The 57,671-nt window shown below is 73.7% G+C and carries 49 protein-coding genes (2 of these 49 cut by a window edge); 13 read left to right on the plus strand and 36 right to left on the minus strand.

The window, feature by feature from the left end:
• Together ACH4OA_RS03765 and recO are read right to left on the minus strand one after the other, a co-directional pair.
• A protein-coding gene (locus ACH4OA_RS03765) for an isoprenyl transferase (RefSeq protein ID WP_397942905.1) crosses the window boundary here: on the minus strand, positions 1-597 show its 5' portion. It extends 252 nt beyond the left edge of the window; 597 of the gene's 849 nt are visible here — the first part of the coding sequence; it begins with the start codon at positions 595-597; its stop codon lies off the left edge, out of view.
• Between the two features lie 27 nt (positions 598-624).
• Positions 625-1,371: a DNA repair protein RecO gene (gene recO, locus ACH4OA_RS03770; protein ID WP_365879955.1), complete on the minus strand. Its 747-nt coding sequence runs from the start codon at positions 1,369-1,371 to the stop codon at positions 625-627.
• Between the two features lie 195 nt (positions 1,372-1,566).
• Between recO and ACH4OA_RS03775 the strand changes: the two genes are divergently transcribed.
• From ACH4OA_RS03775 to ACH4OA_RS03795, 5 genes are read left to right on the plus strand one after another with little or no spacing between them, the layout of a single operon-like run.
• A complete protein-coding gene (locus tag ACH4OA_RS03775) occupies positions 1,567-3,186 on the plus strand; it encodes an ABC transporter substrate-binding protein (RefSeq protein WP_397967485.1) in 1,620 nt (539 codons plus the stop codon).
• Between the two features lie 4 nt (positions 3,187-3,190).
• Positions 3,191-4,147: an ABC transporter permease gene (locus ACH4OA_RS03780; RefSeq protein WP_365879959.1), complete on the plus strand. Its 957-nt coding sequence runs from the start codon at positions 3,191-3,193 to the stop codon at positions 4,145-4,147.
• The gene (locus ACH4OA_RS03785) at positions 4,147-6,117 is read left to right on the plus strand and encodes a dipeptide/oligopeptide/nickel ABC transporter permease/ATP-binding protein (protein ID WP_397967487.1); all 1,971 of its coding nucleotides are present in this window, start codon (positions 4,147-4,149) and stop codon (positions 6,115-6,117) included. The genes ACH4OA_RS03780 and ACH4OA_RS03785 overlap by 1 nt, the downstream gene beginning before the upstream one ends.
• Positions 6,114-7,118 carry an oligopeptide/dipeptide ABC transporter ATP-binding protein gene (locus ACH4OA_RS03790; protein WP_397942900.1) on the plus strand — a complete coding sequence of 335 codons (1,005 nt, stop codon included), beginning with the start codon at positions 6,114-6,116 and terminating at the stop codon, positions 7,116-7,118. Before ACH4OA_RS03785 ends, ACH4OA_RS03790 begins: the two co-directional genes overlap by 4 nt.
• Positions 7,119-8,066 (plus strand): dihydrodipicolinate synthase family protein, encoded by a 948-nt coding sequence (locus tag ACH4OA_RS03795; RefSeq protein WP_397942898.1) that lies wholly within the window; start codon positions 7,119-7,121, stop codon positions 8,064-8,066.
• 147 nt (positions 8,067-8,213) lie between these two features.
• Here the strand turns inward: ACH4OA_RS03795 and ACH4OA_RS03800 are convergent, their stop codons facing one another.
• The 4 genes from ACH4OA_RS03800 to leuA form a co-directional block, all read right to left on the minus strand.
• Positions 8,214-9,134, minus strand: a complete 921-nt coding sequence (locus tag ACH4OA_RS03800; protein WP_397942896.1) for an RNA polymerase sigma-70 factor — start codon at positions 9,132-9,134, stop codon at positions 8,214-8,216.
• 89 nt (positions 9,135-9,223) lie between these two features.
• On the minus strand, positions 9,224-10,408 hold the full coding sequence (locus tag ACH4OA_RS03805) for an exo-alpha-sialidase (protein ID WP_397947642.1): 1,185 nt from the start codon (positions 10,406-10,408) through the stop codon (positions 9,224-9,226).
• Positions 10,409-10,458: 50 nt separating this feature from the next.
• Positions 10,459-11,154 (minus strand): TerB family tellurite resistance protein, encoded by a 696-nt coding sequence (locus ACH4OA_RS03810; RefSeq protein ID WP_365879971.1) that lies wholly within the window; start codon positions 11,152-11,154, stop codon positions 10,459-10,461.
• Positions 11,155-11,339: 185 nt separating this feature from the next.
• Positions 11,340-13,061: a 2-isopropylmalate synthase gene (leuA, locus tag ACH4OA_RS03815; RefSeq protein WP_397942893.1), complete on the minus strand. Its 1,722-nt coding sequence runs from the start codon at positions 13,059-13,061 to the stop codon at positions 11,340-11,342.
• Positions 13,062-13,395: 334 nt separating this feature from the next.
• Here leuA and ACH4OA_RS03820 point away from each other — a divergent pair, with 334 nt between their 5' ends.
• Genes ACH4OA_RS03820 through ACH4OA_RS03830 form a run of 3 tightly spaced genes read left to right on the plus strand, consistent with a single transcriptional unit; the run spans position 13,396 to position 16,128 of the window.
• Entirely contained in the window at positions 13,396-14,466 is a 1,071-nt protein-coding gene (locus ACH4OA_RS03820) for a M4 family metallopeptidase (protein ID WP_397967489.1), read from the plus strand.
• Between the two features lie 21 nt (positions 14,467-14,487).
• Positions 14,488-14,754, plus strand: coding sequence for a protealysin inhibitor emfourin (locus ACH4OA_RS03825; protein ID WP_365877272.1), 267 nt, complete (start codon positions 14,488-14,490; stop codon positions 14,752-14,754).
• Between the two features lie 57 nt (positions 14,755-14,811).
• Positions 14,812-16,128: a GH1 family beta-glucosidase gene (locus tag ACH4OA_RS03830; protein WP_397967492.1), complete on the plus strand. Its 1,317-nt coding sequence runs from the start codon at positions 14,812-14,814 to the stop codon at positions 16,126-16,128.
• Between the two features lie 4 nt (positions 16,129-16,132).
• On the opposite strand, the gene era is transcribed toward ACH4OA_RS03830, so the two are convergent.
• On the minus strand, positions 16,133-17,086 hold the full coding sequence (gene era / locus ACH4OA_RS03835) for a GTPase Era (protein ID WP_365877276.1): 954 nt from the start codon (positions 17,084-17,086) through the stop codon (positions 16,133-16,135).
• 189 nt (positions 17,087-17,275) lie between these two features.
• Here era and ACH4OA_RS03840 point away from each other — a divergent pair, with 189 nt between their 5' ends.
• Both ACH4OA_RS03840 and ACH4OA_RS03845 read left to right on the plus strand, forming a co-directional pair.
• On the plus strand, positions 17,276-18,601 hold the full coding sequence (locus ACH4OA_RS03840; RefSeq protein WP_397967494.1) for an ammonium transporter: 1,326 nt from the start codon (positions 17,276-17,278) through the stop codon (positions 18,599-18,601).
• Positions 18,598-18,936: a P-II family nitrogen regulator gene (locus tag ACH4OA_RS03845; RefSeq protein ID WP_365877280.1), complete on the plus strand. Its 339-nt coding sequence runs from the start codon at positions 18,598-18,600 to the stop codon at positions 18,934-18,936. Before ACH4OA_RS03840 ends, ACH4OA_RS03845 begins: the two co-directional genes overlap by 4 nt.
• Before the next feature lie 20 nt (positions 18,937-18,956).
• Here the strand turns inward: ACH4OA_RS03845 and ACH4OA_RS03850 are convergent, their stop codons facing one another.
• From ACH4OA_RS03850 to hrcA, 17 genes are all read right to left on the minus strand, one after another.
• Positions 18,957-19,310, minus strand: coding sequence for a cytidine deaminase (locus ACH4OA_RS03850; protein WP_397942886.1), 354 nt, complete (start codon positions 19,308-19,310; stop codon positions 18,957-18,959).
• 67 nt (positions 19,311-19,377) lie between these two features.
• Positions 19,378-19,737: an MmcQ/YjbR family DNA-binding protein gene (locus ACH4OA_RS03855; protein WP_365877284.1), complete on the minus strand. Its 360-nt coding sequence runs from the start codon at positions 19,735-19,737 to the stop codon at positions 19,378-19,380.
• Positions 19,734-21,035 carry a hemolysin family protein gene (locus ACH4OA_RS03860; protein WP_365877286.1) on the minus strand — a complete coding sequence of 434 codons (1,302 nt, stop codon included), beginning with the start codon at positions 21,033-21,035 and terminating at the stop codon, positions 19,734-19,736. The genes ACH4OA_RS03855 and ACH4OA_RS03860 overlap by 4 nt, the downstream gene beginning before the upstream one ends.
• 9 nt (positions 21,036-21,044) lie before the next feature.
• Positions 21,045-21,542 (minus strand): rRNA maturation RNase YbeY, encoded by a 498-nt coding sequence (gene ybeY, locus ACH4OA_RS03865; RefSeq protein WP_397967496.1) that lies wholly within the window; start codon positions 21,540-21,542, stop codon positions 21,045-21,047.
• A 12-nt stretch (positions 21,543-21,554) separates the two neighbouring features.
• Entirely contained in the window at positions 21,555-22,634 is a 1,080-nt protein-coding gene (locus tag ACH4OA_RS03870; protein WP_365877291.1) for a PhoH family protein, read from the minus strand.
• A gap of 130 nt (positions 22,635-22,764) precedes the next feature.
• The gene (locus ACH4OA_RS03875; RefSeq protein ID WP_397942882.1) at positions 22,765-23,922 is read right to left on the minus strand and encodes a carbohydrate kinase family protein; all 1,158 of its coding nucleotides are present in this window, start codon (positions 23,920-23,922) and stop codon (positions 22,765-22,767) included.
• Between the two features lie 70 nt (positions 23,923-23,992).
• A complete protein-coding gene (locus ACH4OA_RS03880) occupies positions 23,993-25,282 on the minus strand; it encodes a glucarate dehydratase family protein (protein WP_397967499.1) in 1,290 nt (429 codons plus the stop codon).
• The gene (locus ACH4OA_RS03885; RefSeq protein ID WP_397942925.1) at positions 25,279-26,175 is read right to left on the minus strand and encodes a 5-dehydro-4-deoxyglucarate dehydratase; all 897 of its coding nucleotides are present in this window, start codon (positions 26,173-26,175) and stop codon (positions 25,279-25,281) included. The genes ACH4OA_RS03880 and ACH4OA_RS03885 overlap by 4 nt, the downstream gene beginning before the upstream one ends.
• A 173-nt stretch (positions 26,176-26,348) precedes the next feature.
• Complete coding sequence (locus ACH4OA_RS03890; RefSeq protein WP_397947646.1) at positions 26,349-27,353, minus strand: adenosine deaminase; 1,005 nt, start codon at positions 27,351-27,353, stop codon at positions 26,349-26,351.
• A 20-nt stretch (positions 27,354-27,373) separates the two neighbouring features.
• Entirely contained in the window at positions 27,374-28,279 is a 906-nt protein-coding gene (locus ACH4OA_RS03895; protein WP_397967500.1) for a ribonuclease Z, read from the minus strand.
• Between the two features lie 6 nt (positions 28,280-28,285).
• Positions 28,286-28,639 carry a histidine triad nucleotide-binding protein gene (locus ACH4OA_RS03900; RefSeq protein ID WP_397942876.1) on the minus strand — a complete coding sequence of 118 codons (354 nt, stop codon included), beginning with the start codon at positions 28,637-28,639 and terminating at the stop codon, positions 28,286-28,288.
• Positions 28,640-28,712: 73 nt separating this feature from the next.
• Complete coding sequence (locus tag ACH4OA_RS03905) at positions 28,713-31,877, minus strand: S41 family peptidase (RefSeq protein ID WP_397967858.1); 3,165 nt, start codon at positions 31,875-31,877, stop codon at positions 28,713-28,715.
• A gap of 122 nt (positions 31,878-31,999) precedes the next feature.
• Positions 32,000-32,392, minus strand: a complete 393-nt coding sequence (locus ACH4OA_RS03910; RefSeq protein ID WP_397942875.1) for a VOC family protein — start codon at positions 32,390-32,392, stop codon at positions 32,000-32,002.
• A 17-nt stretch (positions 32,393-32,409) separates the two neighbouring features.
• Entirely contained in the window at positions 32,410-33,150 is a 741-nt protein-coding gene (locus tag ACH4OA_RS03915; RefSeq protein WP_397942873.1) for a 16S rRNA (uracil(1498)-N(3))-methyltransferase, read from the minus strand.
• Entirely contained in the window at positions 33,147-34,235 is a 1,089-nt protein-coding gene (locus ACH4OA_RS03920) for a nitronate monooxygenase (protein WP_397967503.1), read from the minus strand. Before ACH4OA_RS03920 ends, ACH4OA_RS03915 begins: the two co-directional genes overlap by 4 nt.
• Before the next feature lie 75 nt (positions 34,236-34,310).
• The gene (gene dnaJ / locus ACH4OA_RS03925) at positions 34,311-35,447 is read right to left on the minus strand and encodes a molecular chaperone DnaJ (RefSeq protein ID WP_397942869.1); all 1,137 of its coding nucleotides are present in this window, start codon (positions 35,445-35,447) and stop codon (positions 34,311-34,313) included.
• Complete coding sequence (gene hrcA, locus ACH4OA_RS03930; RefSeq protein WP_397942867.1) at positions 35,448-36,464, minus strand: heat-inducible transcriptional repressor HrcA; 1,017 nt, start codon at positions 36,462-36,464, stop codon at positions 35,448-35,450.
• 159 nt (positions 36,465-36,623) lie between these two features.
• On the opposite strand from hrcA, the gene ACH4OA_RS03935 reads away from it, so the two are divergent.
• Together ACH4OA_RS03935 and ACH4OA_RS03940 are read left to right on the plus strand one after the other, a co-directional pair.
• Positions 36,624-37,346 carry an MBL fold metallo-hydrolase gene (locus ACH4OA_RS03935; RefSeq protein WP_397942865.1) on the plus strand — a complete coding sequence of 241 codons (723 nt, stop codon included), beginning with the start codon at positions 36,624-36,626 and terminating at the stop codon, positions 37,344-37,346.
• 67 nt (positions 37,347-37,413) lie between these two features.
• A complete protein-coding gene (locus ACH4OA_RS03940; RefSeq protein ID WP_397942864.1) occupies positions 37,414-38,223 on the plus strand; it encodes a DUF3097 domain-containing protein in 810 nt (269 codons plus the stop codon).
• Between the two features lie 64 nt (positions 38,224-38,287).
• Here ACH4OA_RS03940 and hemW read toward each other — a convergent pair whose 3' ends face one another.
• The 4 genes from hemW to lepA form a co-directional block, all read right to left on the minus strand.
• Positions 38,288-39,520 (minus strand): radical SAM family heme chaperone HemW, encoded by a 1,233-nt coding sequence (gene hemW / locus ACH4OA_RS03945; protein ID WP_397967506.1) that lies wholly within the window; start codon positions 39,518-39,520, stop codon positions 38,288-38,290.
• Between the two features lie 27 nt (positions 39,521-39,547).
• Positions 39,548-41,365: a SpoIIE family protein phosphatase gene (locus ACH4OA_RS03950; RefSeq protein WP_397967860.1), complete on the minus strand. Its 1,818-nt coding sequence runs from the start codon at positions 41,363-41,365 to the stop codon at positions 39,548-39,550.
• Positions 41,366-41,515: 150 nt separating this feature from the next.
• On the minus strand, positions 41,516-43,390 hold the full coding sequence (locus ACH4OA_RS03955; RefSeq protein WP_397967508.1) for an AMP-dependent synthetase/ligase: 1,875 nt from the start codon (positions 43,388-43,390) through the stop codon (positions 41,516-41,518).
• Positions 43,391-43,650: 260 nt separating this feature from the next.
• Positions 43,651-45,525 (minus strand): translation elongation factor 4, encoded by a 1,875-nt coding sequence (gene lepA / locus ACH4OA_RS03960; protein WP_397942861.1) that lies wholly within the window; start codon positions 45,523-45,525, stop codon positions 43,651-43,653.
• A 225-nt stretch (positions 45,526-45,750) separates the two neighbouring features.
• Here lepA and rpsT point away from each other — a divergent pair, with 225 nt between their 5' ends.
• Positions 45,751-46,011, plus strand: coding sequence for a 30S ribosomal protein S20 (rpsT, locus tag ACH4OA_RS03965; protein WP_365875152.1), 261 nt, complete (start codon positions 45,751-45,753; stop codon positions 46,009-46,011).
• Positions 46,012-46,639: 628 nt separating this feature from the next.
• Here rpsT and holA read toward each other — a convergent pair.
• From holA to leuS, 8 genes are all read right to left on the minus strand, one after another.
• Positions 46,640-47,629 carry a DNA polymerase III subunit delta gene (holA, locus tag ACH4OA_RS03970; protein ID WP_365875151.1) on the minus strand — a complete coding sequence of 330 codons (990 nt, stop codon included), beginning with the start codon at positions 47,627-47,629 and terminating at the stop codon, positions 46,640-46,642.
• A 90-nt stretch (positions 47,630-47,719) separates the two neighbouring features.
• Positions 47,720-47,965, minus strand: a complete 246-nt coding sequence (locus tag ACH4OA_RS03975) for a hypothetical protein (protein ID WP_365875149.1) — start codon at positions 47,963-47,965, stop codon at positions 47,720-47,722.
• Between the two features lie 71 nt (positions 47,966-48,036).
• Positions 48,037-48,918 (minus strand): YceI family protein, encoded by an 882-nt coding sequence (locus ACH4OA_RS03980; RefSeq protein ID WP_397942857.1) that lies wholly within the window; start codon positions 48,916-48,918, stop codon positions 48,037-48,039.
• Between the two features lie 183 nt (positions 48,919-49,101).
• The gene (locus tag ACH4OA_RS03985) at positions 49,102-51,852 is read right to left on the minus strand and encodes a ComEC/Rec2 family competence protein (protein ID WP_397967512.1); all 2,751 of its coding nucleotides are present in this window, start codon (positions 51,850-51,852) and stop codon (positions 49,102-49,104) included.
• Positions 51,849-53,066, minus strand: a complete 1,218-nt coding sequence (locus ACH4OA_RS03990) for a helix-hairpin-helix domain-containing protein (protein WP_397967515.1) — start codon at positions 53,064-53,066, stop codon at positions 51,849-51,851. Before ACH4OA_RS03990 ends, ACH4OA_RS03985 begins: the two co-directional genes overlap by 4 nt.
• Before the next feature lie 150 nt (positions 53,067-53,216).
• The gene (locus ACH4OA_RS03995) at positions 53,217-54,062 is read right to left on the minus strand and encodes a DegV family protein (RefSeq protein WP_365875143.1); all 846 of its coding nucleotides are present in this window, start codon (positions 54,060-54,062) and stop codon (positions 53,217-53,219) included.
• A 72-nt stretch (positions 54,063-54,134) separates the two neighbouring features.
• Positions 54,135-54,872 carry a hypothetical protein gene (locus tag ACH4OA_RS04000; protein WP_397942851.1) on the minus strand — a complete coding sequence of 246 codons (738 nt, stop codon included), beginning with the start codon at positions 54,870-54,872 and terminating at the stop codon, positions 54,135-54,137.
• A 198-nt stretch (positions 54,873-55,070) separates the two neighbouring features.
• Positions 55,071-57,671, minus strand: partial view of a leucine--tRNA ligase gene (gene leuS / locus ACH4OA_RS04005; protein ID WP_397967517.1) — the 3' portion only. Its footprint extends 279 nt past the window's final position; only the last 2,601 of its 2,880 coding nucleotides appear in the window; its start codon lies off the right edge, out of view; its stop codon occupies positions 55,071-55,073.

The following is a 57,671-nucleotide window of genomic DNA, read 5'->3' on the forward strand; positions in this document are numbered from 1 at the left end:
GTACAGGTACTTCTGGACGGTCTTCTCGTCGACCTTCGACGGGTCGAGCCGGCCCGCCCGCACGTCCTCGGCGAGCCGCTGCGCCGCGTCGGCGATCTCCGCGCGCCCGCCGTAGTTCATGCAGAAGTACAGGGTGAGCAGGTCGTTGCCCTCGGTCTGCTCCTGGGCGACCTGGAGTTCCCGGGCGACCGACTTCCACAGCCGGGGCATGCGGCCCACCCAGCGCACCCGGATGCCGAGCTCGTCGAGCTGGTCCCGGCTCTTGCGGATGAAGTCGCGGTTGAAGTTCATCAGGAAGCGGACCTCCTCGGGCGACCGCTTCCAGTTCTCGGTGGAGAAGGCGTACAGCGAGATGTTGCGGACGCCGACCTCGATGGAGCCCTGGAGCACGTCCAGCACCCGCTCGGCGCCGACTTTGTGCCCCTCGGTGCGCGGCAGGCCGCGTTCCTTCGCCCACCGTCCGTTGCCGTCCATGACGATCGCGACGTGGTTCGGCACCAGCTCGCCCGGCAGCTTGGGGGCGCGGGCACCGGACGGGTGCGGCTCCGGCGCCTTGTACTCGCGCCGCCGGCGCCCCAGGATCCCGCGTACGACCATCTGCTTCTCGTCTCCTCGACCGTGCGACTACTTCTCTACGTACCGCAGGGAGCGCAGCCCGCGCTCCAGGTGCCAGTGCAGGTAGGCGGACACCAGCCCGCTGCCCTCGCGGACGTGGCGCGCCTCGCACGCGTCCGCCGTCTCCCAGTCTCCCGTAAGCAGCGCCCCGAGCAGCACCAGGGTCTGCGGGGAGGGCACGACGCTGCCGGGCACCCGGCAGTCGGCGCACACGGAGCCGCCGGAGGCGACCGAGAAGAACCGGTTCGGGCCGGGCATCCCGCACCTCGCGCAGTCGCCGAAGGTGGGCGCGTAACCGTTCACGGCGAGGGAGCGCAGCAGGAAGGCGTCGAGGACGAGGTGCGGCGCGTGCTCGCCCCGGGCGAGGGTGCGCAGCGCGCCGACCAGCAGCAGGTACTGCTGTACGGCCGGCTCGCCCTCGTGGTCGGTGAACCGCTCGGCGGTCTCCAGCATGGCCGTCCCGGCGGTGTAGCGGGCGTAGTCCGTGACGATCCCGCCGCCGTAGGGAGCGATGGTCTCGCTCTGCGTGCACAGCGGCAGCCCGCGCCCGACCAGCTCGCTGCCGCGCGCGAAGAACTGCACGTCCACGTGGGAGAACGGCTCCAGCCGGGCCCCGAACTTCGACTTGGTGCGGCGCACGCCCCGCGCCACCGCCCGCACCCGCCCGTGCCCGCGGGTGAGCAGGGTGATGATCCGGTCCGCCTCGCCCAGCTTCTGGGTGCGCAGCACGATGCCGTCGTCGCGGAACAGACTCATGGGGCCATTGTCCCGTACCCGCGCGGCCCCGGGCGCCGGATCCGGCCTCCGGCGGTGTGACCTGGGACGGCTGATCCATTCGTGTGCGCCGCCTTGACCGCCTCCACGGCCGCTCCTATGGTCGCGCTACCGGCCGGACGTAGGACGTAGGACGTCGTATCCCACCCCTCCCCACACCGGCCCGCTGGAGGACCCGTGCGCGACGACGTGATCCCCGACGTACCGGCACCGCGCCGCCGGTCGTTCCTCGCGGGTGCCGGGGCGCTGGGCGCGGGCGCGCTGCTGGCCGGCTGTTCCGCCGGACCGGAGTCGACCAACGACACCGGCGGGGGCGGCGGCGCGGACCGGACGCTGACCGCCGTCATCGGGTACGGCAACGACGGGAGCTGGGACCCGACGCAGACCGCGTCGGCGTTCGCGATGGCCGCCAACCACCACATCTACGAGGGGCTGCTGGACACCGACCCGATCACCCGGGTGCCGTATCCCGCGCTCGCCACCGAGGTGCCGGCGGATCCGCGCGCCACCACCTGGCGGTTCACGCTCCGCCCCGGCGCCGTCTTCCACGACGGCAGGCCCGTCACCGCCGACGACGTGGTGTTCGTCTTCGACCGCATCCTGGACCCGAAGACGCAGACCCTCGCCCAGGGCTTCTTCGCCTCCTGGCTGGAATCCGTCCGCGCGGCCGGCCCCCGGACCGTCGAACTGCGGCTGAGGTTCCCGTTCCCGGACGGACTCTCCCGGCTCACCCTGGCCAAGATCATGCCCGCGCACGTCTACTCCCGGCCGGGCGCCTGGGACGACGCGGTCCGGGGACTGGCCGTGGGCTCCGGGCCGTACCGGCAGAGCGCGCACCACCCGAAGTCGAACACCGTCTTCGAGGCGTTCGCCGCCTACAACGGGCCCCGCAGGCCCGCCTTCAAGCGCATGAACTGGCTGACGATCGTGGACGCCGCGTCCCGCGTCGCGCGGATCTCCGGGACCGGCGCCGGGGCGCAGATCGCCGACAACATCCCCTACGCCAACATCCCGCGCCTGGAGCAGGGCGGGATGAAGGTGGCCGGCGGGGCCGGGATGAACAACCTCTTCCTGATGTTCGACACCCGGCACAAGCCCTTCGACGACGTCCGGGTGCGGCAGGCCCTGCACTACGCCATCGACAGCGAGAAGATGGTGCGGGTCGCGCTGAAGGGCCACGGCAGGCCCGCGTCCTCGTTCCTCGACACGCACAACCCCGGCTACCGGCGGGCCCGGACCGTCTACGGCCACGACCCGGCGAAGGCCAGGGCGCTGCTGCGGGCCGCCGGGGTGAGCGGCCTGAACGTGACCCTCATGGCCGTGAACGTGAGCTGGGTCGTGGACTGCCTGCCGACCGTCAAGTCCTCCTGGGACGCGATCGGCGTACGGACCACCCTGGCGCCGCAGGAGACCACGGCCGTCTTCACCAAGCTGGACCAGCGGCAGGACTACCAGGTGGTGGCCGCCGCCTCCAACCCCAACCAGTTCGGCCTCGACGCCGACCTGATCATGCGCTACAACCACGGCCCCGGGAACCTGTGGATGCGCTACACGCGGTGGGCCGACGACCCGGCCGCGCGGCGGCTCTTCACGGCCATGGACCGGGCCACCCGGGAGCCGGACCCGGCGCGGAAGAAGGCGATGGTCCAGGACTACATCGACCTCGTCGCCGAACAGGCCGTGCTCTACCCGGTCGTCCACAACGAGCTGATGACCGCCTGGAACCCGCGCGAGCTGACCGGCATAAGGGCCCAGCCCTACCCGGGCGTCAACCTCCTCCAGGCCACGTGGGCCTGACGGCATGACGGCCGTCGTACGGATCCTGCTGCGCCGGATCGCCCTGCTCGTGCCGCTGCTCCTCGGCATCGTGCTGTTCGTGTTCCTGGTGATGCGGTTCTCCCGCGTCGACCCGGCGTCCGCGTTCTTCCAGGGCGCCAACCCGACCCCCGGGCAGCTCCACGACTTCCGCGCGCGCAACGGGCTGCTGGACCCGCTGCCCGTGCGCTACGTCCACTTCGTCGGCGACCTGCTCCACGGCGACCTCGGCACCAGCGCCCTGACCCGTGCCCCGGTGGCCGGACAGGTCACCACCGCGCTGCCGCTCACCCTCCAGCTGACCTTCCTCGGCCTCGCCCTCGCGGTGGTGCTGGCGCTGGCCGGCGGGGTGACGGCGGCGGTGTACCGGGACCGGCTGCCGGACCAGGTCATCCGGGTGGTGTCGCTGGTCGGGGTGGCCGCGCCCGGGTTCTGGCTGGCGCTGCTGATGATCCAGTACCTGGCCGTGGACCGGGGCTGGTTCCCGACCGGCGGCTACGTCAACCCGGCCGACTCGGTCACCGGCTGGCTGCGCACCATGGCCCTGCCCGCCGCCGCCCTGTCCCTGCCGGTCGCCGCCCAGCTCACCCGGATCGTGCGCACCTCGGTGGTGGAGGAACTGGACAAGGACTACGTCCGCACGGCCATCGGGAGCGGGCTGCCGCCCCGGGTCGTCGTCGGCCGGAACGTGCTGCGCAACGCCCTGGTCAACCCGCTGACCGTGCTCGGGCTGCGGGTCGGCTATCTGCTCGGCGGCGCCGTCGTCATCGAGACGATCTTCGCGCTGCCCGGCATGGGCAAGCTGATGATCGACGCCGTGCAGAACGGCGACCCGGCGGTGGTCCAGGGCGTCGTGCTGACCACCGCGACCGGGTTCGTCGTCGTCAACCTCGTCATCGACATCCTGTACCTGCTGGTCAACCCACGACTGAGGGCGGGCTGATGGTCACACGCGCGCGCCTCGCCGAACGGCTGTCGCGGCCCAGGGTCCGGCCGCGCGGCCGGCTGCCGCTGCCGTCCAGGGCCGCCGTCTGCTTCCTGGCCGTGGTCGTCCTGGTCGCCGTCCTCGCCCCGCTGCTGGCCCCGGACGACCCGCTGGACCAGCAGGACCCGGCCGGCGGGACCGGGGCGCCGTCCGCCGCGCACTGGATGGGCCAGGACAGCCTCGGCCGGGACATCCTGAGCCGGCTGCTGTACGGCGCCCGCTGGTCGCTCGCCATCGGGCTGGGCGCGACCGCGCTCGCGCTCGTCGCCGGGGCCCTGCTCGGGGCCGTCGCCGCGACCTCCCGCAAGGCCGTCGACGAGACGCTGATGCGCTGCCTGGACGTGGTGATGGCGTTCCCGGGCATCGCGCTCGCGGCCGTGCTGGTGGCCGTGTTCGGCGGCGGCATCACTGTGCTGATCTGTGCGATCGCCTTCCTGTTCACGCCCCCGGTGGCCCGGGTGGTGCGGGCGAACGTGCTGGAGCAGTACGGCGAGGACTACGTCACCGCGGAGCGCGTGATCGGCGCCCGCACCCCGCACATCGTGCTGCGGCACGTGGCCGTCAACTGCGCCGCGCCCGTCCTGGTGTTCTGCACGGTCCAGGTCGCCGAGGCGATCGTCTTCGAGGCGTCGCTGTCCTTCATCGGCGCGGGCGTGCGGCCGCCGGACCCGTCCTGGGGCAGCGTCATCGCCGACGGCCGGAACATGGTGCTGACCGGCGGCTGGTGGGCGACCGTCTTCCCCGGGCTGCTGATCCTGTGCACCGTGCTGGCGCTGAACATCCTCTCCGAGGGCGTGTCGGACGCGTGGGCCGCGCCCGCGCCGCGGGAGGTGCCGGCGGCGCGGGAGGCACCGGGGACGCCCGGACCCGGCACCGGCGGGGTACTGCGGCTGCCCGGCCTCGCCGAGGCCGCCCGGCGGCTGCGCGCCCGGGCCCGGCCGCAACCCGACCGGAGCGGGCAGCCGGTGCTCGCCGTGGAGGACCTCGCCATCGGCTTCCCGGACCGGCACCGGGGCGTGGACATCGTGGCCGGCGTCGGCTTCGAGGTGTACCCCGGGGAAGTGCTCGGCCTGGTCGGCGAGTCGGGCTGCGGCAAGTCGCTGACCGCGCTCACGGTCATGGGCCTGGCCCCGAGGGGCGCCCGGATCAGCGGGCGGGTGCGGTTCCGGCAGCGGGACCTGCTCACCGAGCCGGCCCGGGTCCGGCGGCGGCTGCTCGGCCACGAGATGGCCATGGTCTACCAGGACGCCCTGTCCTCGCTGAACCCCGCCATGACCATCCGCGCCCAGCTGCGGCAGCTCGTCCGGCGCGGCGGCCGCCGCAGCCCCGGGGAGCTGCTGTCGCTGGTCGGGCTCGAACCGGAGCGCACCCTGCGCAGCTACCCGCACGAGCTGTCCGGCGGGCAGCGCCAGCGGGTCCTCATCGCGATGGCCCTCTCCCGCGAGCCGAGGCTGATCATCGCCGACGAGCCGACCACCGCCCTGGACGTCACCGTGCAGGCCCAGATCATGGAGCTGCTGCTCGGGCTGCGCGCCGAACTGGGCTTCGCGCTGGTCCTCGTCTCGCACGACCTGGCGCTGGTCGCCGACGTCACCGACCGGGTGGCGGTGATGTACGGCGGGCGGATCGTGGAGAGCGGGGTGACCGCCGACCTGGTGGCCGCGCCGGCCCACCACTACACGCGCGGGCTGCTGGGCAGCGTGCTCTCCCTGGAGTCGGCGGCGGAGCGGCTGACGCAGATCCAGGGCGTCGTACCGGCCCCGGCCGGCTTCCCGGCGGGCTGCCGGTTCGCCGACCGCTGCCCGCTGGCCACCGAGGTGTGCCACCGGACCGTGCCGGTGCTCACGGGCACGCCCGCGCACACGGCCGCCTGCCACCACCCGGCGGTGGAGCCGACGTCCGCCGAGAGCGAGGAGGCCCTGCAGTGACCGCTGTCGTGGAGGTGCGGGACGCGCACGTCGTCCACCGGGCGCGCGGCGGCGGCCTGTTCCGGCGGGACCGGGTGTACGCCCTGACCGGCGCCGGCCTCACGGTGGCGGCCGGCGAGACGGTCGGCGTGGTCGGCGAGTCGGGGTGCGGGAAGTCGACGCTGGCCAAGGTGCTGGTGGGCGTGGAGCGGCCGGTGTCCGGGACGGTGGCGTTCGGCGGCCGGGACCTGTGGACGATGCCGGCCGCCGAACGCCGGTCCGTGGTGGGCGCGGGCACCGGCATGATCTTCCAGGACCCGTCGACCGCGCTGAACCGCCGGCTGACGGTCCGCCGCATCCTGCGCGACCCGCTGGACGTCCACCGCCGCGGCACCCGGGCCGGGCGGGAGGAGCGGGTACGGGAGCTGATGGCCCTGGTGGGTCTGGACCGGGCGCTCGCCGACGCGCTGCCCGGACAGCTCTCCGGCGGACAGCGGCAGCGGGTCGCCATCGCCCGCGCGCTCGCCCTGGACCCGGCCCTGGTCGTCGCCGACGAGCCGACCAGCGCCCTGGACGTCTCGGTCCGCGCGCAGATCCTCAACCTGCTGCTGGACCTGAAGGAACGCCTGGGGCTGGCCCTGGTGTTCGTCTCGCACGACATCCAGACGGTACGGCGGATGAGCGACCGGGTGATCACCATGTACCTGGGCCGGATCGTGGAGGAGGCCCCGGCCGGCCGGGTCACCGACGCCGCCCGGCACCCGTACACCCGCGCCCTGTTCTCTGCCACGCCCGGACTGCTGGACCCGGTCGAGCCGATCCCGCTGACCGGTCCGGTGCCCTCGGCGACCCGCCCGCCGAGCGGCTGCCCGTTCCGCACCCGCTGCTGGAAGGCCGACGAGGTGTGCGCCCGGGTGATGCCGGACTTCTCGGCCGCGTCACACCCCGGACACCGCTACCGGTGTCACCATCCTGTGGAGGAGGACACGCCGACCCGAGACCTAGCGCGCCAGGAGCCCTGAATGACCTCTGCCACCCCGCTCACCGGTGTCGTCCCGCCCGTCTGCACGCCCCTGACACCGGAAGGCGAGGTGGACGTGGCCTCGCTGCTGCGGCTGGCCGGCTTCCTGGTGGAGGCCGGGGTGCACGGGCTGTTCCTGCTCGGCTCGACCTCGGAGGCGGCCTTCCTGACGGACGCCCAGCGCCGGCAGGTGGTGGCGGCCGTCACCGCGCACGTGGGCGGTCAGCTGCCCGTCCTCGCGGGCGCCATCGACATGACCACCCCGCGCGTCCTGGAGCACGTCTCGGCGGTCACGGCGGCGGGCGCGGGGGCCGTCGTCGTCACCGCGCCGTTCTACGCCCGTACCCACCCGGCGGAGATCGAGCGCCACTACCGCCGGATCGCCGCCGCCAGCCCGGTCCCGGTGCTCGCCTACGACATCCCGGTCGCGGTGCACACCAAGCTGCCGGCGGACCTGGTGCTGGGGCTCGCCGGGGACGGCGTGCTGGCCGGGGTGAAGGACTCCAGCGGCGACCTGGCGGCCTTCCGGGAGATCGTCACGGGTGCCCGCGCCCGGCCCGGGTTCAGCGTGCTGACCGGCGGCGAGCTGATCACCGACGCGGCGCTGGCGCTGGGCGCGGACGGGGCGGTGCCGGGTCTGGCCAACGTCGACCCGCACGGGTACGTGCGCCTGTACCGGCAGTGCCGGGCGGGCGACTGGGCGGGCGCGCGGGCCGAACAGGAGCGGCTGTGCGCCCTGTTCGGGATGACCGGTGCGGGCGATCCGGCGCGGATGGGCGGCAGCTCGGCGGCGCTGGGCGCGTTCAAGGCGGCGCTGCACCTGCGCGGTGTCATCGACTGCCCGGTGACCGCCGAGCCGCAGGTCCCGCTGTCCGGCGAGGAGGTCGAGCGGGTGGGCAGGTTCCTGGAGGCGGCCGGACTGCTCGCTCTCGACGGGTCCCGGCGCTGACGGTCACGGCCGAGCCTGTGGCGGTGCCGGTCTCGCGCGCTCGTCCGGCCGGGGACCGCCGAGTGCCTCCGGCCCTGACGGCGGTCGTGTCCGCCGGGAGCCGCCTCGCGACGGCTTCGGGCTTCGGGCTTCGGGCGAGGAGGGCCGTCACCGCCGGGCGCGGTCGGCCCGCAGCGCGCGGTGGACCGCCCAGGCGTCCGCCACCGGGCCGAGGTGGCCCAGCTTGTCGGGGTTGACCACGAGCCGGATCGTCTGGACGCGCCCGTCGAGCACGTCGAGGGCCAGGGCGTTCAGCACCCTGCCCTCGTGGTCCCGGAAGACCGCGCCCGGCCCGGCGTTGACCTCGCAGGGCTCGCACACCACCCCGGCCCGGGCCAGCGCCGGGAAGACGGAGCCGAGCAGCCGGGCCACGTTCCCGGCGCCCTGGACCGCCCGGGCCAGCCGGGGCGCCTTGCCGCCGCCGTCGCCGGTCATCGACACGTCGGCGGCCAGCAGGTCCCGCAGCCCGCCGACATCGCCCTCGCGCAGGGCGTCGAAGAACCGGGACGCCAGCCGCTCCCGCTCGGTGCGGTCCGCCGCGAAACGGGGCCGGTCCTCGGCCATGTGGCGCCGCGCCCGCACCACGAGCTGACGGCAGGCCGCCTCCGAACGGTCCACCGCCGAGGCGATCTCCGGGAAGCCGAAGTCGAACACCTCCCGCAGCACGAACACCGCCCGCTCCAGCGGGCTGAGCCGTTCGAGCAGCAGCAGGGCCGCCATCGACACCGAGTCGGCCAGCTCCGCCGACCGCTCCGGGTCCTCGTAGGGGTCGGCGAGCAGCGGCTCGGGGAACCAGGGCCCGGCGTACGCCTCCCGGCGGACCCGGGCCGAGCGCAGGACGTCGATGGAGAGCCGGGTCACCGTGGCCGACAGGAACGCCCTGGCCGACCTTGGCCGGACCGGCGAGGCGGAGAACCGCAGCCAGGTCTCCTGGACGGCGTCCTCGGCCTCGGCGACGCTGCCGAGGATCCGGTAGGCGATCGAGAACAGCAGGGGCCGCAGCTCCTCGAATTCCCCGGTCCTGTCCACCGGGACATCATCCCCCCTCCCGCACACCTCCTCGGCGCCGGCCCGGGCATCCGCACGACCGGACGGGACGGCCGCCGCTCCGGTGCTGCTCAGATGGCCGGGAGGCGGCGGAACTCCAGGGACTCGTACGGGCCGTGGACGCCGGTCTCGTAGAGCACGCCCACCCGGCCGCGGGCGAGCTGGACGAGGTCGGAGTAGGCGGCCGGGCGGTCGCTGAGGGTGCGGACCCGGGTGAAGGTGCGGCCGGCGTCCGTGCTGGCCCACAGTGCGAGGGCGCGGCGGGCGGACGGCACGGAGGGCCCGGAGAACAGCAGGGGCGCGTCCCGGCCGCGCGGTTGCAGGACGCTGCCCTGGACCACGGGGACGGCGTCCAGGGCGGGCTGGGCGGCGAAGGGCCGGTCCAGGGTGCGGCCGCCGTCACCGGAGTAGGTGTCGAGCCGGTTGCCGGGCGCGGTGCCGTTCTGGTCGCGGGCGGAGAGGTAGAGGCGGCCGTCGGGGAGCTGGGCGGCGCTGGTCTCGTTGGCGTTGGCCACCCCGTCGTACCCGTCGTCCACGAAGCCCAGGTGCCAGGTCAGGCCGAGGTCGTCGCTGTAGAGGGCGTGGGCGCCGTAGTACCTGGCCTCCTGCCCGGTGTCGGGCGAGCCGGCGGGCGGGGCCGCGGAGTGGTCGGCGGGGACCAGCAGCCGGCCCCGGTGCGGGCCCCGGGTGAGCGCGACGGCGTGGCCGGGACCGGTGGCGTACCAGCGCCAGCCCGGCCGGGTCACCCGGGCCGTGATGTCCCGGGGGGCGCTGAAGTGCCGGCCGTCGTCCCAGCTGTGCTGCACGTACACCCGGCGGCCCCGCCCCGGCGCCACCTCGCCGCGCATGATCTGCGCCTCCGTCACGTCTCCGGCGTTGCCGCAGGTCACCAAGGTCACGGCGCCGGTGCGCGGGTCGGCCACGGGTGCCGGGTTGCCGCGGGTGTCGCCGCGTCCGGCGCTGACCACGGTGAGCGGGCCCCAGGTGCAGCCGCCGTCGGTGGAGCGGCGCAGGACGACGTCGATGGCGCCGCTGTCCCCGGCCCCGCCGCGCCGGCCCTCGGCGAAGGCCAGGACGGCACCGCGGGCGGTTCTCACCACGGCCGGGATGCGGTAGACGGCGTAGCCGCCCTGTCCGGAGACGTACGGCACCGAGGAACCGCAGTCGGCGGGCGCCGCGTGCGCGGGCTGCCGGACGGCGGTGAGGGAGCCGAGGAGTGCCAGGCTGGTCAGGAGGGAGCGGCTGCGCGGGGTCACGCCCTGATGCTCCCCACCCCGAGGGGGCCGCTCTTACTCCGTCCGGGTGATCAGGACGGCGTCCGGGCCGCGGCCAGCAGCCGCGTGACGTCGTCGGCGCAGAGGGTGAGGGCCGCGCCGACGGTGGCGAGGGCGTCGCGTTCGGCGGGCGTGTAGGGGCCGTCGGCGAGAGCGATGCGGGCGCCCTGGAGCAGCAGGGACTCGCGGCCGGCCCGGGCCAGGTGCGGGGCGAGCGGGTCCAGGGCCTCGTGCAGCTCTATGGTCAGCCCGGCACCGCAGGGCTGCTCGAAGTACCGGCCGGTGTCGGCGGCGAGGGCCTCGACCAGCGCGGCGAGCTGCTCCTCGGTGCAGTCGGCGAAGCCGGCCGCGCGGACCGTGCCGGCGGCCGTCTCCAGCACCGTACGGGAGCCGGTGCCGCCCGCGGCGAGCACGGCGAGGGCGACGGTGTGCACGGCGTCGCGGAGCATCGCGGAGAAGCGGCGGGTGGTGGGGTGGTCCAGGACGTCGGTGGCGAAGTGCTGTCCGCAGGCGGCGCACTCCACGACCGGTCCGGTGGCGCCGCGCGGCAGCAGGGGCACGCCGAGCAGGGTGAGCCGGCGGCGGCCGGTGAGCCGCTGGTAGTTGCGGTCGCCGCCGCAGCCGGGGCAGAAGAACTCGCCGTCGCCGACGGGTGTCCACGCGGTGCGGGTGCCCAGGAAGCGCGCAGCCCTGGTGGCACGGTCGTCTCGTCCCCGTACTGGCAGCACGTCGCACCTCCGTAACCGCGCGGCAGCATCGCCGCGCTGGCGTGATGTTAGCCACATCACCGAGCCGGAGTCAGTACCCCGGAGGAGACCTTTCCGTGACCTGAGGGGCGCGATGGCCGGTATACGACGCCGCCCTGACCGCCGTATGCGGCGGTCAGGGCGGCGAAAGTGCTGGTCGGGCGGGGTCAGCGGGCGGCGCGGTTGACGGCGGAGACGACCGCCTTCAGCGACGCACGCGTCGTGTTCGCGTCGATGCCGATCCCCCACAGGACCTTGCCGTCGATCGCGCATTCGATGTAGGAGGCGGCCTGCGCGGAGGCGCCCTCGCTCATCGTGTGCTCCTGGTAGTCCAGCAGGCGTACGTCGATGCCCAGGCCCTGGAGGGCGTCGAAGAAGGCCGAGATCGGACCGTTGCCGGAACCGGTCAGGACGGTGTCCTCGCCGTCGACGGTGGCCTCCACGGTCAGGGTGTCGACGCCGTCGGTGTCCGTGGTCGACTGGCCGGTCTTGACCTGGACACGGCCCCAGGGGTTGGCCGGGTTCGGCAGGTACTCGTCCTGGAAGACCGCCCAGATCTCCTTCGGCGTGATCTCGCCGCCCTCGGCGTCGGTCTTCGCCTGGATGATCCGGGAGAACTCGATCTGCATCCGGCGCGGCAGGTCCAGCTTGTGGTCGTTCTTCAGGACGTACGACACACCGCCCTTGCCGGACTGGGAGTTGACGCGGATGACGGCCTCGTAGGAGCGGCCGACGTCCTTGGGGTCGATCGGCAGGTACGGCACCGCCCACTCGATGTCGTCGACCGTGACGCCCCTGGCCTCCGCGTCGGCCTCCATGGCGTCGAAGCCCTTCTTGATGGCGTCCTGGTGGGAGCCGGAGAAGGACGTGTAGACCAGATCGCCCACGTACGGGTGGCGCGGGTGGACCTCCATCTGGTTGCAGTACTCCCACGTGCGACGGATCTCGTCGATGTCGGAGAAGTCGATCTGCGGGTCGACGCCCTGCGAGAACAGGTTCATGCCCAGGGTGACCAGGTCGACGTTGCCGGTGCGCTCGCCCTGGCCGAACAGGCAGCCCTCGACGCGGTCGGCGCCGGCCATCAGCGCCAGCTCGGCCGCCGCCACGGCCGTACCGCGGTCGTTGTGCGGGTGGACGGACAGGCAGACGTGTTCGCGGCGGGAGAGGTTGCGGTGCATCCACTCGAAGCGGTCCGCGTGCGTGGACGGCGTGGAACGCTCCACGGTGGCGGGCAGGTTGAGGATGATCTCGCGGCCCGGACCGGGCTGCCAGACGTCCATGACCGCCTCGCAGACCTCCAGGGCGAAGTCCAGCTCGGTGTCGGTGAAGATCTCCGGGCTGTACTGGTAGCCGAACTCGGTCTCGGGGCCCAGCAGTTTCTCGGCGTACTCCACCACCAGGCGGGTGCCGTCGACGGCGATCTGCCGGATGTCGTCCCGGGAGCCGCGGAAGACGACCCGGCGGAAGACCGGCGCGGTGGCGTTGTACAGGTGGACGGTGGCGCGCCGGGCGCCCTTCAGCGACTCCACCGTGCGCTCGATCAGGTCCTCGCGGGCCTGGGTCAGCACGGAGATCGTGACGTCGTCCGGGATCGCGCCCTCTTCCTCGATGATCGAGCGCACGAAGTCGAAGTCGGTCTGGCCGGAGGCGGGGAAGCCGACCTCGATCTCCTTGTAGCCCATCTTCACGAGCTGGTCGAACATCCGGCGCTTGCGCTCGGGCGACATCGGGTCGATCAGCGACTGGTTGCCGTCGCGCAGATCGGTGGAGAGCCAGCGGGGCGCGGCGGTGATCCGCCGGTCCGGCCAGGTGCGGTCCGGGATGTCGACCTGCTCGTAGCGGCCGTACTTGTGGATCGGCATGGGGCTGGGCTGCTGGCGGTTGGCCATGATGGCGTGGGCTCCTCTGGATGTCTCCGAGTGGGCGGCCGACGACGCAACGCCAAGCTCCGCGGGGAGGGAGTCGGCCTCGACTACAGGCCCTCGCCGCGGCAGCTAAGAAGAAGCAGCCAGAAACGCATGATGCTCCGCAGCCTAGCCGAGCCGTTCCGGGTGCGCGGGCCTGTCCCAGTATGCGGGACCGTGTGACACATCGGGACAAAAAGTGTGCGGGCCCACATCTCCCTAGCACATCGTGACCCAGCGTTGCGACCCCTGTCCGGGTATTTCACCAATCATGGTGGCAGGTAGTGACACTCGCATCACGCAGTGCAATGGTTCCTATATGACCGCCAACGGGGGCTTCCAGCCCGTCTTCTGCACGATCGTGCCGCCCCACGTCCTCGACAGACTCGCCCGCAACGACGACCCCGCGCTCTCCCACCCGGCCCGCCGCTCCCTGGAGCACGACTCCTACCAGCGCACCAAGCGCCGGCTGACCACGGTGATCGGCGCGGCCCCCGCCGCGGCGCCCGCCGGCGCCCCCGCCGACAAGCCGCACCGCACGATCTACGACGCCGGGCACACCGAGGACCTGCCCGGCACCAAGGTCCGCGAGGAGGGCTCCGAGCCCGGCTCCGACGCCACCGTCAACCGCGCCTACGCGGGCCTCGGCGCCACCTTCGAGCTGTATCTGAAGGTGTACGGCCGGCACTCCATCGACGACCACGGGCTGCCGCTGGACGCCACCGTGCACTTCGGCGAGAACTATGACAACGCCTTCTGGAACGGCGAGCAGATGGTCTTCGGCGACGGGGACAACGAGATCTTCCTCGACTTCACCCTCCCGGTCGACGTCATCGGCCACGAACTGACCCACGGCGTCACCCAGCACACCGCGAACCTGGAGTACTACGGCCAGTCCGGCGCGCTGAACGAGTCGGTGTCCGACGTCTTCGGCTCGCTGATCAAGCAGTACACCCTCGGCCAGACCGCCGCCGAGGCCGACTGGCTGATCGGCGCCGGCCTGCTGGCCCCGCGTGTCACCGGCGTGGCCCTGCGCTCGATGAAGGCCCCGGGCACGGCGTACGACGACGACGTCCTCGGCAAGGACCCGCAGCCGGCGAAGATGGAGGACTACGTCCACACCGGCCGCGACAACGGCGGCGTGCACATCAACTCCGGCATCCCGAACCACGCCTTCTACCTGGCCGCCACGGCCCTCGGCGGCCACTCCTGGGAGAAGGCCGGGCAGATCTGGTACGACGTGCTCACCGGCGGCGCCCTCAAGGAGGACGCCTCGTTCACCGACTTCGCCTCGCTGACGGTGAAGGCGGCGCGCGAGCGGTACGGCGCCGGGGGCGAACTCCAGGCCGTGCAGAAGGCGTGGGAAGAGGTGGGGGTGCGGACGCTGTGAATCCGTACTAGACACGGACCCATGCGAATTCGAGTACGGCGCACGGGCGGTTTCGCGGGCATCGAGCGCCGGGCCGAGGTGGACACCTCGGACCGGCCCGACGCCCCGGAGTGGCAGGCACTCGCCGAACGCGTCCTCGCCACCGGCCGGGGCACCCCGCCGGCGGGCGTCCCGGACGGCTTCGGCTACGAGATCACGGTGGACGGCCGCACGGTGTACACGGCCGATCCCCGGCTCACCGACGACGAGCGGGAGCTGGTGTCGAGAGTGCTGAAGGAAGGCGCGTAACGACCGCTCCCGGCAAGGGCGTTGACTTCCCTTGCCCGGGGTGCGGATGATCCGGCCATGGCGACTGACGCGGGCACCGCGCTGCCCCGGTTCCCGGCCGGCTTCCTGTGGGGTGTGTCGACCTCGGCGCACCAGATCGAGGGGGCGGCCGGGGAGCGGGAGCCGTCCGTCTGGGACGTGTTCACGGCCCGGCCGGGACGGGTGAGGGACGGCTCGACGGCGGCGGTGGCCTGCGACCACTACCACCGCTACGCCGAGGACGTGGCCCTCCTCGCCGGCCTCGGCGTGGACGCGTACCGCTTCTCCGTCTCCTGGCCCCGGGTGAACTCGCCCGGCGGGCTGGACTTCTACGACCGCCTGGTGGACGCGTTGTGCGCGGCGGGCGTACGGCCCGTGCCCACGCTCTTCCACTGGGACCTGCCTGCCTCGCTGGACTGGCTGGACCGGGACACGGCGGCCCGGTTCGCCGACCACGTGACGGTCGTCGCCGAACGGCTCGGCGACCGGGTGGGCACCTGGATCACCCTGAACGAACCCGCCGAACACACGTTGCTGGGCCACGCGGTCGGCGTGCACGCGCCCGGCCGCCGGCTGCTCTTCGACGCGCTGCCGGCCGCCCACCACCAGCTCCTCGCGCACGGCCTCGCGGTCCGGGCGCTGCGCGCGGCCGGCGCCGCGGACATCGGCATCGCCAACTCCCACGGGCCGGTCCGGGCCGCGTCCGGGGACCCGGCCGACGTGGCGGCGGCGGACCTGTACGACACCCTGCTCAACCGGCTGTTCGCCGAGCCGGTCCTGCTCGGCGCCTACCCGGACGGCCTGGCCGAACTGATGCCCCCGGGCGCGGCCGGGGACCTGCGGACCATCGCCGAGCCCGTCGACTGGTACGGCGTCAACTACTACGCGCCGTCCCGGGTGGGCGCTCCCGGCCCGGCCGGCGGCGAGTACGGCGGCCTGGCACTTCCGGAGGGGCTCCCCTTCTCCCTGCGCGGGTTCGAGGACTGCCCGGTGACCGACTCCGGCTGGCCGGTGGTCCCCGAGGGGCTGACCGACCTGCTCACCGGCTTCCGCGACCGCTACGGCGACCGGCTGCCGCCTGTCGTCATCACCGAGAACGGCTGCGCGTACGAGGGCGTCGACGACCCGGAGCGGATCGCCTACCTGGACGCCCACCTCCGCGCCCTGCACACCGCCCTGACGGCGGGCGTGGACGTCCGCGGCTACTTCGTGTGGTCCCTGCTGGACAACTTCGAATGGGCCGAGGGCTACACCCGCCGCTTCGGCCTGGTGCACGTCGACTACGCGACGCTGCGCCGCACGCCGAAGTCCTCGTACCACTGGTTCCGGGACGTGCTGCGGGCCCAGCGCGCGTAAGGCCTCAGAACCCCAGCTTGCGGAGCTGCTTGGGGTCGCGCTGCCAGTCCTTGGCCACCTTCACGTGCAGGTCGAGGAAGACGGGCGTGCCCAGCAGGGCCTCGATCTGCTTGCGGGACTTGATGCCGACCTCCTTCAGGCGCTTGCCCTTGGGGCCGATGATGATGCCCTTCTGGCTGGGGCGCTCGATGTAGACGTTGGCGTGGATGTCCAGCAGCGGCCGGTCGGCGGGGCGGTCCTCGCGGGGCAGCATCTCCTCCACGACCACCGCGATGGAGTGCGGCAGTTCGTCCCGGACACCCTCCAGCGCGGCCTCGCGGATCAGCTCGGCCACCATGACCTGCTCGGGCTCGTCGGTCAGGTCGCCCTCGGGGTAGAGGGCGGGGCCCTCGGGCAGGAGGGGGATCAGCAGGTCGGCGAGGAGGTCGACCTGCCGGTCGCCGACCGCCGAGACCGGCACGATCTCCGCCCACTCGAAGCCCAGCTCCTTGCCGAGCTGGTCGACGGCGATCAGCTGCTCGGCCAGCGCCTTGCCGTCCACCAGGTCGGTCTTGGTGACGATCGCGACCTTCGGTGTCTTCTTGATGCCGGCCAGTTCCTTGGCGATGAACCGGTCGCCCGGGCCCAGCTTCTGGTCGGCGGGCAGGCAGAACCCGATCACGTCGACCTCGGCCCAGGTGGTGCGGACCACGTCGTTGAGCCGCTCGCCGAGCAGCGTGCGCGGCTTGTGCAGACCCGGGGTGTCGACCAGGATCAGCTGCGCGTCCGGCCGGTGCACGATGCCCCGGACCGTGTGCCGGGTGGTCTGCGGGCGGTTGGAGGTGATCGCCACCTTCTGCCCGACCAGAGCGTTCGTGAGGGTGGACTTGCCCGCGTTGGGGCGGCCCACGAAGCAGGCGAAGCCGGCGCGGTGGACGGTCTCGGCCGGCTGCTCGGAAGTCTGGGTACGAACGCTCATGCCGCCCATTCTCCCTGATCCACGGAGCGGCGCCGTACCACCGCGGCCGTACCGCCGCCGCCGGACGGCCCCGGCGGCGGGCTCGCGGGAACCGGCGCGCGACGAAACGTCACGGAAACACACCCGTACGCGACCGGAAACGCACACCGGTGACCCTCTGACGCAGCCCCCACAGCGTTGGAGACGCCCGTGACCCTCGCCGCCGCACCGGTGAACCCCGGCGACACCGCCTGGCTGCTCGCCGCGACCGCCCTCGTCCTGCTGATGACCCCGGGCCTGGCCCTGTTCTACGGCGGCATGGTCCGCACGAAGAGCGTCCTCAACATGCTGATGATGAGCTTCGTGTCGATCGCCCTGGTGACGGTGGTCTGGCTGGCGGCCGGCTACTCCCTCGCCTTCGGCGACGACCTCGGCGGCGGGCTGCTCGGCAGTCCGGCGCACGCCGGGATGCGCGGCCTCGGCCCGGACAGCGTCCACGGCACGGTCCCCACCCTGCTCTTCGCGACCTTCCAGCTCACCTTCGCGATCATCACGGCCGCGCTGATCAGCGGCGCGGTCGCGGACCGGACGAGGTTCCCGGTGTGGCTGGTCTTCGTCCCGGTGTGGACCCTGCTCGTATACGTTCCCGTCACCCACTGGGTGTGGGGGCCGGGCGGCTGGATCGCGGACCGGCTGGGCGCGTTGGACTTCGCCGGCGGTCTGCCCGTCGAGATCACCTCCGGTGCCTCCGGGCTCGCCCTGTGCCTGGTCCTCGGGCCCCGGCTGGGGTTCCGGCGCGATTCCATGCGGCCGCACAACCTGCCCATGGTCGTCCTCGGCGCCGGACTGCTGTGGTTCGGCTGGTTCGGCTTCAACGCCGGCTCCGCGCTCGGCGCGAACGGCCTCGCCGCCGCCGCGTTCCTCAACACGCTGACCGCCGGCTGCACCGGCCTGCTCGGCTGGCTCTTCGTGGAGCAGCGGCGCGACGGCCACCCGACCACGCTGGGCGCCGCCTCGGGCGCGGTGGCCGGTCTGGTCGCCGTCACCCCGTCCTGCGGCACGGTCTCGCTGCTCGGCGCCCTCGTCGTGGGCCTGACCGCCGGTGTCGTGTGCAGTTACGCGGTGGGCTGGAAGTTCAAGCTGGGCTACGACGACTCGCTGGACGTCGTCGGCGTGCACCTGGTCGGCGGGATCATCGGCACCCTGCTGATCGGACTGTTCGCCGAGAAGGCGATGACCGGCGGCACGGAGGGCCTGTTCTACGGCGGCGGGCTCGCCCCGCTCGGCAGGCAGCTGCTCGCCGTGGCGGCCGTGGCGGTGTACGCCTTCTCGGTGACGTACGGCCTGGGCCGGCTGCTGGACAAGGCGCTGGGCTTCCGGGCGAGCGAGGAGCAGGAGTACACCGGTCTGGACCTTACGGTGCACGCGGAGACGGCATACGATCACGGCGTCCTGGGCCACGGCGCCCCGGTCGGCCCGTCCGTCCCCGCCTCCGCCCCGCAGGCTCCCACCCGGAAGGTCGACACCCCGGCATGAAGCTCATCACCGCGATCGTCAAGCCGTACCGTCTGGACGAGGTCAAGACCGCCCTGCAGGAGCTGGGCGTGCACGGTCTGACCGTGTCCGAGGCGAGCGGCTACGGCCGGCAGCGCGGCCACACCGAGGTGTACCGGGGGGCGGAGTACCGGGTCGACCTGGTGCCGAAGGTGCGCATCGAGGTCGTGGTGGAGGACGCCGTGGCGGAGGACGTGATCGACGCGGTGGTCCGGGCCGCGCAGACGGGCAAGATCGGGGACGGCAAGGTGTGGGCCGTGCCGGTGGAGACGGTGGTCCGGGTGCGCACCGGAGAGCGCGGGCCCGACGCCCTCTGAGCCCGCGCCCGGTGCCGGTGTCAGCCGGCGGAGACGGTGCGCCGCACGGTGCCGTCGGGCGCGGCGAGCAGGACCGGCGTCCCGGAGCCGCCGAGGTCGGCGACGGCGGCCAGGTCGTCCGCCGCGGCCGTGTCCGCCTCGCTCACCACGGCCGCCGCCTCCAGGGACCGCGCTCCCGAGGCCACGGCCATCGCGACGGCCGTGCGCAGCGCGCTCAGCTTCAGCGACGCGAGGTCCACCGACCCGGCGACGTACGTGCGCCCGGTGTCGTCCCGTACGGCCGCGCCCTCCGGCACTCCGTTGCGGGCCCGGGCGGAGCGGGCCAGGGTGACGATCTTGCGGTCCTCGGGGTCGAGCGCGCTGCTGTCGGTCATGCCCCGAGCATACGAACCCGTCCGGCGCCCGCGAAGCCCCGGTGCCCCGCGCCGCCGCGGGACGCCGTCAGGGCCGGTCGAGCCGGAGCCGCTCGGCCCGCGGCAGGCCGGCGACGACCAGGTCGTAGGAGTCCTCGATCAGCTCCCGCAGCAGCCGGTCCGGCAGCTCTCCGCCGGCCGCCACGGTGTTCCAGTGGCGCTTGTTCATGTGCCAGCCGGGGACGATCAGCCCGGGGTGCCCGGCGCGCAGCCGGACCGCGTCCTCCGGGTCGCACTTGAGGTTGACGGTCAGGGGCCGCGCGCCCAGGTTCGTCAGCGCGAACATCTTGCCCAGCACCTTGAAGACCGAGGTCTCGGGGTTGAACGGGAAGTCCTCCACCGCCGCGTTGCACGACAGACAGAAGGCGCGCAGCTCCTCGGGCGTCACCCGGGTCCCTCCTCTTCGGCGGCGGAGCCGGGGACCGGCTCCACCAGGACCGTGACGATCTTGTTGCGGCGGCCGGCCGCGGCCTCCGCCGTCAGCCGCAGGACGCGTCCGTCGGGCAGGTCCACCTCGGCGCGGGCACCGGCGATGGGCACCCGGCCGAGCGCCTTGGCGAGCAGTCCGCCGACGGTCTCCACGTCCTCGTCGTCGTACTCCTCCAGCCCGTACAGCTCGCCGAGGTCGGTGATGTCCAGCCGGGCGGTGACCCGGAACCGGTCCTCGCCCAGCTCCTCCACCGGCGGCAGCTCCCGGTCGTACTCGTCGGTGATCTCGCCGACGATCTCCTCCAGGATGTCCTCGATGGTGACGATGCCGGCGGTGCCGCCGTACTCGTCGATGACGACGGCGACGTGGTTGCGTTCCTTCTGCATCTCGCGCAGCAGGTCGCCGGCGTTCTTGGTGTCGGGCACGAACACGGCCGGGCGCATCACCGTGGACACCAGATCGCCCTCGGCCTCCCGGCTGATGTGCGTCCTGCGGACCAGGTCCTTCAGGTACACGATCCCGACGATGTCGTCCTCGCTCTCGCCGGTGACCGGTATGCGCGAGAAACCCGACCGCAGGGCCAGGGTGAGCGCCTGCCGGATGGTCTTGAAGCGCTCGATGGTGACCAGGTCGGTGCGCGGCACCATCACCTCGCGCACCAGGGTGTCGCCCAGTTCGAACACCGAGTGCACCATGCGGCGCTCGTCGTCCTCGATCAGCGACTCCTTCTCGGCCAGGTCGACCAGCGCGCGCAGCTCCGCCTCGGAGGCGAAGGGGCCGCGCCTGAAGCCCTTGCCGGGGGTGAGCGCGTTGCCGATGAGAATCAGCAGGGAGGGCACGGGTCCCATGATCCGGGCCAGCGGCAGCAGCACGTACGCCGCCGCGGTGGCCGTGTTGAGCGGGTGCTGGCGGCCGATGGTGCGCGGGGAGACGCCGACGGCGACGTACGACACGAGCACCATCACGCCGATGGCGACCAGCAGGGCCTGCCAGGTGGCGGCGAACTCCCGCAGGCAGGCGTAGGTCACCAGGGCGGCGGCGGCCATCTCGCAGGCCACGCGGACCAGCAGGGCCATGTTCAGGTAGCGGGTGGGGTCGGCGGCGATCTGGGCCAGCTTGGCGCTGCCCCGCCGGCCGGCCTTCACGGCCTCCTCGGCGCGGAAGCTGGAGACACGGGCGAGGCCCGCCTCCGCGCAGGCGGCGAGCCAGGCCACGACGACCAGCGCGATCGCGCCGACCACGAGCTGAGCGGACATCCGGGCCGCTTACGAGACGGTCGGCGCCGGGGACGGGCCGGTCAGGCCGCGCTCGGCCCGCCAGCCGTCCACGATGGCGGCCTGGAGCCCGAACATCTCCGCCTTCTCGTCGGGCTCCTCGTGGTCGTACCCCAGCAGGTGCAGCACGCCGTGGACGGTGAGGAGCTGGAGCTCCTCGTCCATGGAGTGCCCGGTGGGCGCCTCGGCGCCCTGCCGGGCGGCGACCTCCGGGCACAGCACGATGTCGCCGAGCAGCCCCTGCGGCGGCTCGTCGTCGTCCTTGGACGGGGGCCGCAGCTCGTCCATCGGGAACGACATGACATCCGTGGGGCCCGGCAGGTCCATCCACTGGATGTGCAGCTGTTCCATGGCGTCGGCGTCCACGACGATCACCGACAGTTCGGAGAGCGGGTGGATGCGCATCCGCGCGAGCGCGTAGCGGGCGATGTCCCAGATCGCCTGCTCGTCCACCGCGGTGCCGGACTCGTTGTTGACGTCGATCGACATGGTCGTGCTGGTCTACTTCCCCTTGGTGCCCTTGGCTCCGGTCCTGCCACGGCCGTCCTTGTGGGCGCCGTTCTCCGTGCCGTGGTCGCTGTCGTACTTCTCGTACGCGTCGACGATACGGCCCACCAGCTTGTGCCGTACGACATCGTGGGACGTCAGGCGGGAGAAGTGGACGTCCTCGACGCCCTCGAGGATGTCCTGGACCTGCCGGAGGCCGCTCTTCTGGCCGTTGGGCAGGTCGACCTGGGTGACGTCACCCGTGATCACGATCTTCGACTCGAAGCCGAGGCGGGTGAGGAACATCTTCATCTGCTCGGGGCTCGTGTTCTGGGCCTCGTCCAGGATGATGAAGGCGTCGTTCAGGGTGCGGCCGCGCATGTAGGCGAGCGGCGCGACCTCGATCGTCCCGGCGGCCATCAGCCGCGGGATGGAGTCCGGGTCGAGCATGTCGTGCAGCGCGTCGTACAGCGGGCGCAGATACGGGTCGATCTTCTCGTAGAGCGTGCCGGGCAGGAAGCCGAGCCGCTCGCCCGCCTCCACCGCCGGCCGGGTCAGGATGATCCGGTTGACCTGCTTGGACTGCAGGGCCTGGACGGCCTTGGCCATGGCCAGGTAGGTCTTGCCGGTGCCGGCGGGACCGATGCCGAAGACGATCGTGTGCTGGTCGATCGCGTCGACGTACCGCTTCTGGTTGAGGGTCTTGGGGCGGATCGTGCGGCCCCGCGAGGACAGGATGTTCTGCGTGAGCACCTGCGCCGGGGTCTCGGCGCCGTCGCTCGTCCCGTTCTCGCTCGCCTTGAGCATGGCGATCGAGCGTTCCACTGCGTCCTCCGTCATCGGCTGCCCGGTGCGGAGCACCAGCATCATCTCGTCGAACACGCGCGCGATCAGGGCGACGTCGACCGGGTCGCCCACCGCGCTGATCTCATTGCCCCGGACGTGGATGTCGGCCGCCGGGAAGGCCCTCTCGATCACGCGCAGGAGGGAGTCGCCGGAACCCAGCACGGTCACCATGGGGTGCTGGGCGGGGACGGTGAACTGCGCTTTCGCCTGCTCCTGGGCGGGCGTGCGAGCTGTGGGTGTCTGTGTCATGGGCCGGCGCTGAAGGCCTGCGCTTCCTCCTCGTCACGGCCGCGTAGCTGAGGGCGGCCTCGCACTGTCCAGAGTACGACGGGGCGACGACAAGCCAGTAGGACTTTTCCCCCGTCCGCCCCGCCCAAGCTCAGCCGGTCCGCCGGAACCCGAGGGTCGGCACCGCCCGGCGCAGCGGCCAGGGCCGGTCCAGCTCCCTCGGGACGAGCCGGTCCAGGAACGCGTAGCGGCGCAGCGCCATCGGGTCCTGGCCGGGCAGGGACTGCACCTTGCGCCACCACGCCCCGATCTCCGACCAGCCCGGCGCGGACAGCGAGCCGCCGAACTCCTGCACCGACAGCGCGGCCGTGAGCCCGGCGAAGGCCAGCCGGTCGGCCAGCGGCCAGCCCGCCAGGGAGCCGGTCACGAACCCGGCGACGAACACGTCCCCGGCCCCGGTCGGGTCCAGCGCCTCCACGGCGATCGCGGGGACCTCGGCGGCCTCGCCGGTGCGCCGGTCCACGGCGTAGGCGCCCTCGTCCCCGAGGGTCACCACGGCCACCGGGACGTACCCGGTCAGGGCGTGCGCGGCGGCCCGCGGGCAGTCGGTGCCGGTGTACCGCTTCGCCTCCTCGGCGTTGGGCAGGAACGCCTCGCAGTACTCCAGGTCGGGCAGCGCGGACAGGTCCCAGGCGCCCGTCTCGTCCCAGCCGACGTCGGCGAAGATCCGGGTGCCCGCGCGGGCGGCCTCGGCGATCCAGGGCGCGCCGCGGCCGGGGGTGAGCGAGGCGACGGCGGCCCGGGCGCGGGGCGGCCGGGCGGGGGCTCCGCCCTGGCCGAAAACGGCGTCCGGCGGCGGCTCGTGGCCGTGCGAGACCATGGTCCGCTCGCCCTCGTAGGCCATGGAGACGGTCACCGGGGAGTGCCAGCCGGGCACGGTCCGGGAGGCCGACAGGTCGATGCCCTCGCCCTGCGCCAGGGCGTCCCAGCAGTACTCGCCGTAGTGGTCGTCGCCGAACGCGGCGGCCAGCGCGGTGCGCAGGCCGAGCCGGGCCAGGGCGGCGGCCATGTTGGCGACGCCGCCCGGGCTGGAGCCCATGCCCCGGGCCCAGGACTCGGTGCCGCGCACGGGCGCCGAGGCCAGGCCGGTGAAGATGATGTCGAGGAAGACCGTCCCGGTGAGGTACACGTCCCAGGGCGGGTCGCCCGGGGCGCGCAGCGCGGCGAGCGGGTCGACCTGGACCTGGCTGCGCGCTGCCTGTGTGAGGTGTTCCGGTTCCTCTCCGGTGAGGGTGTGCGACGGCGTCACGGTGCGCTCCCTGGCGTGGTGCGGTTCCGGCCAGTGTGCACCAGGCCGCGCGCCGGCCGCCGTCACCCGGTCACCAGCGGGGCATCGCCGGGGTCCGCCAGGAGGGGTCGGCGAGGCGCATCGCCGCCGCGTCGTCGCGGTCGCGCAGCGAGCCGTCGTCCTCGGCCCACCGCCGGTGCAGCCGGGCCAGTTCGTCCCGGTCCGGTTCGACGCCGAGGCCGGGCGCGTCGGACACCGCGATCCGGCCGTCCGTGAAGGCGAGCCGCTCGGTGAGGACGTCCTCGGACTGCCAGGGGTAGTGGGAGTCGCAGGCGTGGGTCAGGCCGGGGACGGTGGCCGCCACCTGGGTCATCGCGGCGAGGCTGATGCCGAGGTGGGTGTTGGAGTGCATGGACACCCCGACCCCGAAGGCGGCGCAGATCTCGGCGAGGTACCGGGTGTTGCGCAGCCCGCCCCAGTAGTGGTGGTCGGAGAGGACCACCTGGACGGCGTTCTTGGTGAACGCCTCCTTGATCTCGCCGAAGGTGGTCACGCACATGTTGGTGGCGAGCGGGAGGCCGGCGCCGGCGGCCACCTCGGCCATGGCGGGCGTGCCCAGCGTCGGGTCCTCCAGGTACTCCAGCACGTCCCCGAGTTCCTCCGCGACCTTCAGCGAGGTCTCCACCGACCAGGCGCCGTTGGGATCCAGCCGCAGCGGGTGCCCGGGAAAGGCGTCGGCGAGGGCGCGGACGGCGGCGATCTCCTCGCCGGGCGGGAAGACCCCGCCCTTGAGCTTGAAGGACGTGAACCCGTGCCGCTCGCGGAGCCGGCGGGCCTGCGCCACCACGCCGGCCGGGTCGAGCGCGGCGCCCCACTCGTCCGGCTCCGCCGGGGCGCCCGCCGGGTGCCCGTCCCACTTGTAGAAGAGGTAGGCGCTGTACTCGACGGCGTCGCGCACCTTGCCGCCGAGCAGCGCGTGCACGGGCAGCCCGAGCGCCTTGCCCTGGGCGTCCAGGCAGGCCACCTCGAAGGCGGACAGCACGGACAGCCGGAGCTTGTCGGCGCTCAGCACGCCGCGCAGTCCGCCGGCGTCGGCCGCGCCCTCCAGCCGGGAGGCGTCCACGGCCAGGTCGATCCCGAAGAGTCCGTTCAGGTCCATGACCGAGCGTCCGGTGAGCCGTTCGGCCAGCGGCCGGGCCAGCTCCAGGTACTTGGTGTCGCCGTAGGTCTCGCCGAGCCCGGTGATCCCGTCGGCGGTGACGATCTCCACGATCAGCCGCGGGGTGTACGGCTGGTGCACGCCCTGGGTGTTGAGCAGCGGCGGGTCGGCGACCAGGATCGGCGTCAGCCGCACCTCGGCGATGGTCAGGTCACGGGTCACAGGGAGGCTCCTACGAGGTCGAGTCCGGTGCCGAGGAGGGCCTTGAGGCCGGCGAGGTCGGCGGGCGGGGGGTCGGCGAGCGGGGCGCGCACCGGCCCGACCGGCTGGCCGCGCAGCCGGGCCGCCGCCTTCACCAGGGACACGGCGTAGCCGGGCGCGCGGTCGCGCAGTTCCACGAACGGGACGTAGAAGGCGCGCAGCAGCCGGTCGACGGTGGCGTGGTCCGCCGCGCGCAGCGCGGTGAAGAAGGCGCCGGCGATCTCGGGCGCGAAGGCGTGCACGGCGGAGGAGTAGGCGGGCACGCCGACGGCGGCGTAGGCGCGGGCCTGGATCTCGGCGGTGGCGGCGCCGTTGAAGAAGAGGAAGCCTTCGGGGGCGGCCAGGGTGAGGCGCTGGAGCCGGTCCAGGTCGCTGTGGCCGTCCTTGAGGCCGATGACGTTCGGGACGCGGGCGATGCGCCGCAGCGCCTCGGTGCCGTAGGCGGTCTGGCCGCGCTGGTAGGCGATGAGCGGCAGCCGGGTGCGGGCGGCGAGCCGCTCCAGGTGGGCGGCGAGGCCGTCCTGCGGCGCCTCGGTCAGATAGTGCGGCAGGACCAGCAGGGCGTCGGCGCCGGCGTCCTCGGCGATCCGCGCGAACCGGGCGGCCTGCGCCCAGCCGTATCCGGTGCCGGCCACCACCGGCACCCGGCCGGCCGCCTCCTCGACGGCGAGGGTGACGACCGTCCGGTACTCGTCCTCGTCCAGCGAGAAGAACTCGCCGGTGCCGCAGGCCGGGAAGAGGGCGCCGGGGCCGGCGGCGAGCCGGCCGGCGACATGGGCGCGGCAGCCGTCGGGGTCGAGGGTGCCGTCGTCATGGAAGGCGGTGAGCGGGAAGGACAGCACGCCGTGCGCCATCCCCTCCGCGAGCCGCCGCGCCACGTCCTGCGGAGCCGGACCGCCACCCACCCTGACCATCTCCTCTTATGAATTGCGTCCACATATGAGAACGCTGATTGAGATGGTCGTACCCGATCCCGTGCCACGGCCAAACCTGCCGTGGCCGGGATCACATTTCGCGGCCCGCCGCTTTACGCCACGGCGTCCCCGAACTCGTACGCCTCGACCTCGGCGAGGTAACGCCCCCGGCGCTCCTCGTCGTCCTCCAGGAAGGCGGCGAGGAAGGAGTTCCGGGCCAGCTCGCGCAGACGGTCCGGGGACAGCCCCAGGGCCTGGCGCACGGCCGCGAAGTTGTCGCCCGCGTACCCGCCGAAGTAGGCCGGGTCGTCGGAGTTGACCGTGCACAGCAGGCCCGCGTCGAGCATCGCGGGGAGCGGATGGTCGGCGAGCGTGTCCACGGCCCGCAGCCGGACGTTGGACAGCGGGCACAGGGTCAGCGGGATCCGCTCCCGGACCAGCCGCTCGACCAGCGCCGGGTCCTCCATGCAGCGCAGACCGTGGTCGACGCGCTCCACGCCGAGCACGTCCAGCGCCTCGGTGATGTACTCCGGCGGCCCCTCCTCGCCGGCGTGCGCGACCCGGCGCAGGCCCAGCGCGGCGGCCGCCTCGTACACCTCGCGGAACTTCACCGCCGGGTGCCCGACCTCGGCGGAGTCCAGGCCGACCCCGGTGATCCGGTCCAGGTACGGCCGCGCGGCCTCCAGCGTGGCCAGGGCCGACTCGGCGGACTCGTCCCGCAGGAAGCACATGATCAGCTTGGTGGAGACGCCGTGGCGGGCCTCGCTGGCGCCGAGTGCCCGCCACAGCCCTTCCACGACCGTGCCCATGGACACGCCCCGGGCCAGATGGGCCTGCGGGTCGAAGAAGATCTCCGCGTGGCGCACGCCCTGCGCGGCGGCCCGGGCGAGGTAGGCGTCCGCCAGGTCGGCGAAGTCCCGCTCGGTGCGCAGGACGGCCATCAGCTCGTAGTACAGGTCCAGGAAGGACTGGAGATCGTCGAACCGGTACGCCTCGCGGAGGGCTTCGGTGTCCGCGTACGGCAGGCTCACGCCGTTGCGGGCGGCCAGTTCGAACGCCAGCTCCGGTTCCAGGGTGCCTTCGATATGGAGGTGCAGTTCAGCTTTGGGAAGGGGCATCAAAGCATCGTACGGGTGGTTTACCGCCGTTTCGGAACCGGTACCCGCAGCAGGTCGTAGGCCACGGTCAGCTCGCCGGTGTAGCCCGCCGCCCGCGCCTGCCGCTCGAACGCGCCGGGGTCGGTGTAGCGCTGGCTGAAGTGGGTGAGGACGAGGTGCCGCACACCGGCGTCCCGGGCCACGGCGGCGGCCTGCCCGGCCGTCAGGTGTCCGTGCTCGACGGCCAGGTCCGCGTCCTCGTCGAGGAACGTGGACTCGATGACGAGCAGGTCGCAGCCCTCCGCCAGCGCGTACACGCCGTCGCAGAGCCGGGTGTCCATGACGAACGCGAACCGCTGCCCGCGCCGCACCTCGCTGACGTCGTCCAGCGTCACGTCCCCGAGCCGGCCCTCGCGCTGGAGGCGGCCCACGTCCGGGCCCCGCAGTCCGTGCGCGGCGAGCCGGTCGGGCAGCATGCGGCGGCCGTCGGGCTCGACGAGGCGGTAGCCGTAGGAGTCGACGGGGTGCGAGAGCTCGCGGGCCTCCAGGATGTACGACCCGGTCGCCGCGAGGGTGCCGGCGGCGGCGACCGGGGCCTCGGTGACGCCGACCGTCTCCCGGTAGGCGGTCGCGTAGCGCAGGCGGTCGAAGAAGCGCTGCCCGGAGCCCGGATAGTGCGCGGTGACCTCGTGCGGCACCCGGTCCAGGTTGATCCGCTGGATGACACCCGCCAGGCCCAGGCAGTGGTCGCCGTGGAAGTGGGTGACGCAGATCCGGTTCAGGTCGTGCGCCGCGACCCCGGCGCGCAGCATCTGCCGCTGCGTGCCCTCGCCGGGGTCGAACAGGATGCCCTCGCCGTCCCACCGGAGCAGATAGCCGTTGTGGTTGCGGTGCCGGGTCGGGACCTGGCTGGCGGTGCCGAGGACCACCAGTTCACGGACGGACACGCCGGATCACCCGGGCGGCCACTGGAGGCCCCGGCCGCCGAGGACATGGGCGTGGGCGTGCCAGACGGTCTGGCCGGCGTCGGCGCCCGTGTTGAAGACGAGGCGGTAGCTGTCCAGCCCCTCCGCCTCCGCCACGGCCCTGGTCTCGGCGAGGACGTCGGCCGCCGCCTGCGGCGCGCCGGCGGCGAGGGCCGCCGCGTTCTCGTAGTGCGCCTTCGGGATCACCAGCACATGGGTCGGGGCCTGCGGGTTTATGTCCCGGAAGGCTACGGTCGTGTCGGTCTCGCGGACGATCGTCGCCGGGATCTCACCCGCGACGATTCTGCAGAACAGGCAGTCGTCCTGCGCTTCGCCGGCCATGCGTGTGCCTCCTGTGATCCATTTCCGTGGGCATCGTAGTCGTTCGGGCGCGCAGCGGTAGGGGTGCGCCCCCTCAGCCCGGCAGTCCCGGCAGTCCCGGCGGGGTGCGCGCGGGCCGCTGCGCCAGCGCCTCCAGCGCGAGCCCGACCGCCGCGTCGAGCTGGGTGTCGCGGCCCGCCGCCCAGTCCTGCGGGCGCTGGACGACCTCCACGTCGGGGTCCACCCCGTGGTTCTCCATGTCCCAGCCGACGCCCTCCAGCCACATCGCGTACTTCGGCTGGGTGAGCAGGGTGCCGTCGACGAGGTGGTAGCGGCTGTCCATGCCGATGACCCCGCCCCAGGTGCGGGTGCCGACGACCGGGCCGATGCCGAGGGTCCTGATCGCCGCGTTGACGATGTCGCCGTCCGAACCGGAGAACTCGTTGGCCACCGCGACCACCGGGCCGCGGGGCGCGTCGAGCGGGTAGCTGGTGGGGCGCATGCCGCGCGGCAGGTCCCAGCCGATGATCCGGCGGGCCAGCTTCTCCACCACGAGCTGGGAGGTGTGGCCGCCGCGGTTCTCCCGGACGTCGACCACCAGGCCCTCCCGGGCCACCTCCACCCGCAGGTCGCGGTGGATCTGGGCCCAGCCGGGCGCCTGCATGTCGGGGATGTGCAGATAGCCGAGGCGGCCGTCGGAGGCCGCGTGGACGTGGGCGCGGCGGTCCGCGACCCAGGCGTGGTAGCGCAGCGGCTCCTCGTCGGCGACGGGCACGACGACGGTGTGCCGGGGCTCGCCGCCGCCGGCCGGGGAGACGGTCAGCTCCACCGGCCGGCCGGCCGTGCCGATGAGCAGCGGGGCGGGGCCCGTCACCGGGTCCACCGGGTGGCCGGCGACCGCGATCACGGCGTCGCCGGGCCGGATCGCGACACCGGGCGCGGTGAGCGGGGAGCGGGCGTCCGGGTCGGAGGTCTCCGCCGGCAGGATCCGGTCGATGCGCCAGCTGCCGTCCGGGTGCCGGGAGAGGTCGGCGCCGAGCAGGCCCTGCCGGGCCCGGCCGGTGCCGCCGGGCGGGATGACGTAGGCGTGCGAGGTGCCGAGTTCGCCGTGCACCTCCCAGAGCAGGTCGACCAGGTCGCTGTGGGTGGCGAGGCGGCCGAGCAGCGGGCGGTAGCGGTCGAGGACGCCGGACCAGTCGACGCCGCCGAGGTCGGGGCGCCAGAAGTGGTCGCGCATGAGCCGGCCGGTCTCGTCGTACATCTGCCGCCACTCGGCGGCCGGGTCGACGGTCTGCCGGACCCGGCCGAGGTCGACGGTGACGCTGGTGTCGTCGTCCTCGGAGCCGGCGCGGCGGTCGCCGGGCACGACCCGCAGCCGGCCGTCGGTCCACAGCAGAACGCGTTTGCCGTCGCCGCTGACCTCGAAGTGGTCGGCGTCGGAGGCGAGGTGCTCCAGGCGGCGCTGGGCGAGGTCGTAGCGCTCCAGCTCGGTGTGCGGGCCGGGGTCCTCGGGGTGGGCGCGGGCGGCGCCGAGGACGCCCCGCACCGGATGGCGCAGCCACAGGACGCCGTCCTTGGCGGCGCGCAGGCCGGAGTAGCGGCCGGCCTCCACCGGGAACGGCACGATCCGGTCGGCGAGCCCGTCGAGGTCGACGCGGGTGGCGGGGGTGCCCTCGCTGTCGGGTGTCTCGTCCTTGTCGGGATTCTCGAAGGGACGGCCGTGGCGCTGCGGGCCGAACGGCGAGGGCGTGGTGGCGGCCAGCGTGATCAGGTGCGGGCGGGCGCCGACCACGAACGCGAGGTCGAAGACGTGCTCGTCGTAGACCGGGTCGAAGGCGCGGTGGGAGAGGAACGCGAGGTGCTTGCCGTCGAGGGTGAAGGCGGGCGCGTAGTCCTGGAAGCGCAGCGGTGTCGCCTCGGTCACCGACAGGTCGGTGGTGTGGGCGATGCGCAGCTGGGAGAGCGGGCGCGGGCCGGGGTGGGACCAGGCCAGCCAGGCGGAGTCGGGCGAGAAGGCCAGGCCGGAGACCTCGCCGTCGTCACCGCGGTCGACCTCGTGGACCTCGCCGGTCTCCCGCTCGACGAGCAGCAGCCGGCCGTCGTGCGCGGCGACGGCGGCCCGGCTGCCGTCGGGGGCCATGGCCAGTTCCAGGACCCGGCCGAGCTGTCCGGCGGCGAGCCGGCGCGGCGGGGAGCCGGGCACGGTGCCGGTCGCGGGCGCGAACTCCAGCGCGTCCTCGCCCTCGGCGTCCGTCACCCACACCGCCCACTCCTCGCCGTCGACGCGGAAGGCGCGCGGCAGCCGGGCGCGGACACCGGGCACGGCGGCCAGGGCACGGGCGGGTCCGGAGCGGTGGGTGACCCAGTGCACGCCGCCGCGCACGCAGACGGCGCTGCCGCGCGCGGTGTGGTCGGGGGACGCCTCGCCGAACCAGCGGGAGGCGTTGACCGGGTACGGCCGCAGGTCGACGCGGGGCCCGCCGAGCCGTACGTCCAGCCGGCGCGGCTCGGCGCCCTCCAGGTCGTCCAGCAGCCAGAGTTCACCGGCCGAGCTGTAGACGACCCGGGTGCCGTCACCGGCCGCGTGCCGGGCGTAGAAACCGTCGAGAGGAGTGTGGCGGCGCAGGTCGGAGCCGTCGGCGAGGGACGAGTACAGCGCGCCGGTGCCCTCGTGGTCGGAGAGGAACGCGATGCGGTCGCCCGCCCAGAGCGGGCACTCGATGTTCCCGTCGAGGTCCTCGTGCAGCCGGACGAACTCCCCGGCGCCCGCCTCGTCCCCGGGGCCGCGGTCGATCCACAGCTTGCCCGCGGTGCCGCCGCGGTAGCGCTTCCAGTAGGCGGCCTCGCGGCCCATCGGCGCGGACAGCAGCACGGTGGCCGGGCCGGAGGCCACCGCGCCGACCGGGCCGTAGGGCAGGGTCTCGGCCGGGCCGCCGTCGAGCGGGACGGCGTGCGCCCAGGTGTGCCGGAAGCTGGGCCGGCCGTGCGCGCCGAGCGCGAGCACCCGTCCGTCCGGGGTCCAGCCCCGCACCTCCGTCCGGCTGTTGCCCCAGTACGTCAGCCGCCGGGCGGGGCCGCCGTCGACCGGGGCGACGTGCACCTCGGGGGCGCCGTCGCGGGTGGAGGTCCAGGCGAGGTGCCGTCCGTCCGGCGATATGCGGGGCCAGCTCACCGACATGTTGTCGGCGCTGACCCGCCAGGCGCGGCCGCCGGCCAGCGGTGCGAGCCACACGTCGTCCTCGGCGGCGAAGGCCACCAAGTCGCCGTGCAGGTGCGGAAATCGGAGGTAGCCGGGACTGGTTCCCGTCGGAGCGCCCTGAGTCACCCCGTCACTGTACGCAGCGCCGGGCGCGCCCCGCGCCCGGTTTCCGGTCACCCGGGTCAGCCGCGCAGCAGCAGCCACTCCTGGAGTTCGACGAGGTTGCCCTCCGGGTCCTTGAGGTGGGCCACGCGCATCCGGTCGGTCAGGGGCGCCGGGCCGCGCAGCAGGGCCGCGCCCCGGGCGGTGATCCGCGCGCAGGAGGCGTCGAGGTCGTCGACGCGCAGGACCACCAGGGACCGGTGGCCGGTGGCGGTGTCGCCCAGTTCGGCGAGGATCCCGGCCATCATCGCGCGGTCCTGGAGCGCGATCCCGGCGGAGCCGGCGTGCGGGCTGAACTTCTCGTAGGGGCCCTCGGCGGCGCCGGACTGCGGCTTCAGGCCGAGGACGTCGGCGTAGAAGCGGTAGCAGGCGGTGAAGTCGGTGACGAGGAGCCGGACCTGGGCGAGTTCCACGGTGCCTCCGGGGCGGGTCAGGACCAGCGGCCGGTGCGGCCCAGCAGCAGGGCCGCGGCGGCGGTGCCGGCGGTGGAGGTGCGCAGGACGGTCGGTCCGAGCACATACGGCCGGGCGCCGGCCCCCGCGAAGAGCGCCAGCTCGTCCGGCGAGACCCCGCCCTCGGGCCCGACGACCAGCACGATCTCGCCCCGGGCGGGCAGTTCGGCGGTGGCCAGCGGGGTGTCGCCGCTCTCGTGGAGCACGGCGGCGAAGTCCGCGCCGGCCAGCAGCGCGCCGACCTGCTTCGTGGTCGCCGCGTCCGCCACCTCGGGGAAGCGGACCCGGCGGGACTGCTTGCCGGCCTCGCGGGCGGTGGCCCGCCACTTGGCGAGGGCCTTCAGCCCGCGCTCGCCCCGCCACTGGGTGACGCAGCGGGACGCCTGCCAGGGCACGATGGCGTCGACGCCGACCTCGGTCATGGTCTCGACGGCGAGTTCGCCCCGGTCGCCCTTGGGCAGGGCCTGGACGACGGTGATGCGCGGGCTGGCCGGTTCCTCCTCGCGGACGGTCTCCAGTCCGGTGACGACCAGGCGGTCCTTGCCCTCGGCGGCCTGGACGGCGCCCTCGGCCCAGCGGCCGCGTCCGTCGGTGAGGATCACCGGCTCGCCGGGCCGCAGCCGCTTCACGGACACGGCGTGCCGTCCCTCGGGCCCGTCGAGCACGAACTCGGTCCCGGCCGGGTCGAGTCGGTCGACGACGAAGACGGGGGCGGTCATCGCGGGTCACCTCCGGGCCGCGGCAGCTCCGTCAACGCCGCGCCGGCCTCGGCGAGTTCGGCCGCCAGCACCTCCACCAGCCGTCCGGCCGGCAGTTCGCGGGCCATCCGGTGGCCCTGGCCCGCCCACAGCGCCATGCCCTGCGCGTCCCCGGCCTTGGCGGCGGCCTTGCGCAGCGGCGAGGTGAGGTGGTGGACCTCCGGGTAGGCGGCCGGGGCGTAGGGGCCGTGCTCGCGCAGGAAGCGGTTGACCAGCCCGCGGGCCGGGCGGCCGGTGAAGGCGCGGGTCAGCTCGGTGCGGACGAACAGCGGGTTGGTCAGCGCCTGTTTGTGCGGGTCGGAGGCGCCGGACTCGGGGGTGGCGAGGAAGGCGGTGCCGAGCTGGGCCGCGCTCGCGCCCGCCGCGAGGACGGCGGCGATCTGGCCGCCGCGCATGATGCCGCCGGCGGCGACGACCGGGATGCTCACGGCCTCCCGGACCTGGGCGACCAGCGACAGCAGGCCGATGCCGGTGCCGTCGTTCTCCGGGACGTCCCGGTGGGTGCCCTGGTGGCCGCCGGCCTCCACGCCCTGCGCGATGACCGCGTCCGCCCCGGCCCGCTCCACCGCGCGGGCCTCCTCCGCGGTGGTGGCGGTGACCAGGGTGAGGGTGCCGGCCCGGCGCAGCCGGTCGAGGATCTCCCGGGCGGGCACGCCGAAGTGGAAGGAGACCACGGGCACCGGGTTGTCGAGCAGGACGGCCAGCTTGGCGTCGTATCCGTCGTCCCGGCCGCCGTCCGGGTCGCCCAGCTCGGTGTCGTACCAGGCGGCCTCGCCGGCGAGCTGCTGGGCGTAGACCTCGACGGCCCCGGACTCGGCGAGTTCCGGCTGCGGCATGAAGACGTTGACGCCGAAGGGCCGGCCGGTCAGCCCGCGCAGCTGCTTGATCTCCTGGTACATCCCGTCGGCGGTCTTGTATCCGGCGGCGAGGAAGCCGAGGCCCCCGGCCTCACAGACGGCGGCGGCGAGCCGCGGGACGGAGACACCGCCCGCCATGGGGGCCTGCACGATCGGGAGGGGGAACAGACCGGTCAGCGCGGAGGACATGACCGCATGGTGTCACGTCCGTCGAACAAGTCCGAATCGGGGCGGCCCTCGGCCGGCGCCGGGGGCCGCCGCGTCTCAGCGTCCGTTGAACGCGTCCTTCAGCCGGGAGAACAGGCCCTGCTGACCGGGCTGGAACTGGCCCTGGGGCCGCTCCTCGCCGCGCAGCTTGGACAGCTCCCGCAGCAGGCGCTCCTGTTCCGGGTCCAGCTTGGTCGGCGTCTGCACCTCGACGTGCACGATCAGGTCGCCCCGGCCGCCGCCGCGCAGGTGCGTGACCCCGCGGTCGTGCAGCGGGATCGACTGGCCGGACTGGGTGCCGGGCCGGATGTCGACCTCGTCCATGCCGTCCAGGGTCTCCAGCGGGACCTTGGTGCCGAGCGCCGCGGCCGTCATCGGGAGGGTGACCGTGCAGTGCAGGTCGTCGCCGCGCCGCTGGAAGGTGGAGTGCGGCAGCTCGTGGATCTCGACGTACAGGTCACCGGCCGGGCCGCCGCCGGGGCCGACCTCGCCCTCGCCGGCGAGCTGGATCCGCGTGCCGTTGTCGACGCCGGCCGGGATCTTCACGGTCAGCGTGCGGCGGGAGCGGACCCGGCCGTCGCCGGCGCACTCCGGGCACGGGGTCGGCACGACCGTGCCGAAGCCCTGGCACTGCGGGCAGGGCCGGGAGGTCATGACCTGGCCCAGGAAGGACCGGGTGACCTGGGAGACCTCGCCCCGGCCGCGGCACATGTCACACGTCTGCGCGGACGTGCCCGGGGCCGCGCCCTCGCCGTTGCAGGTGTTGCAGACGACGGCGGTGTCGACCTGGATGTCTTTGGTCGTCCCGAAGGCCGCCTCGTCCAGCTCGACCTCGATCCGGATCATCGCGTCCTGGCCGCGCCGGGTGCGCGAGCGCGGCCCGCGCTGCGACGCCGTGCCGAAGAACGCGTCCATGATGTCGGAGAAGTTGCCGAAGCCGCCGGCCCCGAAGCCGCCCGCGCCGGCCCCGCCGGACTGCGAGAGCGGGTCGCCGCCGAGGTCGTAGACCTGCTTCTTCTGCGGGTCCGACAGCACCTCGTAAGCGGCGTTGATCTCCTTGAACCGCTCCTGGGTCTTCGGATCCGGGTTGACGTCCGGGTGCAGCTCGCGCGCGAGCCTCCGGAACGCCTTCTTGATCTCATCCTGCGACGCGTCGCGGCGCACGCCGAGAACGGCGTAGTAGTCCGTGGCCACTTACGACTCCGCCAGGATCTGTCCGACGTACCGTGCCACTGCGCGTACCGCTCCCATCGTTCCCGGGTAGTCCATGCGGGTCGGTCCGACCACGCCGAGCTTGGCAACCGCCTCGCCGCCCGAACCGTAGCCGACCGACACGACGGAGGTGGAGTTGAGTCCCTCGTGGGCGTTCTCGTGGCCGATGCGCACGGTCACGCCCGGGTCCTTGGCCTCGCCGAGCAGCTTGAGGAGCACGACCTGCTCCTCCAGCGCCTCCAGCACCGGCCGGATCGTGAGGGGGAAATCGTGCCCGAAGCGGGTCAGGTTGGCGGTGCCGCCGATCATGAGCCGCTCCTCGTTCTCCTCGACCAGTGTCTCCAGCAGAGTGGAGAGCACCGTGGAGACCGTACCGCGGTCCTCGGGATCGAAGGCCTCCGGCAGGTCCTCGACCAGCTTGGGCACATCGGCGAACCGGCGGCCCGCGACCCTGCTGTTCAGCCGCGCCCGCAGATCCGCCAGCGAGCCCTCGCCGAACGGCGCCGGGCAGTCGACCATACGCTGCTCGACCCGGCCGGTGTCCGTGATCAGCACGAGCATCACCCGGGCGGGAGCCAGCGAGAGCAGCTCCACATGCCGGACCGTGGACCGGGTCAGCGAGGGGTACTGCACGACGGCGACCTGCCGGGTGAGCTGCGCGAGCAGCCGCACCGTCCGGGCCACGACGTCGTCGAGGTCGACGGCGCCCTCCAGGAAGTTCTGGATCGCCCGCCGCTCGGGCGCGGTCATCGGCTTGACGCCCGCCAGCTTGTCCACGAACAGCCGGTAGCCCTTGTCGGTGGGGATGCGCCCCGCGCTGGTGTGCGGCTGCGCGATGTACCCCTCGTCCTCCAGGGCCGCCATGTCGTTGCGGACGGTGGCCGGGGAGACGCCGAGGCTGTGCCGCTCGGTGAGCGCCTTGGAACCGACCGGCTCCTCGGTGCCCACGTAGTCCTGGACGATGGCGCGCAGCACCTGAAGCCTGCGTTCACTCAGCATGCGCGCACCTCCAGCACGTCGTCCCCTCGTCCGTTCGGGTCGTCCGCCTGGCACTCCTCCCACGTGAGTGCCAGCATCCCCGGCCCAGTGTACGGCTGTCGGGTACACACTGGGCAAGGTCGGGCCGCCGTACCGGTTCCTACCGCTAGCGTCGCCGGTATGACCGTGACTTGGGAAGAGCTGGGCTGGGAACGGCTGGCCCCCGGGGTGGGCCGGTGCAGGCTCCCCGGGTGGGACTGCACGGCGGGGCTGGTCCTGGGCGCGGGGACGGCGCTGCTCGTGGACGCGGGTTCCAGCCTCGCGGAGGGGGCCCGGCTGCGCGCGCTGGCCGAGGAACTGGCAGGCGGCCGTGTGACCCATCTCGCGTTCACCCACCCCCACTTCGACCACGTCTTCGGCGCCGCCGCGTTCGCCGGGGCGCAGGTGTACGGCGCGGTGGGCCTGGACGCCGTGTTCGCCCACGAGCGCGCGGGGCTGCGCCTGGACGCGGTGCGCAACGGCCTGCCGGTGGCGGACGCGGACGAGGCGGTGGACACGCTGGTGCCGCCCGGCCACCTGGTCTCCGGGGAGTGGACCCTCGACCTCGGCGGCGGCCGCCAGGCGTTGCTGGCCAACGTGGGCCCGGGGCACACGGCGCACGACCTCGTGGTGCTGGTGCCGGGCGATCCGGAGGTGGTGTTCTGCGGCGACCTGGTGGAGGAGTCCGGCACGCCGCAGGCCGGTCCCGACGCGGTCCCGGCCCGCTGGCCGGCCGCCCTGGACCGGCTGGTGGCGCTGGGCGGCGAGGACGCGCTGTACGTGCCCGGTCACGGAGCGGTGGTGGACGCGGCGTTCGTGCGGCGCCAGCGCGAGGAGCTGGCGGCGCGTTTCGGCGTGACCTGAGCGGCACCCGGCGCCGGTCCCGGCGTGTCGTGCGCGTCGGCACGCGGCTTCTCCTATCGTCATCCGAATGCGCCAGTACTCCGCCGACCTGACCCCGCCGTGGAAGAAGCCCGCACCGGTGCCGGAGGTGCCGGCCGAGGCGGGGCTGGTGGTGGAGGAGGCCGGCACCGGGTTCTGCGGGGCGGTGATCGGCTGCGAGGCGGGCGCGGTGACCCTGGAGGACCGCTTCGGCAAGCACCGGGTGTTCCCGCTCGCGCCGGGCGGGTTCCTGCTGGAGGGCAGGACGGTGACGCTGGTCCGGCCGGCCCCGGGCGCGGCGCGGCCGGCCCGTACGGCCTCCGGTTCGGTCGCCGTCCCGCAGGCCCGCGCGCGCGTGGCCCGCGCCGGGCGGATCTACGTGGAGGGCCGGCACGACGCCGAGCTGGTCGAGAAGGTGTGGGGCGACGACCTGCGCGTCGAGGGCGTGGTCGTGGAGTACCTGGAGGGCGTGGACGACCTGCCGGCGATCGTGGAGTCCTTCGCCCCGGGTCCCGGCGCCCGGCTGGGCGTCCTCGTGGACCACCTGGTGCCGGGCACCAAGGAGTGGCGGATCGCCGAGTCGGTGACCAGCGCCCACGCGCTGGTCGTCGGGCACCCGTACATCGACGTCTGGCAGGCGGTGAAACCGGCCTCGCTGGGCATCCCGGCCTGGCCGGCGGTGCCGAAGGGGCAGGACTGGAAGACCGGGGTGTGCCGGGCGCTGGGCTGGCCCGCGGAGAACACCGGCGCGGTCTGGCAGGCGATCCTGAAGCGGGTGACCTCCTACAAGGACCTGGAGCCGGAGCTGCTGGGCCGCGTGGAGGAGCTGATCGACTTCGTCACGGGCGGCGGGGCCTGACGTCCGGACGGGTGCCGGGCCCTGCGGGGTCCGGCACGCGTCCGGGGTTCACCCGCCGGGGTGATCAGTCCACCAGGTCCCGCACCACCGCGTCCGCCAGCAGCCGGCCGCGCAGCGTGAGGACGGCCCGTCCCTCGTCGTACGGGCCCCGCTGGAGCAGTCCGTCGGCCAGCGCGCGCCGGGACGCCGCGAGGCCGTCCGCCCGCAGCAGGGACAGCGGCACGCCCTCGCGCAGCCGCAGCTCCAGCAGGACGCGTTCCACCCGCCGGTCCTCCTCGGACAGCAGTTCCCGGCCGGCGCCCGGGGAGCGGCCGGCGGCGAGGGCCGCCGCGTACGCCCCCGGGTGCTTGACGTTCCACCAGCGCACACCGCCCATGTGCGAGTGCGCCCCGGGGCCCGCGCCCCACCAGTCGGCGCCCCGCCAGTACAGCTCGTTGTGCAGGCAGCGGCCCGCCTCGGAGGTGGCCCAGTTCGAGACCTCGTACCACGCGAAGCCCGCCCGGGACAGCGTCTCCTCGGCGATCAGGTAGCGGTCGGCGTGCGCGTCGTCGTCGGTCATCGGGATCTCGCCCCGGCGGATGCGACGGGCGAGCCCGGTGCCCTCCTCCACGATGAGCGCGTAGGCGCTGACGTGGTCGGGGCCGGCGCCGATCGCCGCGTCCAGGGAGGCCCGCCAGTCGTCGTCGCTCTCCCCCGGTGTGCCGTAGATCAGGTCCAGGTTGACGTGGTCGAAGCCGGCCGCGCGCGCCTCCGCCACGCACGCCTCGGGCCGGCCGGGCGTGTGCGTGCGGTCCAGGACGTCCAGGACGTGCCGCTTGGCGCTCTGCATGCCGAAGGAGATCCGGTTGAAGCCGCCCTCCCGCAGCGTGGCGAGGTACGCGGGGTCCACCGACTCCGGGTTCGCCTCGGTGGTGATCTCCGCGTCCGGGGCGAGCCCGAACTCCGCGCGGACCGCGTCCAGCATCCGTACGAGGTCACCGGCGGCCAGCAGCGTGGGCGTGCCGCCGCCGACGAAGACCGTGCGGACCGGGCGCGGGTCGTCGCCCAGCACCTTCCGCGCCAGCCGGACCTCGTCGGCGAGGGTGTCCGCGTAGTTGTCCCGGGAGGCGAGCACCCCGCCCGTGCCGCGCAGCTCGGTGGCGGTGTAGGTGTTGAAGTCGCAGTAGCCGCAGCGGGTCGCGCAGTACGGCACGTGCAGGTAGAAGCCGAGCGGGCGGGCGGCGGCCCCGGCGAGCGCGTACGCGGGCAGCGCGCCGTCGGCGGGGACGGGCTCGCCGTCGGGGAGTGCGGAAGGCATGCCCTCCATTGTCCAGCACCGCGGGCGTCACTCCGCCTGGAGCACCAGCAGGGCGAGATCGTCCTCGGGCAGACCGCCGCCGAAGTCGTGCACCAGACGGCTGATCCGTTCCGCGATCCGCTCGGCGCTGAGCCCGGCGCAGCCGGCCAGGGCGTGCGCGAGGCCGTCGCCGTCGTCGAACTGGCGGGAGCCGGAGCGCCGCTCGGTCACGCCGTCGGTGACGCACAGCAGGCTGTCGCCGGACCGCAGCTCCAGCGTCTCGCTGGTGTACGTCTCGTCCTCCACGACGCCGAGGAGGGTCTGCGGGCGGGCCGCGGTGCGCACGCTCCCGTCCGGGCCGAGGACCAGCGGCAGCGGGTGGCCGGCGGAGGCGAGGGTGCAGCGGACGCCGCCGTCGTGCGGGGTCAGCTCGCCGTAGAGCAGGGACAGGAAGCGGGTCTGCGGGCCGTCCCCGAAGGCCGGCCGGCCGCCGGCGGTGACCAGGGCGCGGGCGGCGGCGTCGGCGGCCTCCGTGGCGTCGTCCAGCAGGAGCTGGTTGAGGCGGTCCAGGACGTCCGCGACGCCGTACCCCTCGCGGGCCAGCAGGCGCAGCCAGGGGCGGGCCAGGCCGATCACGACGGCCGCCTCCGGGCCCTTGCCCTGGACGTCGCCCACGGCGAAGCACCAGCGTCCGTCGCCCGCCGGGAACAGGTCGTAGAAGTCGCCGCTGGGGCCGCCCTTGTCGCAGGGCTCGTAGACGAGCGCGCTGCTCACGCCGGGGATCTCGGCGACCGCGCCGGGCAGCAGGCCGCGCTGCAGGACGGCGCTGATGGTGGCCTGGCGGGCGTACTGGCGGGCCGCGCCGATGGCGAGGGCGACCCGCCGGCTGAGGTCCTCCACCAGGCCGGTGATCTCCTCGGGGAAGCCCGCGGGTCCGCACCGGCCGATGACCAGCGTGCCGAGCGGCCGGCCGCCCGCGACCAGCCGGTACGACAGCGCCGTGCCCTGGGCGCCGTGCGGGCCGAGCGCGTGGCCGGGCCAGGGGTAGGGCTCGGGACCGGAGCGCGCTCCGTCCGGCGGGCACGGCGGCTCCTTCTCCAGGGCGCACCGCAGTTCCTCGATGCGGGCCTCGCTGGCGTGCCAGACCCGGGCGGGGCCGTCGCGGACGCCGCCGCGCACGGACGCCTCGTCCTCCAGCCAGACCGCGCACCAGTCGGCGAGCCGGGGCACGATGAGCTGGCCGGTGAGCGCGGCGACCAGGTTCTCGTCGAGCTGTCCGGCGAGCAGGTCGGAGGCCTCGGCGAGGAAGGACAGGGCGCCCCGGCCGAGCCAGTCCCGGTCGCCCTCGGCGCGGTGCGGCAGCGGGGCGAGGTCCCCGGCCACCTCCAGGGCGGGGTCCGGGGCGGGTCCGTCCAGGGCGTCGCTGCCGCCGGGTGGCAGCCGGGCCCAGACGGTCTTGGTGCCGGCGCGGTAGGTGACGCCCCAGGACTCGGCGAGCGTGGCGACCAGGCGCAGGCCGCGCCCGTACTCGGCCGTGTCGTACGGCCCCTCGCCCGCCGACGCGTCCCGCGGCGCGCGGGACGGGTGCCGGTCGCGCACCTCGATCACGAACGCGCCGCCGTCCTCCAGCAGCCAGTCGACCCGCACCTCGGTGCCGGCGTGCACGACGGCGTTGGTGACCAGCTCGCTCACCACGGCCATGGCGTCGTCGGCCAGCCGCGGGGAGACGCCGGGCGCGTGGTCCAGCGCGGCCCGCACCAGCGCGCGGGCCGAGCCGGGAGCGAGAGGGCTGCCGGGCAGCGTGGCCCGGCCCCGCACCTGGCCGGGCGGGGAGCCGTTCTCCCGCTGCGTCGGTATGGCCGCCATGTCCATGCGGCCAGGGTGACAGACCGGGGGCGCCTATAAGCGGGCAGTTACCGAAGTGGACAGAAGACGGCGGCTTTTGAGCGCCGGTGAGCGGCTGAGGGGCACCGGGGGCCGCCTCGGGCCGCACAACGGACCGGCCGCTCCCCCGGGCTACTGCTCCCGGGTCCCGGCGTACATCTCCTCGATGAGGTTCCGGTACTCCCGCTCCACCACCGGCCGCTTCAGTTTCAGGCTCGGCGTGATCTCGCCGTGCTCCACGTCGAGGTCGCGCGGCAGCAGCCGGAACTTCTTGATGGTCTGCCAGCGCTGGAGGCCGACGTTGAGCTGCCGTACGTACCCGTCGACCAGCTCCACCGTCTGCGGCGCGGCGACGATCTCGGCGTACGGCCGGCCCGCCAGGCCGTTGTCCTTCGCCCACTCCCGGATCGCGCTCTCGTCCAGGGCGATCAGGGCGGTGCAGTAGTTCCGGTCGGCGCCGTGCACGAGGATGTTGGACACGTACGGGCACACCGCCTTGAACTGGCCCTCGACCTCGGCCGGGGCGACGTACTTGCCGCCGGAGGTCTTGATGAGGTCCTTCTTGCGGTCGGTGATGCGCAGATAGCCGTCGGGCGACAGCTCGCCGATGTCGCCGGTGTGGAACCAGCCGTCGGACTCCAGCACCTCGGCGGTCTTCTGGGGCTGCTGGTGGTAGCCCTGCATGATGCCGGGGCCGCGCAGCAGGATCTCGCCGTCGCCGGCGATGCGGACCTCGGTGCCGGGCAGCGGCTTGCCGACCGTGCCGGTGCGGTAGGCCTCGCCCGGGTTGACGAAGGAGGCCGCGGAGGTCTCGGTGAGGCCGTAGCCCTCCAGGATGTGGATGCCGGCGCCGGCGAAGAAGTAGCCGATCTCGGGCGAGAGCGCGGAGGCGCCGGAGACACAGGCGCGCAGCCGGCCGCCGAACGCCTCGCGCAGCTTGCCGTAGACGAGCGCGTCGGCGGCCTTGTGCCGGGCGGCGAGCCCGAAGGGCGCCGAGGCGGTGCCGGTGCGGCGGAAGTTGTCCTGGGTGACCTTGGCGTACTCGCGGGCGACCTCGGCGGCCCACTGGAAGATCCGGTACTTGGCCGCGCCGCCCTCGCGGGCCTTGGCCGCGACGCCGTTGTAGACCTTCTCGAAGATGCGCGGCACGGCCGCCATGTACGTCGGCCGCACCACCGGCAGATTCTCGATGATCTTGTCGACGCGGCCGTCCACGGCGGTGACGTGCCCGACCTCGATCTGGCCGGAGGTGAGCACCTTGCCGAAGACGTGCGCGAGCGGCAGCCACAGGTACTGCGTGTCGTCCATGGTGATCAGGCCGGTCGCCGCGATGGCCTTGGCCATGTACGCCCAGTTGTCGTGCGGCAGGCGCACGCCCTTGGGGCGGCCGGTGGTGCCCGAGGTGTAGATCAGGGTGGCGAGCTGGTCCCTGGTGATCGCGCCGACCCGCTCCTTGATGAGCTGCGGGTGCTGCTCCAGATAGGCGGTGCCGCGCTCCTCCAGCTCGGCGAGGGTGGTCACCCAGTCGCCCGTCTCCACCCCGGCCGGGTCGATCACCACGACCTTGGTCAGGGCGGGCAGCTCGGCGCGCTTCTCCACGGCCTTGGCGAGCTGGGCCGCGTCCTCGGCGATCAGCACCCGGCTCTCGGAGTCGGAGAGGATGAACGCGGACTCGTCGGCGTTGGTCTGCGGATAGACCGTGGTGGTGGCGCCGCCGGCGCACATGATGGCCAGGTCGGCGAGGATCCACTCGACCCGGGTGGAGGAGGCGAGCGCCACCCGCTGCTCGGCCTCGATGCCCAGCTCGATGAGCCCGGCCGCGATCGCGTACACCCGGTCGGCCGCCTGTGCCCAGCTGAGCGACGCCCAGTCGTCGGGGCCCTGGCCCGCGGCGGGCGGGACCGGGTAGCGGTAGGCCTCCGCGTCCGGTGTGGACGCCACGCGCTCCAGGAAGAGGGCCGCCACGGACGGCGGACGGTTCTCGATCAGAATCTGTGTGTCGCTCACGACATCCTCCGGGGGCCCGCGACGGTGCGGCTGACTCGGTGCGGCTGGTTGACTCACTGTGGGGGTGCGGACTGTTGTTTAACTCGCCAGTAACTAGCGAGCAGGCATCAGGGTAAGGCGCGACCGCCCGCTGCGTAAGGGGCACCGGCCTGTCACTTTCCCCGCACGGCGGTGCCCGGGACGCGCCGGGGCCCGCCGCGCTTTCGCACGGCGGGCCCCCGCATGCCCGGTTTGCCGTCGTGACCGACCGCTACCCCCGGTTACTTCTTGCTCTTGGCCGACCCCGCGCTGTCATCGCTGGACAGGACGGCGATGAAGGCTTCCTGCGGAACCTCCACGGAACCCACCATCTTCATCCGCTTCTTGCCTTCCTTCTGCTTCTCCAGCAGCTTCCGCTTGCGCGAGATGTCACCGCCGTAGCACTTGGCGAGGACGTCCTTGCGGATGGCGCGGATGGTCTCGCGGGCGATGACCCGGGAGCCGACGGCGGCCTGCACCGGCACCTCGAAGTTCTGCCGCGGGATCAGCTCCTTGAGCCGGGCGACGAGCCGCACGCCGTACGCGTACGCCTGGTCCTTGTGGGTGATCGCCGAGAAGGCGTCCACCTTGTCGCCGTGCAGCAGGATGTCGACCTTGACCAGGGAGCTGCTCTGCTCGCCCGTGGTCTCGTAGTCCAGCGAGGCATAGCCGCGGGTCTTGGACTTCAGCTGGTCGAAGAAGTCGAAGACGATCTCCGCGAGCGGCAGGGTGTAGCGGATCTCCACCCGGTCCTCGGAGAGGTAGTCCATGCCGAGCAGCGTGCCGCGCCGGGTCTGGCACAGCTCCATGATCGCGCCGATGAACTCGGTGGGCGCCAGGATCGTCGCCCGCACGACCGGCTCGAAGACCTCGTCGATCTTCCCCTCGGGGAACTCGCTCGGGTTGGTGACGGTGACCTCGCTGCCGTCCTCCAAGATCACGCGGTAGACCACGTTCGGGGCGGTGGCGATCAGGTCGAGACCGAACTCGCGCTCCAGCCGCTCCCGGATCACGTCCAGGTGCAGCAGGCCGAGGAAGCCGACGCGGAAGCCGAAGCCGAGCGCGGCGGAGGTCTCCGGCTCGTACACCAGCGCGGCGTCGTTGAGCTGGAGCTTGTCCAGCGCCTCGCGCAGCTCGGGGTAGTCCGAGCCGTCCAGCGGATACAGACCGGAGAAGACCATCGGCTTCGGGTCCTTGTACCCGCCGAGCGCCTCGGTCGCGCCCTTGTGCTGGCTGGTGACGGTGTCGCCGACCTTGGACTGGCGGACGTCCTTCACACCGGTGATGAGGTACCCCACCTCACCGACGCCGAGACCGTCGGCCGGCAGCATCTCGGGCGAGCTGACGCCGATCTCCAGCAGCTCGTGGGTGGCGCCGGTCGACATCATCCGGATGCGCTCGCGCCGGTTGAGCTGGCCGTCGATGACACGGACGTACGTCACGACACCGCGGTACGAGTCGTAGACCGAGTCGAAGATCATCGCGCGGGCGGGGGCGTCGGCGACCCCGACCGGCGCCGGGATCTCCTTGACGGCCTTGTTCAGCAGCGCGTCCACGCCGAGACCGGTCTTCGCCGAGACCTTGAGCACGTCCTCCGGGTCGCAGCCGACCAGGTTCGCCAGTTCCTCGGCGAACTTCTCCGGCTGCGCGGCCGGCAGGTCGATCTTGTTCAGCACCGGGATGATCGTGAGGTCGTTCTCCATCGCCAGGTACAGGTTGGCGAGGGTCTGCGCCTCGATGCCCTGGGCGGCGTCGACGAGGAGGATGGTTCCCTCGCAGGCGGCCAGCGACCGCGAGACCTCGTAGGTGAAGTCGACGTGCCCCGGGGTGTCGATCATGTTGAGGATGTGGGTCGTGCCCTGGTCGGGGCCCTCGGTGGGGGCCCAGGGCAGACGCACCGCCTGGGACTTGATCGTGATGCCGCGCTCGCGCTCGATGTCCATCCGGTCGAGGTACTGAGCACGCATCTGCCGCTGCTCGACCACACCGGTCAGCTGGAGCATCCGGTCGGCGAGCGTGGACTTGCCGTGGTCGATGTGCGCGATGATGCAGAAGTTGCGGATCAGAGCCGGGTCGGTACGGCTCGGCTCGGGCACATGGTTAGGGGTCGCGGGCACGCAGGGTCCTGTCTCTTGAGGCGCCTTATGCCTCGGGTCGGATCGTTACGTAGTCTCCATGGTCCCACGGGCAGGGACCGGGGGCCGTTTTGGGCCGTCCGGAGCGCCACTGGTACTGTAGATGGCTGCGCCTCATGCCCTCTCAGCGCGAGGCGCGACTCATCAGTTCGGATCATCGGTACGGGACCCGTGCGGCCCCGTGCCTGAACCTGAAAAGGCTCCTTCGTGGCGAACATCAAGTCCCAGATCAAGCGGAACAAGACCAACGAGAAGGCCCGGCTGCGCAACAAGGCCGTCAAGTCCTCCCTGAAGACCGCGATCCGCAAGGCTCGCGAGGCCGCTGCCGCGGGTGACACCGAGAAGGCCACCGAGCTGCAGCGCGCTGCCGCGCGTGCGCTCGACAAGGCCGTCTCGAAGGGTGTCATCCACAAGAACCAGGCCGCCAACAAGAAGTCGGCGCTTGCTTCCAAGGTCACGTCCCTCTAGGGCTGAACCCCCTTTGATCTGATCGCCGGAGGGACCCAGAGCGGGCCCTCTCTCATCCGCTCCCGTCCGGCACAACGAGCCTGTTCGCGGCCTGCGTTCGCCACGCGGGAACGGGCTCAACGGTTTCATCCGACGGCCCCGGCGCCCCGTTCTTCCCCAAGACGGATGCCGGGGCCTTCGGCATGCCGTACTTGCCCGGCAGCGCGGACTCGTCTCGGCGGCACTGCGGGCCTGCCTTCGCGGCACCGGGGGCCTGGCTACCCGGGCCGCGGACCTACCTCCGCGGCATCGCGGACCCGGCCACCCCGGCACCCGGCAGCGCGGGGCCCCGGATCGCGGGCGCGTCTCCGGGGGATCATGGGCCTACCTTCGCGGCATCACGGGCCTGCTTCCCCGGACCACGGGCCTGCCTTCGCGGCATCGCGGGGCTATCTCTGCGGCACCGTGGGCGCACCTCCTGGCACCGAGGATCCGTCACCTCGGCAGCGGGGGCCCCGGATCGCGGGCCTGCCTTCGCGGCACCGTGGACTCGGCCACCCCGGCACCCGGCAGCGCGGCCCCGGATCACGGGCGCGTCTCCGGGGGATCGCAGGCCGGTCAGGCGCGTCTCCGGGGGATCGTGGGACGGTCAGCCGCGGCCTCGGGACCTTGCGGCCCGGGCGATCACCACGACCGCCTTCTCCAGCGCGTACTCGGGGTCGTCGCCGCCGCCCTTCACGCCCGCGTCCGCCTCCGCGACCGCCCGGAGCGCCACCGAGACCCCGTCCGGCGTCCAGCCCCGCATCTGCTGGCGCACCCGGTCGATCTTCCACGGCGGCATGCCCAGCTCACGCGCCAGATCGGCCGGCCGGCCGCCCCGGGCCGAGGACAGCTTGCCGATCGCCCGCACGCCCTGCGCCAGCGCGCTGGTGATCAGCACCGGCGCCACGCCCGTCGCCAGCGACCATCTCAGCGCCTCCAGCGCCTCCGCCGTACGCCCCTCCACGGCCCGGTCGGCGACCGTGAAGCTGGACGCCTCGGCGCGCCCCGTGTAGTACCGCCCGACGACGGCCTCGTCGATCGTGCCTTCCACGTCGGCGACCAACTGCGACACCGCCGAGGCCAGCTCCCGCAGATCGCTCCCGATGGCGTCGCAGAGCGCCTGGCACGCCTCGGGCGCGGCCGACCGTCCGAGGGTGCGGAACTCGCCGCGCACGAAGGCCAGCCGGTCCGCCGGCTTGGTCATCTTCGGGCAGGCCACCTCCCGGGCGCCCGCTTTGCGCGCGGCGTCCAGCAGTCCCTTGCCCTTGGCGCCGCCGGCGTGCAGCAGCACGAGCGTGATCTCCTCGGCGGGCGAGCCGAGGTACGCCTTCACGTCCTTGACCGTGTCGGCGGACAGGTCCTGCGCGTTGCGCACGACCACGACCTTGCGCTCCGCGAAGAGCGAGGGGCTGGTCAGCTCGGCGAGCGTGCCGGGCTGGAGCTGGTCCGGGGTGAGGTCACGCACGTCCGTGTCGGCGTCGGCGGCCTTGGCTGCGGCCACCACCTCCCGCACGGCACGGTCGAGCAGGAGGTCCTCCTGGCCCACGGCGAGGGTCACCGGGGCGAGAGGGTCGTCGTTCGCACTTTTCCTGGCCATCGCCTAAAGCATCCCACGCGGCACTGACAGCGGCCGGGGCCCATGCGTCCGTCCGGCGCCGGTTCAGGGGCCCGTGTGTCCGGTGCCGGTTCAGGGCTCCTCGCGCCAGCCGTCCCACTCGCCCGCGAACGCGTCCAGCTCGGCCGGGTCCAGCCGTTCGCGCTCGTCGCGCAGGACCACGAGCCACTGGGCGTCCTCGGCGTCGTCCTCGCCGGCCAGCGCGTCCCGGACCAGCCGGGGCTCCTCGTCGATCCCGAACCGCTGCCCGAGCGCCTCGGCCGCCTCCTCCGCGGCGTCGCGGTCGGGCAGCACCAGCACGTGTCTCACATCGCTCACCGCCCCATTCTCCGGTACGGCTGCGAGCCGGCCGGCCCGGGGCAGGACGGGTGTGCCGGGTTCCGCGGGGGTCAGTTCTTCGGCACGATCTGGACGTCCAGGTCGACACGGATGCTCGGTCCGACCACCGCGATGCCCCGGGCCAGCATCGACTGCCAGCTCACCGTGAAGTCGTCGCGGTGCAGCTCGGTGGTGGCCCGGCAGGCGGCCCGCGTCTCGCCCTCCATGCCGTTGCCGAGTCCGAGGTACTCGGTGTCGAGCGTGACCGTGCGGGTCACGCCGTGCAGCGACAGCGCCCCGGTGACCGCCCACCGGCTGCCGCCCCTGTGCACGAACCGGTCGCTGTAGAACTCCAGCGTCGGGAACCGCCCCACGTCCAGGAAGTCCGCCGACCGCAGGTGGTCGTCGCGCATCCGGACCCTCGTGTCGATGGACGCCGCGTCGATCACGACGTGCATCGCCGACTGTTCCATCCGCTCGGCGATCCGCACGACCCCGGCGAAGGAGTTGAACCGCCCGTGGACCAGGGCGAGTCCGATGTGCCGCGCGGTGAAGGCGATCGAGGAGTGCGCGGGCTCCACGTCCCAGTCGCCCGGCGCGGGCGGGGCCGGCGGCTGGGCCACCTGAAGGATCACATCGCCCAGCGAGGCGAGGGAGTTCTCACCGACCAGCGCGGTGGCCCGGTACGGCGCGTATCCCTCCGCCCCCACCGCGATCCGGTACTCCCCCGCCGGCAGCGTGGCCACGAACAGCCCGTACGGGTCCGTCCCGCCGGACACCACCCGGCGCCCCAGGGAGTCACTGACCGTCAGCTCCGCGCCGTGCACCGGCTCGTCGACCGGGTCGACCACCCGGCAGCTGAGCACCCCGGCGCCCGGCGGTGTGCGCAACGCCGCCAGGGGGCCCGTCCGTTGCCCGCGGTTCGTCCGGTCACCCAGCCAACGGCCGAACATCAACGACACCCCTGTACGCCTCGACGTGATCCCTTGCCGAAGATCCATTCGATCACCGATGCGGCTTTCGAGGCAACACGGTCCCACATCTCAGGAATGCGGAGCATGCGCGGGAGTGGGCCGAATTGGCCGCGCCGGCCCGGTTTCCGCGCCGCCGGCACCCGGCGGGCGGCGACGGTGGGCTCAGTGCTCGCTCGTCACCCGTATCCGCCCCTGCCGCCCGCCGGTCCCGGTGATCGCCAGCGCGCCGTCCTTGTCGGTGCGCAGGACCGTCGCCCCGGCGGTCCGCAGCGCGGCCAGCGTCACCGGTGCCGGATGGCCGTAGGGATTGCCGACGCCCGCGGAGACGAGGGCCACCCGGGGCGCCGCGCGCCGCAGCAGCCGCGGGTCCTGGTAGGCCGAGCCGTGGTGGGCCACCTTCAGGACGTCGACCCCGGCCAGGCCGGCCGCCGCCGGGGACCGCAGCAACGCCTGCTGGGCCGGTGGTTCGAGGTCTCCGAGCAGCAGCAGCCGCAGCCCGCCCGTGCGGACGAGCAGCGCGACACTGGCGTCGTTCGGCCCCTCCGGCGCGAAGAGGACGCCCCCCGGCTGAACCGGCTGCACCTGCGGTCCGGTTGCCGTTCCCGTCCAGTCGGGCGCTGCCGTCCCGGCGGGCGCTGCCGTCCCTAGGGCCGCTCCCGTCCCGGTGTGCGTTCCCGTCCCGGCGGGGGTGCGCGGTCCGGTGTTGGTGTGCGGCGGTGGTGGCCACACGACCCGCCAGGTGAGCGGTCCGGTGCGCCGTTCCTCTCCCGCGACGGCCGTCGTCACCGGGATGTGCCGCTCGGCCGCCTGCCGGTGGACGAACTCCGCCTGGTCCGCCGGTTCCGCCAGCCCCGTGGTCTCGATCGCGGCCACCGAGCGGCCCCGCAGGACGCCGGGCAGTCCCGCGACGTGGTCGGCGTGGAAGTGGGTGAGGAGCAGCAGGGGAACGCGGGTGACACCGAGCCGCCGCAGGCAGTCGTCGACCAGTTCCGGGTCGGGTCCGGCGTCCACGACCACCGCGGCTCCCCCGCCCGCCGCCAGCACCGTCGCGTCGCCCTGCCCGACGTCGCACATCACGAACCGCCAGCCCGGCGGCGGCCAGCCGGTGATCACCCGGGTCAGCGGGGCCGGCCGCGTCACGAGGAGCACGAGCAGCACGCCGAGCGGCACGCACCACCCGGGGTGCCGTACCAGTCTCCGCCCGGCCAGGACCACGGCCACGGTGACCGCCGCGAGCGCCAGGGCCCCCGGCCAGCTCCCCGGCCAGTCCACGCCCGCGCCGGGCAGCGCCGCCCCGGTCCGGGCGACCCCGGCGATCCACCCGGCCGGCCACCTCGCGCACCGGGCCAGCGCCTCGGCCGCCGGCATCGCCACCGGCGCCGTCGCGAGCGCCGCGAACCCCAGCACGGTGGCCGGTGCCACCGCCACCTCGGCCAGCAGATTGCAGGGCACCCCCACCAGGCTCACCCGGGCCGACAGCACCGCCACCACCGGCGCGCACACGGCCTGCGCCGCGGCAGCCGCCGCCAGCGCCTCGGCCAGCCGCGGCGGCACCCGGCGCCGCCGCAACGCCTCGCTCCAGCCCGGCGCCAGCACCAGCAGCGCGCCGGTGGCCAGCACCGACAGCAGGAAGCCGTAACCGCGGGCCAGCCACGGGTCGTACAGCACCAGCAGCAGCACGGCCGTGGCCAGCGCCGGGAGCAGCGATCTGCGGCGCCCGGTGGCGAGCGCGAGCAGCGCGACCGCGCCGCAGGCCGCGGCCCGCAGCACGCTGGGGTCGGGCCGGCAGACGACCACGAAGCCCAGCGTCAGCGCTCCCGCGAGCAAGGCCGTCGCCCGCAGTGACAGCCCCAGACGCGGGGCGAGGCCACGGCGCTCCGCGCGCTGGGCCAGCCCCGGCGGTCCGATGAGCAGCACGAGCAGGACGGTGAGGTTGCTGCCGGAGACGGCGAGGGTGTGCGCCAGGTCCGTCTCCTCGAAGGCGTGCTCCAGCTCGGGTGTGATCCGCGAGGTGTCCCCGACGACCAGTCCGGGAAGCAGCGCCCGCGCGTCTCCCGGCAGGTCCTCGGTCGCCTCCCGCAGACCGGCCCGGAGTCTCCCGGCGAACCGTTGCGGCCCGCTCGGCCCCGCCACGATCCGGGGCCCGGGCCGGCCGCGCACCCGCAGCACGGCCGCTGTCCGGTCGCCGCCCGCGAGCGCGGGTGCCAGCCGTCCGCCCACCTGGAGCCGGGTGGACGGCAGCAGCCCGAGCCAGGCGGCGCGCGCACCCGGCCCGTGCCCTCCGGCGCCGGCCGGCGGGCCGGGGTTCCGGTCGCCCGCGGCGCTTCCTTCCGGTGCCGGGACGTCCGCGTCGACGACGAGCAGCACCGGTGTCCGGGTCCGCGCCCGGCTCCCGTCAGCCGTCTCCACGCTCCGTAGGTCGGCCCGTGCCAGCACCGCCACGGACGCCGTGTGATCGCCGCGCACCCGTGGTCCGCTCAGCCAGGGGTCGCCGGTCAGTTCGGCCTCGGCGGTGACGTTCGCGGACCGCCGGGCCAGTTCGGGCACCGGGCCGCGCCGCACGTCGGCCCCGTGCAGTCCGGCGGAGACGGCCGCCGCGGCGGAGCAGAGCAGCGCCGCGGCGACGGCGGTCCGCGCCCAGCGCAGCCGCCCGGGCGTCCGGCCGGGCCGTTCCCGCGCCCGGAACCGTCCCGGTCGCCGCACCGACAGCAGGAGGACGCCACCGGTCAGGCAGACGACGGCGGTCGCGGTGGTCCAGGCCGGCGGCGCGTCCACGGTCAGGGCCGCCGTGCCCCAGGCCGCGAGCGCGGGCGGCACCAGGCGCAGGTCCAGGGGATCGTTCCGGCCGGTGTGCACGGGCCCCTGCCGCTCGGGCTCGGCACGCGGGCCGGCCACGGTGAGCGCGCGGTTCACGGCCGCACCAGGTCGCGCAGATCGGTGAACCGGCGGTCGCCGATGCCGTCTACCTCGCGCAGTTCGTCCACGGAGCGGAAACCGCCGTGCCGGGTGCGGTAGTCGATGATGTGCTGGGCCAGCACCGGGCCGACCCCGGGCAGGGTGTCGAGCTGGTCCGCGGTGGCGGTGCCGAGGGAGACCGGCGCCGCCGGACCCGCACCGGTGGCTCCGGGGAGGGAGCCGGCCGCCGGACCGGGCGCGGCGCCTGCGGGCGAGCCGACGACGACCTGTTCGCCGTCGACCAGGAAACGGGCCCGGTTCAGCCCTGCCACGCTCACACCCGGCCGGACCCCGCCCGCGGCGCGCAACGCGTCGGCCACCCGGGCGCCGGCCGGCAGCCGCAGGATTCCCGGTTTGCGGACCTTGCCGCCGACGTCCACGACGATCTGCGCGCCGGGTGTCGCCGACGTCTCCCCGGACGGTCCGGCCGCCGCCTCCTCGCCCTTCGTCGTCAAGGGCGCCGGGCTGCGCACCACCTGAGGGGCGCTCACGGACCGGGTCCGGCCCGTCCAGAAGTGCTGCGCGGCGAGAACGGCCGCGGCCACGAGCACCACGGTGAGCGCCACGACGGCCCGCCGCTCCACGCCGTACCGTGCCTGGAGCCAGAGCGGCAACCGCTCCCGCACCGCCAGTCCGGCACGCTCCCGCCAGCCGGAAGCGACGGACGCCTCGGGCTCCCCGGACTTCCCGGGCCTCCCCGGCTCCCCCGATCCTCCCCACCCGTCAGGTCCGTCAGCTCCGTCAGACTCGTCGGGCCGTGCGGACCCCTCGCGCCGCTCCGACCCCACCCTCGCGGCGAATCCGGTACCCCCCTCCGTCCCCACCCCAGAGGCCCCAGACGCCCCAGACCCAGCGGACGCCCCGGACGCCCCAGACCGAGCAGGCGGCGCAGAGCCCGCAAAGCCGTCAGATCCCGCGGAGACCTCCGCCTCCGGCAGACCCGCGAGCCCTCCCCGCCCCGGTGGCGCCTTGCCCGACTCCCGCCAGGGCGCGGCCCGTTCGCCGAAGAGGAGTTCCGCCCGGCGGCGCAGTTCGTCCGCCGGGGCGGGCGGGCGGTGGCGGGTGCGGGGAGGTCCGGGGGCGCGGTGGTGGCGGACGCGGCCGTCGGAGCCGGGGCCACGGCCCGGGCCGCTGGTCGGGGTCGCGGTGCGGGAACGGGATCGAAGTGCCATGGGACGAGCATGGACGACCGCGCCGCCCCACGGAGTTCGCGGTGAATTACCGTGTATAACCGCCCGGTTGTGGAAAACTCCGCCACCCGTACGAGTGAAGCGGACCGGCGCGCGGGCCTCCCGCAGGGAGCCCGGAACCGCGTCCGCCCGTCAGCGGGGCGAGACGACCGCGCCCAGCAGACCGGGCCCGGTGTGCGCCCCGATCACCGCTCCGACCTCGCTGACGTGCAGGTCGGCCAGGCCCGGGACGCGGGCGCGCAGCCGGTCGGCGAGCGCGGCGGCACGGTCGGCGGCGGCGAGGTGGTGCACGGCGATGTCCACCTCGGCGTTGCCCGCCCGTTCGGCGGCGAGTTCCTCCAGGCGCGCGATCGCCTTGGACGCCGTACGCACCTTTTCGAGCGGCCCGATACGGCCGTCTTCGAGCTGGAGGAGGGGTTTGACGGCGAGCGCGGAGCCCAGCAGTGCCTGCGCGGCGCCGATGCGGCCGCCGCGGCGCAGATAGTCGAGGGTGTCGACGTAGAAGTAGGCGCAGGTGCCCGAGGCGCGTTTCTCGGCGGCCGTGACGACCTGGTCCACCGTGTCGCCCGCCTCCGCGGCCTCGGCCGCCGCGAGCGCGCAGAAGCCGAGCGCCATCGCGACCATTCCGGTGTCCACGACCCGCACGGGCACCGGCGCCTCGCGCGCCGCGAGGACCGCCGCGTCGTAGGTGCCGGACAGTTCGGCGGACAGGTGCAGGGAGACGATGCCGTCCGCGCCGGCCGCGGCGATCCTGCGGTAGGTCTCCGCGAACACCTGGGGGCTGGGGCGGGAGGTGGTGACCGGGCGCCGCTTCTGCAGCGCCTGGGCGAGGGAGCGGGTGGAGATCTCGGTGCCCTCTTCCAGGGCCTGGTCGCCGAGGACCACGGTCAGCGGCACCGCGGTGATGCCATGACGCTCCATCGCCCGGGGCGGCAGATAGGCCGTTGAATCGGTGACGATCGCGACATGGGGGGACATGGGCTGGAGGTTACCTGGCGTAGTGCTCGCTCGGCAGCCCGGCCCCGGCCGGGTGGCCGTGGCGCGGACGGCTCATGTGGTGCTCTCGGGGCGGGGTTTCCGCTGCCAGGGGGCGGCCGGACGCCAGGCCGGCGCGGCGATCGCCTCCGGAGCGGACTCCTCGGCGGCGCGGGCTTCCGCCGTCCCCGGCCGGGGCGCTCCGGCGGGCTGGCCGGCGGCGGGGGCGTGCGCGCCGGGCCACTGCGGGGGCGCCTGGCCGGGCTCGGCCGGCGTCCAGTGGCGCAGGGCGCCGGCCTCGATGTCGATCTGGGCGCTGAGGGAGTCCAGATCGTCGTCGGAGAAGCGGCGGGCGCGGTCGCGCGCGGCCCACCGCAGCGAGTCCGCGGAGGCGGTGATCCGCTCGGTGCGCTCGCGCAGTCCGGGCAGGCGCGCGGCGAGCGTGGCCCGGTCCGGCTCGGTCTCCAGGCGCTTGAGGTCGGCGTCCAGGTCGCGCCCGTGCTCGCTGAGCCGCTCGAACAGGCCGAGGGACTCCTTCAGCGACTCGTCCGCGGCCGCGCCCGCGCGCAGCGCGTCCTGGGTGGCGCGCAGCGAGGTACGCAGCGCGAGCCGCAGCTGGGCGACCTCGCCGGCCGGTCCGGGCTGCACGAAGGACTTGGCGCGCAGGGTGTGGTCCTCGACCGTGCGGCGGGCCTGCGCGACGGTCCGGTCCACACCGCGCTTGGCGGCGCCCACGGCCTTGACCGTGGCGTAGGCGCCGAGGCCGACGAGGAGCAGGAAGAGCAGGGCGAACACGGTGAGCACTACTTCCATGGCGCTCCTCCTGCGGTCGGTGTGCTGTGCGCGGTCACGCTCTCCACGGTAAACGCAGCGGGCAGGCCCGGAGTTCCGCCGGAACCCCGAACCTGCCCGTAGGGGACCACCCCCAGCCGGTGCACAGCGCCCGGTTCCGCCGCCCGGGTACCGCCCGGGACGGCACCCGGTGGCTACGCCGGACCGGCGCCCGCGTGCCTACGCCGTGACGATGTTCACCAGCTTCGGCGCCCGCACGATCACCTTGCGGATGCCCGCGCCGCCCAGCGCCGCGACGACCTTCTCGTCGGCCAGCGCGGCCTTCTCCAGCTCCTCCTCGGAGATGGCCGGCGGGACCTCCAGCCGGGCCTTGACCTTGCCCTTGATCTGCACGACGCAGGTCACGGTCTCGTCGACGACGTAGGCCGGGTCGGCGACCGGGAAGTCCCGGTGGACGACCGAGTCGGTGTGGCCCAGCTTGCGCCACAGTTCCTCGGCGATGTGCGGGGCCAGCGGGGCGATCATCAGCACCAGCGGCTCGGCCACGGACCGCGGCACCGCGCCGCCGGACTTGGTCAGGTGGTTGTTCAGCTCGGTGACCTTGGCGATGGCGGTGTTGAAGCGCAGGCCCTCCAGGTCCTGGCGGACGCCGTCGATGGCCTTGTGCAGGGCGCGCAGGGTCTCCTCGTCGGGCTCGGCGCCGGTGACGGTGACCTCGCCGGTGGCCTCGTCGACGATGTTGCGCCACAGCCGCTGGAGCAGCCGGAACTGGCCGACCACCGCGCGCGTGTCCCACGGGCGGGAGACGTCCAGCGGGCCCATCGCCATCTCGTACAGGCGCAGCGTGTCGGCGCCGTACTCGGCGGCGATCTCGTCCGGAGTGACCGCGTTCTTCAGGGACTTGCCCATCTTGCCCAGCAGGCGGGTGACCTGCTCGCCCTGGTGGAAGTAGGCGCCGTCCCGCTCCTCGACCTCGGCGGCCGGCACCGCGATGCCCCGGCTGTCGCGGTAGACGTAGGCCTGGATCATGCCCTGGTTGAACAGCTTGTGGAACGGCTCCGCGGAGGAGACGTGTCCCAGGTCGTACAGGACCTTGGACCAGAAGCGCGCGTACAGCAGGTGCAGCACGGCGTGCTCGGCGCCGCCCACGTACAGGTCGACACCGCCGTGCGGCCGGTCCTCGCGCGGGCCCATCCAGTACCGCTCGATCTCCGGGTCGACCAGCGCGCGGTCGTTGTGCGGGTCCAGGTACCGGAACTCGTACCAGCAGGAGCCGGCCCAGTTGGGCATGGTGTTGGTCTCGCGGCGGTACTTCCTGGGGCCGTCGCCCAGGTCCAGGGTGACGTGGACCCAGTCCTCGTTGCGCGACAGCGGCGTCTCGGGCTGGGTGTCGGCGTCGTCCGGGTCGAAGGTGCGCGGGCTGTAGTCCTCGACCTCGGGCAGCTCCAGCGGCAGCATCGACTCGGGCAGGGCGTGGGCGACGCCGTCCTCGTCGTAGACGATCGGGAAGGGCTCGCCCCAGTAGCGCTGGCGGCTGAACAGCCAGTCGCGCAGCCGGAAGTTGACCGTGCCCTCGCCGATGCCCTCGCGCGCCAGCCACTCGGTGATGCGGGCCTTGGCCTCGGCCACGCCCAGGCCGTTCAGCCTGAGGTCGTCGCGGTCGGAGTTGACGATCTTCGCGTCGTAGGAGACGAAGGCGTCGTCCCAGACGGCGGGGTCGGTGCCGCGGCCGTCGGTCGGCTCGACCACACAGCGGACGGGCAGCTCGAAGGCGCGCGCGAAGGCGAAGTCGCGGCTGTCGTGACCGGGGACGGCCATGATCGCGCCGGTGCCGTAGCCCATCAGGACGTAGTCGGCGATGAAGACCGGGATGCGCTCGCCGGTGACCGGGTTGGTGGCGAACACGCCGGTGAAGACGCCGGTCTTGTCCTTGGCCTCGGCCTGCCGCTCGACGTCGGACTTCGAGGCGGCCTGCGCGCGGTAGGCGGCGACGGCCTCGGCCGGGGTGGCGTGGCCGCCGGTCCACACCGCGTGGGTGCCCTCGGGCCAAGCCTCGGGGGTGAACTTCTCGACCAGCGGGTGCTCGGGCGCCAGCACCATGTAGGTGGCGCCGAACAGGGTGTCCGGGCGGGTGGTGAAGACCGTGATGCGCTCGCCGTCGACCGGGAAGTCGACGCGGGCGCCCTCGCTGCGGCCGATCCAGTTGCGCTGCTGGAGCTTGATGGCCTCGGGCCAGTCCAGCTCCTCCAGGTCCTCCAGCAGCCGGTCGGCGTAGGCGGTGATGCGCATGTTCCACTGGCGCAGCTTGGCCTTGAAGACCGGGTAGTTGCCGCGCTCGGAGCGGCCGTCGGCGGTGACCTCCTCGTTGGCCAGCACGGTGCCCAGGCCGGGACACCAGTTGACGGGCGCCTCGGAGGCGTAGGCCAAGCGGTACTCGCCCAGGACGTCGGCGCGCTCGCGGGCGCTCAGCTCGCTCCACGCGCGCGTGGTGCCCGGAACCGGCAGCTCACCGGACTCGAACCGGGCGACCAGCTCGGCGATCGGGCGGGCCTTGCGCGCCTCCTCGTCGTACCAGGAGTTGAAGATCTGCAGGAAGATCCACTGGGTCCACTTGTAGTACTCCGGGTCGATCGTGGCGAACGACCGGCGCTTGTCGTGGCCCAGGCCCAGCCGGCGCAGCTGGGACTTCATGTTCTCGATGTTGGCCTCGGTGGACACGCGCGGGTGCGTGCCGGTCTGCACGGCGTACTGCTCGGCGGGCAGGCCGAAGGCGTCGAAGCCCAGGGTGTGCAGGACGTTGTGGCCGGTCATGCGCTGGAA

Origin of the sequence: Streptomyces sp. NPDC017095, assembly GCF_044332325.1 — a bacterium.
Classification (GTDB): Bacteria; Actinomycetota; Actinomycetes; order Streptomycetales; family Streptomycetaceae; genus Streptomyces.

Excerpts from the sequence above, each read along its gene's own strand:
- recO (WP_365879955.1), bottom strand. The coding sequence starts at position 1,371 with ATGAGTCTGTTCCGCGACGACGGCATCGTGCTGCGCACCCAGAAGCTG.
- ACH4OA_RS03780 (WP_365879959.1), top strand. The coding sequence starts at position 3,191 with ATGACGGCCGTCGTACGGATCCTGCTGCGCCGGATCGCCCTGCTCGTG.
- ACH4OA_RS03785 (WP_397967487.1), top strand. The coding sequence starts at position 4,147 with ATGGTCACACGCGCGCGCCTCGCCGAACGGCTGTCGCGGCCCAGGGTC.
- ACH4OA_RS03795 (WP_397942898.1), top strand. The coding sequence starts at position 7,119 with ATGACCTCTGCCACCCCGCTCACCGGTGTCGTCCCGCCCGTCTGCACG.
- leuA (WP_397942893.1), bottom strand. The coding sequence starts at position 13,061 with ATGGCCAACCGCCAGCAGCCCAGCCCCATGCCGATCCACAAGTACGGC.
- ACH4OA_RS03820 (WP_397967489.1), top strand. The coding sequence starts at position 13,396 with ATGACCGCCAACGGGGGCTTCCAGCCCGTCTTCTGCACGATCGTGCCG.
- ACH4OA_RS03825 (WP_365877272.1), top strand. The coding sequence starts at position 14,488 with ATGCGAATTCGAGTACGGCGCACGGGCGGTTTCGCGGGCATCGAGCGC.
- ACH4OA_RS03830 (WP_397967492.1), top strand. The coding sequence starts at position 14,812 with ATGGCGACTGACGCGGGCACCGCGCTGCCCCGGTTCCCGGCCGGCTTC.
- era (WP_365877276.1), bottom strand. The coding sequence starts at position 17,086 with ATGAGCGTTCGTACCCAGACTTCCGAGCAGCCGGCCGAGACCGTCCAC.
- ACH4OA_RS03845 (WP_365877280.1), top strand. The coding sequence starts at position 18,598 with ATGAAGCTCATCACCGCGATCGTCAAGCCGTACCGTCTGGACGAGGTC.
- ACH4OA_RS03850 (WP_397942886.1), bottom strand. The coding sequence starts at position 19,310 with ATGACCGACAGCAGCGCGCTCGACCCCGAGGACCGCAAGATCGTCACC.
- ACH4OA_RS03860 (WP_365877286.1), bottom strand. The coding sequence starts at position 21,035 with ATGTCCGCTCAGCTCGTGGTCGGCGCGATCGCGCTGGTCGTCGTGGCC.
- ybeY (WP_397967496.1), bottom strand. The coding sequence starts at position 21,542 with ATGTCGATCGACGTCAACAACGAGTCCGGCACCGCGGTGGACGAGCAG.
- ACH4OA_RS03870 (WP_365877291.1), bottom strand. The coding sequence starts at position 22,634 with ATGACACAGACACCCACAGCTCGCACGCCCGCCCAGGAGCAGGCGAAA.
- ACH4OA_RS03885 (WP_397942925.1), bottom strand. The coding sequence starts at position 26,175 with ATGGCGCACGGCGTGCTGTCCTTCCCGCTCACCGCCTTCCATGACGAC.
- ACH4OA_RS03890 (WP_397947646.1), bottom strand. The coding sequence starts at position 27,353 with ATGCCCCTTCCCAAAGCTGAACTGCACCTCCATATCGAAGGCACCCTG.
- ACH4OA_RS03900 (WP_397942876.1), bottom strand. The coding sequence starts at position 28,639 with ATGGCCGGCGAAGCGCAGGACGACTGCCTGTTCTGCAGAATCGTCGCG.
- ACH4OA_RS03915 (WP_397942873.1), bottom strand. The coding sequence starts at position 33,150 with ATGACCGCCCCCGTCTTCGTCGTCGACCGACTCGACCCGGCCGGGACC.
- ACH4OA_RS03920 (WP_397967503.1), bottom strand. The coding sequence starts at position 34,235 with ATGTCCTCCGCGCTGACCGGTCTGTTCCCCCTCCCGATCGTGCAGGCC.
- hrcA (WP_397942867.1), bottom strand. The coding sequence starts at position 36,464 with ATGCTGAGTGAACGCAGGCTTCAGGTGCTGCGCGCCATCGTCCAGGAC.
- ACH4OA_RS03935 (WP_397942865.1), top strand. The coding sequence starts at position 36,624 with ATGACCGTGACTTGGGAAGAGCTGGGCTGGGAACGGCTGGCCCCCGGG.
- ACH4OA_RS03940 (WP_397942864.1), top strand. The coding sequence starts at position 37,414 with ATGCGCCAGTACTCCGCCGACCTGACCCCGCCGTGGAAGAAGCCCGCA.
- hemW (WP_397967506.1), bottom strand. The coding sequence starts at position 39,520 with ATGCCTTCCGCACTCCCCGACGGCGAGCCCGTCCCCGCCGACGGCGCG.
- ACH4OA_RS03950 (WP_397967860.1), bottom strand. The coding sequence starts at position 41,365 with ATGGCGGCCATACCGACGCAGCGGGAGAACGGCTCCCCGCCCGGCCAG.
- holA (WP_365875151.1), bottom strand. The coding sequence starts at position 47,629 with ATGGCCAGGAAAAGTGCGAACGACGACCCTCTCGCCCCGGTGACCCTC.
- ACH4OA_RS03980 (WP_397942857.1), bottom strand. The coding sequence starts at position 48,918 with ATGTTCGGCCGTTGGCTGGGTGACCGGACGAACCGCGGGCAACGGACG.
- ACH4OA_RS03990 (WP_397967515.1), bottom strand. The coding sequence starts at position 53,066 with ATGGCACTTCGATCCCGTTCCCGCACCGCGACCCCGACCAGCGGCCCG.
- ACH4OA_RS03995 (WP_365875143.1), bottom strand. The coding sequence starts at position 54,062 with ATGTCCCCCCATGTCGCGATCGTCACCGATTCAACGGCCTATCTGCCG.
- ACH4OA_RS04000 (WP_397942851.1), bottom strand. The coding sequence starts at position 54,872 with ATGGAAGTAGTGCTCACCGTGTTCGCCCTGCTCTTCCTGCTCCTCGTC.